Source organism: Seonamhaeicola sp. ABD4_175 (genome assembly GCF_056160885.1).
On the sequence record NZ_JBSWYC010000002.1, the window covers coordinates 634,387 to 692,057 of the forward strand.

Sequence of the window (57,671 nt, forward strand, 5' to 3'; positions counted from 1 at the left end):
ATAGCAAATTGCGTACGCTCTTCTTTTATAACAAAATACACCAATTCGGTTTGTTCAGGAAACTCATAACGAAAGCCTAAACCATCATTAAACAACCTAAAACGTAAAGTCATTTTTCTGTTGGTTTCGTTTTGTTTTAAAGCTACCGCTAACTCGTTATAATTATTTTGAATTTCGTTTTGTTCTCCCCAAACTGGCTGCCAAGTATCATTAAATGTAGCTTGTTCTGTTGTAACAACCACAAAATCGTTTAACAAAGATTTTTCGTCATCTTTCAGCTCTAACCCTAATGTACTTTGCTTAATAACCGCTTTGTTTTTGAAACTTAACTTGTACGTTGGCACACCGTTACCTTGCATGCTAAAAGTCATAATTAACTCTCCGTTAGGCGATTTTAACTCTTGTGCATTTAAGGTTATGGTTGCTACAAAAAAGAGTGTTAATAAAATTGCAATTTGTTTCATTACCTGTATTTTTTTAATTTGATGTTTGAAGCGTCTTTGGTTTAACCGTTTGTGGTTTGCCATCTACACAAATATTAAGTGCGTTACCGCTTACCATTTCAAAGGTTGTTTGGGTTTGCGTTACATTTACTTTTATTATATAGTTTCTAAAATTAACTTTAAACGAAAATGCTTCCCATTGTTCTGGAATTTTAGGCTCAAAATGTAGTGTATTATCTTTAACACGCATACCACCAAAACCTTCAACAATACTCATCCAAGTGCCCGCCATACTTGTAATATGTAAGCCTTCATGAACTTCTTTATTATAATCATCTAAATCTAAACGCGAGGTTCTTAAATAGAAGGTGTAAGCCTGCTCCATTCTGCCTAATTTTGCAGCTTGAATACTGTGTACACATGGCGACAATGAACTTTCGTGTACTGTAAAAGGCTCATAAAAATCGAAATGACGTTGTAATTCTTCGGTAGAAAATTGATCTTCAAAAAAGTAGAAACCTTGTAATACATCGGCTTGTTTAATGTAAGGTGAACGTAAAATTCTGTCCCAAGACCAATATTGGTTTATTGGACGTTCTTCTTTAGGTAAATTAGCCACTGTAATTAATGCTTTATCTAAAAAACCATCTTGTTGTAAAAATACATTGTGTTTTTCAGAATAAGGAAAATACATGTTATCTGCAACGGCTTTCCAAAGGGCAATTTCAGATTTAGTAAGTTTTACTTTTTCGGCAATTCTAACAAAATCATTATTATATTTTGAATCTACAATTTCTAAATTTTCAAGCGCATAATTAATACACCATTGCGCTAAATAGTTAGTGTACCAATTGTTATTTACGTTGTTTTCGTATTCGTTTGGTCCTGTAACGCCAAGAATAACGTATTTGTTTTTTTCGGATGAAAAGTTAGCGCGTTGATGCCAAAAACGGGCAATACCAATTAAAACTTCCAATCCTTTTTCTGGAATGTAGCTATAATCTCCTGTGTAACGATGGTAATTATAAATAGCAAAAGCTATGGCGCCGTTACGGTGAATTTCTTCAAAAGTAATTTCCCATTCGTTGTGGCACTCTTCACCATTCATGGTTACCATTGGATATAATGCTGCGCCATTTTTAAAACCTAATTTTTCAGCATTTTCAATGGCTCTATCTAAGTGGTTATAACGATATTCTAATAAAGTTTTTGCAACACTTTGATCTTTGGTTGCCATATAGAACGGTATGCAATAGGCCTCGGTATCCCAGTAGGTACTACCACCATATTTTTCGCCTGTAAATCCTTTTGGCCCAATATTTAACCTAGAATCTGTACCTAAATAGGTTTGGTTTAATTGAAAAATATTAAAACGAATACCTTGTTGCGCTTTAACATCGCCCTCAATAGTAATATCGGCACGTTCCCAAATGTTTGCCCAAGCTTCTTTTTGGTTGTTTAAAAGCGCATTGAAACCTAAAGTTTGCGCTTTTTCTAAAACTTGTTTTGCTGCTGAAACTAAAGCCTTTTTATCGTGGTTTCTATCAACAGTATAACCTGCATATTTATTAATGGTACAAGTTTCGCCTTGTTTTACATTGGCTTTATATGAGAAGGTAATTTTATTATTTTCAGTTTCAAGCGAAGGTTCTAAATTTAGCCCTTTTTCATTTACACTAATTTGAGATTGCATAAAAGTACACACATGAAAATCGGTTTTCATGGTTCTTGCCTCAATAAATGCCTGCTCACCTTGATTGCTTACGTTTAAAACATCCCAAAACTTATCGTCCCAGTTTGTATCTTTATTAGTAATACCATTATCTAAATACGGTTTAAAAACAACCTCTGCATCTGCATTTAAAGGTGTTACGCTGTATTTAATAGCACCTAATTCATCTAATGTTAAACTTAAAAAACGTAGGCTTTCAACTTTTACTTTTATATTATTTGGCAAGCTTGCGGTAAACGTTCTTGCTAACCACCCTTCTTTCATGTTAAGCTCACGCTTAAAATCTTCAACTTTTGTACAAGTATTCAAATCTAAAGTTTCGCCGTTAATTTCAACGTCTATTCCAATCCAATTTGGTGCGTTTAAAACTTTAGCAAAGTACTCTGGATAGCCATTTTTCCACCAACCTACGCGGGTTTTATCAGGGTAATAAACACCCGCAATATAGCTACCTTGAAAGGTTTGCCCCGAATAGCTTTCTTCAAAATTAGCACGTTGCCCCATAGCACCATTACCAATACTAAACAAACTCTCTGAGGCCTCTACTCTACTGGCATCAAAACCTTCTTCTATGATAGACCAGCTATTTGGTTTTATATAATCTTGATTCATCTTTCTTTCAATTTAATGTCATTAACGTTTCAAAAAAACGTTCTGAAATTTCGGTTAAGTTGTTTACGTTATAATCTGCCTGGTTTAGTGTTTTTTTATCTCCAACACCAACTGCAAACATGCCTGCATTTTTAGCTGCTTCAATACCTGCAATGGCATCTTCAAAAACCACACAGTGTTCTGGTTTTATATTTAGTTTTTCGGCCCCTATTAAAAACACCTCTGGATCTGGTTTTGCTTTACTAACACTGTTACCATCTACAATGGCTTCAAACCTATTGTATAAACCTATTTGCTTTAAAATTAATGGCGCATTTTTACTCGCAGAACCTAACACGTATTTTATTCTTTTTTCATCTAAATAATTTAAAAGTTTATTTACTCCTGGTAGAATTTCATCTGCCGTCATTTTTGTAATAAACTCTAAATAATCTTCATTTTTACTTACCAAATACGCTTGTTTTTGCGCTTCGGAAATGGTTTTATTTCCAACTTCTAAAAGAATTTCTAAAGAACGCACTCTACTTACGCCCTTTAAAAGCTCATTATGTGTTTCGGTAAACTCAAAGCCTAAACTATCGGCTAATTTTTTCCAAGCTAAAAAATGGTATTTGGCAGTATCTACTATAACGCCGTCTAAATCGAATATTACACCTATCTTATTCATTTTCTGTTTGATATGATATGGCAGATTTGTTGGTTATTAAAAAGTTACATAAACCTGCTACAATTAAACTCATTCCTGCAACTAGCATTGCATTTATTGCTTCTTCACCTATTAATCCTGAAATAAAATTAATACCGCCTAAAGCTGCTATTATTTGTGGTATTACAATAAACATGTTAAAAATACCCATAAACATGCCCATTTTTTTGGGGTCTACAGAGCTTGATAACATGGCGTAAGGCATAGATAATATACTACCCCACGAAACACCAATAAGTACAAAGCAATATTTTAAGTAATCTGGATTGTTAATAAAGTACATTAAAATAAACCCTAAACCACCCAGCATGAGTGATATCATGTGAACGTATTTACGATTTATGGTTCGTTTTGATGTGTAAAAGGTTAACAACAAGGCAAAAGCCATAGATGACAACCCATAAATACCCATGGCAGACCCCACTAAATTTGATGCTTTTTGAAACGCCGTATTAGCAATGTTAAAAGCTTCTTTTTCTGCTGAAATTTCCATGTTAAAATTAGCTTCAACTGGTGCCGGCGCATTAAACACATGCTCTGTTAGTGCAGGGGTAGCTAAACTCCACATGGTAAAAAAAGCGAACCATGAAAAAAACTGAATAACTCCAAGACGTTTCATTGTTTTGGGCATTTTCCCTATGTTTTCAGTAATATCTTTTATAAATCTGCTTTTTTGTTCTTTTTCCTTTTGAAATGCCTCTAGGTCTTCTGGCGGATATTCGCTTGTAGTAAAAATGGTGTACAATACACTTAATAGAAAAACAAAGCCACCAATTGCAAAGGCAACTTTAACAGACATAGGAACAACACCTTGCGGCGCTGCATCACTATAGCCAAGTTGCGATACCATCCAAGGCAAATTACTTGCCACCCAAGTGCCAATACCAATAATTAAAGTTTGCACAACAAAACCGTATGACCTTTGCGACTCGGGTAACTTATCGGCTACCAAGGCTCTAAATGGCTCCATAGATATGTTTATAGATGCATCTAACACCCATAAAAAACCAGCGGCTACCCACAATGCAGGTGAATGCGGCACAAAAAATAAAGCTATTGAGCTTAAAATAGCCCCAATTAAAAAATAAGGCCTACGCCTACCAAGCTTAGAATGCCACGTTCTATCACTTAAATAACCTACTATAGGTTGTACCAACAAACCTGTTAAAGGTGCAGCAATCCATAGTAATGGAATATCATCATGATTAGCTCCTAATGTTTGAAAAATGCGAGACATAAAGCCTCCTTGCAGTGCAAAACCGAATTGAATTCCTAAGAAACCGAAACTCATGTTCCAAATTTCCCAGAAACTTAACTTACGCTTTTCCATTAAATAGTATGTTAAAATTAATACTATTTGATAAGCGATATGTACTTATCAAAACTTATGTGAGAAGTGAAAATATAAGTTTTGAATTTGGGTCAAAGATAAATAAAAGTTTTTAAATTACTATAAAAAAATTTATTTAGTAGATTCTCTTTCAATGATTTCTGTTTCAATCACTAATTTTATAAAATCTTTTTTAGGCTCATTACTAGCCAAATACGATGGCTGATCATAATCCATTGCCTCTAATCTATCTATTAATAAATTAGCCGATTGTTCACCAATTTTTTGCCCATGTTGGCTCACTGTAGTTAAACTTGGCGTTGCGTGTTTAGACAAAACACCATCAGTAAAGCCAATAACTTGCATATCTTCAGGAATTGTTAACCCTAATTTTCGAGCCACTTTCATAGCTGTAACTGCATACAGTTCATTTACAGCAAACAAGCCATCAATTTTAGGGTTTGTTTTAAAAAATTGTTCAATTTCATTTTCTAAAACTTCGATATGATTTTCAACATCTAGTTTATCATCAATTTTTAAAATCAAATTAGGATTTGCTTCAATATTATCATTTTTCAAAGCCTCTAAATACCCCTGTGTTCTTAATCTTCCAACGCTTATATAATCCATAGTAGTAATAAGCGCTATATTTTTGCATTTATTTGCAATAAGTTTCTCTACAGCTTTTATGGCGCCTTTAAAATCGTCTACAATAACTTTATCACAATCTACCTCATCTACAACCCTATCAAACATAACAATTGGTATTCCTTGATCTATGGTAGCATTAAAATGATGGTAATCTTGCTTAAGCATTGTTTCCTTAGATATTGATAAAATAAAACCATCTATACTGCCACCGGCAAGCATTTCCATATTTATAATTTCTTTAGTAAACGACTCGTTAGATAGCCCCACAATTACGTTATAACCACGCCTATTGGCCACACGCTCAATACCTCGAATTACCGTAGAAAAAAAATGATGAACAATTTCTGGAATTAAAATACCAATGGTTTTAGTTTTTCGGTTTTTTAAACTTAAAGCAATATTATTGGGCCTGTAGTTGTATAATTTTGCAAAGGCTTGAATTTTTTGCTTAGTATCTTCACTAATTTCTTTGCTATCACTTAAGGCTTTTGAAACTGTAGAGACCGATACATCTAACTCTTTTGCTATTTGTTTTAGGGTAATTTTTCTTTTCATTTAGTTTAAAAACACTATTTAGTTGTTATAGTAAAGGTACACAAAAACACCTTGTTAGCAATATTTAAAATATGCGAAATAACCAAAATATAGCTTTTAAAATTAAAAGTTATCAACACGAAAACGTTTTCGATGAATATTTCGTAATTTGAAATTATTTGTTTACAATTTCTTTACATAGTTTTATTCTCTGAGAAGTGAAAATATACTCAAGACTAACTAAAAGACATTAATTTAAAAATTATTGTATGAAAACAACAATGAATGGGTTACTCCTTTTTTTGTTTTTTGTGCCAATAAGCTTATTTGCACAAAATATTGTAAAAGGAACAGTAACTGAAAAATCAACAGCCATTCCGCTTCCTGGAGTAAATGTTGTAATTAAAAATACTACAACAGGTACATCAACAGATTTTGACGGGCAATACCAAATACAAGCCAACAAAGGCGACGTTTTAGTGTTTACTTATGTAGGCTATTTGCCCATAGAAGTTCCGTTTACGGGGCAATCAACAATAAATGTTGAAATGGCCGAAGACGCCGCTTTACTAGATGAGATAGTAGTTATTGGTTATGGTTCTACAACCAAAAAAGATGCCACAGGCTCGGTTGAAGCCATAACTTCTAAAGATTTTACCAGAGGCAACATTGTTACACCCGAAAACCTTTTAAGTGGTAGAATTTCTGGTGTTAGTATTAACACTAGTGGTGCTCCTGGTTCAGGATCTCAAATTAGAATTCGTGGTGGATCTTCTATTAACGCATCAAATGATCCGTTAATTATTATTGATGGTTTACCAATTACAAACGACTCTAACCGAGGATCGCGTGGTATTTTGGCTAGTATTAACCCAAATGATATTGATTCATTTTCAGTATTAAAAGATGCTTCTGCAACGGCTATTTATGGTTCTAGAGCAGCAAATGGTGTTATTATTATTGTAACTAAAAAAGGTAAATCTACCTTTAGCGCTACTTTAGATTCTCAATATAGCTTTGGCGAATTAACTGATAGAGTTAACGTGTTTAGCGCTAACGATTTTAGAAACTTAGTAGCGTCGCAACCAATTAACGGTTCTAATTTAGATGAAACTTTATTAGGAAACGCAAATACAGATTGGCAAGATGAAATTTTTAGAAACACTGTTTCATCGCAACACAATTTATCTTTACAAGGCTCATTATTTAAAGCCATTCCTACTAGATTTTCTTTCGGAATAACAAATCAAGAAGGTGCAATTATGACTTCAGAATTTGAGCGAAGAAACCTAGGATTAGCCTTAAACCCAAGTCTTTTTGATGATCATTTAAAAATTAATTTAAATGCAAACTTATCATTTGAAGATAACCGTTTTGCAGATTCAGGACAAATTGGCGCTGCTTTACGCTATGACCCAACACAACCTGTATATGATGCAACATCGCCTTTTGGTGGTTTCTATCAGCACCGTAACGGTAGCACACTTTTAAATGGTACTACAAACCCTGTAGCATCTTTACTTCAAACTAATAACATAGGCGACTCTAACAGAGCTTACGGTAACTTAAACTTAGATTACAAATTTCATTTCTTACCAGAATTAAAAGCTGTTTTAAATATTGGTTATGATGAAACTGAAACTAAAGAAATACAAAGAACATCTGCTCTTGTAGCTACAAATGACGATGTTAGAGGTAATGTTTTTGACAGATTTGAAAAAAGAACCAACGAGTTATTTGATGGTTATTTAAACTACTCAAAAGAGTTTAACAACGTACGCTCTGAGTTTACTGCTGGTTACTCATACCAAAAATTCACTTTTAAAGGTAATAACACAGGTAACAGATTAGACCCAAATAGCGCGCCAGATATTTATGCAGATCCAGATGTGGTTTTAATAGGCTTTTTCGGTAGAGCTAATTTAACTTTTGCTGATAAGTATTTATTAACACTTACTTACAGACGTGATGGTTCTTCAAGATTTAGCGAAGAAAACCGCTGGGGTAATTTCCCTGCAGCTGCTTTAGCTTGGAATATTAGCGACGAAGATTTCTTAAAAAATTCAAAAGTTATTTCAAACTTAAAATTAAGAGCTGGTTACGGTATTACAGGGCAACAAGAGGTTACCCAAAAAGACATCTTTTTAAATCGCTACCGCGGTGGTAACCCAAACTCGCAATACCAGTTTGGTAACACTATTATTCAATCTTTAATTGCTTCTGAAATTAACCCAGATTTAAAATGGGAAGAAACAACTACCATTGAATTTGGTGTAGATTATGGGTTATTTGACAACAAATTATCTGGATCTTTAAACGTTTTCCAAAAAAATTCAAAAGATTTATTATTTGAAGCCTCAGTGGCCGATGGTGCAAACTTTTCAAACAACGTTATTCAAAACATTGGAGAGCTACGCATACAAGGTTTAGAATTTTCTTTAAATGCCGATGTTGTTAAACAAGAAGATTTTAATGTAAACCTGAACTTTAATGCTACATTTTTAGATAGAGAAATTACAGATTTAGCTTTAGGGCAAGATGTAAGAACTGGTGGTATTGCTGGTGGTACTGGTAATAACATTCAAATGCACAGAATTGGCGAAGCACCTAACTCATTTAGCGTTTACAAACAACTTTATGATACTGCAGGAAACCCAATTGAAGGCGCTTACGCAGATTTAAACGGTGATAATGTTATTAATGATGATGACCGTTATATTAAAGAAAATCCGGGTGCCGATGTTATTTTAGGTTTCCAATCTAACATTAACTATAAAAACTTCGATTTATCTTTTAACATGCGTGCAAACCTAGGCAACTACGTTTACAACAACGTAAATTCATCTAGAGCACAATTAGGTCAATTACAAGACAATGCTGTTTTAGGCAACGTTCCAACATCAGTACTTAACACTAATTTCCAACGTACTTCAGATGTTATTACTTCAGATTTATATTTAGAAGATGCTTCATTCTTAAAAATGGACAACATTACATTAGGTTACACATTTAACAACATTTCTAAAAAACTAAAAAGTATTAGACTTTGGGGTGGTGTTCAAAATGTATTTGTTATTACAAACTACTCTGGTTTAGATCCTGAAGTTACAGGAACAGACCCTGGTATAGACAACTTAATTTACCCAAGACCAAGAACTATTTTGGCTGGAGCTAATTTTAAATTTTAAAAAAATTAACTATGAAAACAAGATTTAAAATACATAAAGCACTTGGTTTAATTTGCTTATTTGTTGTTACACTAACAGCTTGTACAGACGATTTAGATATAACACCAAATGATGACCAAACAACACTTAGTGACGATTTGTACGCCAACGAAAGCGCATACAAACAAGTACTTGCCGGCATATATGCTAACTTAGCATTAACCGGAACAGACGGACCAGAAAGTTCTAACTTAGATGGTATTGATGCTGGTACTAGCCAATTTGGCCGTGTACTTTTATACACACAAACCTTGGCTGCAGACCAAATGATTTGGTCTTATGAAAACGACCCTGGAACAAGAGAAATTCAAAGAAACATCTGGACAGCGCAAAACCCATTATTACTTGGTATGTTTAGTAGAGCGCACCTATCAGTTGCCTTGGCTAACGATTTTTTAAGAGAAACTACCGATGGCAAATTAGATGGCAGAAATGTTTCAACAGCAGTTAGAAATCAAATACCTGCTTACAGAGCTGAAGCTAGATTAATGCGCGCTATGGCTTACTACTACTTAATGGATTTATTTGGTCAAGCCAATTTTAGCACTGAAAATGATGCTTTAAACACACAGCCTCCTGCATATGGAAGAACGGAGTTATTCAATTTTATTGAATCTGAATTATTAGATATTGAAGCAGATTTAATTGATGCTAAACAAAATGAATACGGGCGCGCAGATAAAGCCGTTGCCTATATGCTTTTAGCTAAAATTTATTTAAATGCTGAAGTTTATATAAACGAAAACAGATATAGCGATTGTATTGCGTATTGTGAAAAAGTAATAAACGGTGGCTACACTTTAGCTACAAACTATTTACACAACTTTATGGCAGATAACAATACAAACTCTGCTATAAACGAAATTATTTTCCCAATAATTTCAGATGGTCTTACAACACAAAACTATGGCCCAACAACCGTTATGGTTAATGGTTCTGTTGGAAGCATTGAACAAAACGGTGCCGAAGTTGGTGTTACTGAAGGCGGCTGGGGTGGCGCTTTTAGAATTCGCAAGCAACTTGCACAATTATTTGAAGGCCCATTTGCTGTTGATGACAGAAATACTATAATTTCTGAAGGCAGACCTATAGATATCACTGATATTTCAGACAGAGACAGTGGTTATATCATCCAAAAATACTCAAACGCAACATCAACAGGTAGCTTTGGTGTAGACTTAACTTTTGTTGATACAGATTTCCCATTATTTAGATTAGCCGATGTATACTTAATGTACGCCGAAGCTCATTTAAGAGGTGGCGGCGGTAGCGCATCAACTGCATTAGAGTATTTAAATGCTTTAAGAATAAGAGCAAACAATCCTGCTGTATTAACCGCTGGAGAAATGACTTTAGACTATATTTTAGATGAAAGAGCAAGAGAACTGCACTGGGAAGCTCACAGAAGACAAGACTTAATTAGATACGGCAGATTTACTGGCGGAAATTACAATTGGGCTTGGAAAGGTAATGGTAGTAACGGTATTTCATTATCATCACACTTAAACCTTTACCCAATACCAACAGCAAGTTTAGCATCAAACCCTAACCTTACTCAAAATCCAGGATATTAATATTAAAAATTTAAAATGATGAAAAATTTAAAACAATTTTCAGCAGTTAGTATCATTGGTTTGGTTATGCTATTTTTTGCAACCTCTTGTGATGATACTACCGATACATTTAACATAACAGACCCTTCTGCACCAATTTTAGCAGATTTAAACTTTACAGAATTAGAGCTAGACCCTGTTAACACAGGAAATCCAGCTGTAACGCTTAATTGGTCTGAGTCTGATTACGGACAACAAACAGCCGTAAACTACGCCATAGAGTTTTCAAATGACGAAGCTTTTACAACAACCGAAGTTGCAGCAACAATTACTGGCCAAACAGCTTTAACATTATCTGTTGGCGAAATAAACACAGCTGCAGGTAACGCTGGTTTAAATCCGTTTACTTGGGCTACATTATATGCAAGAGTAGTAGCTTCACTTGGTACACAACAAAGTGAGCCTATTACATCAAACACTATTAGCTTTGAAGTATATCCGTATTTCAATTATACATTTAATGATTACATTTTAGTAGGAGACGCTACTGCTCCAGGGTGGAATAACAACAACAATAACCCACCACTTTTTAGAGATGAAAGCAACAGCAGCGTATATTACTACACTGGTAGATTTGCTGAAAACGGACACTTCAAAGTGTTACAAGAAAAAGGCTTATGGCAACCACAATGGGGAACAGATGATGGCAGTACTGTAGGAGCAAACTTAGGAAGCGGCGATGACCCAGAAAGATTTCCTTATGGCGGTGGCGATGGTATTCCTGAAGGCTTTTACACCTTCACAATCAATTTTTCTAGTAACACATTTACTTTTGAACCTTTTGACGCCTCTAGCAGTACAAGTCCTGCTGCGTTAGCTATTGAAGGATCTAGTGTTGCTAACACAGCTTTAACGCCTTTGAGTTTTGATGGGCATATTTGGTATGCTAACGGTGTACGTTTAACACCTGGCGAAGTGTCTTTTATGGCAGATGGTAACGCTTGGGGAAGCACTACATCTTTCTCTGGTGTAGCAACAAACGGTGGTGGTGCAATACCAGTACCGGTAGAAGATGATTATGATATTTGGTTTAATGATTTAACAGGTCGTTACATTCTTATTCCTTTAAACCTATAATTAATTTAAACTAAAAGACATGAAATATTTTATTAATAAAATAAGCTTTCTTTTGCTGTTTTCTGCATTAATTTTTACTGCCTGCGAAACTGAAGAAAGTCTAACTATAATAGAACCAGAACCACAGTTTGTATTAAACACACCAGGCATAAGTAGTGTATTTTTAAATTACAGCTTACCAGATAACCCTGCGTTTACAATTACTTGGAGTGACGACATATACGGCGGAAATTACACTGTAGAAATGGCTACTGATGCAGATTTTACAACACCTGTAACACTAGGTACTACAGACAAAAATAATTTCTCAATGACCGTTACAGCATTAAATGATGCTATTAGAAATGCAGGAATTTCTACCTTTAGAGATATCCCTGTGTACATGCGCGTTTTGGCGGGCAGTGTAGCATCTAACAATGTTTTATTACTTGTTACTAGTTACCCTACTGATGCTCCTGAAATTACAAGTCCTACAGCAAGTGACGCTATTGTTTTATCAATAGACAGTGTTAATGACACTGCACTTACCGTTAATTGGGATGATGTTGTATTAAATTCTACTTTAGGATTAGAAATTACTTACACAGTAGAAGCTGCTGTTGCTAATACAAATTTTGCAGCACCTGTTATTGTAGGATCTGTAGTTAATAACGCTACCATTACATCAACGCATGCCGATTTAAATGCTGCAGCTTTAGGCATTGGCTTAACACCTGCTGAAGCAAACGATATTGAAATTAGAGTTATTGCCAGAAACACAAACGAAAATGGCAATACTTTAGAAAGAATTTCAGAATCTGTAATATTTTCGGTTACACCATACAGCGTTTCATTCCCTAATTTATATTTTGTGGGAGATGCTACTAACCCAGGCTGGAATCCTGATAATAACAACACACCTGTTTTTAGAGATCAAGACACACCAAACGCTTACATTTATACAGGTTACTTTAACGCTGGTGCTTTTAAATTAATTGAAGTTATTGGCCAATGGCAACCACAATGGGGCACAAATGATGGCTCAACATTAGCCGTTAACCCTGGTGGCGGATCAGACCCTGGAACTTTTAACGTTGCAACAGCTGGTTACTACACGTATACATTTACAACTGTTGGTGAATCTGGTAGTTTTAGTGTTGAAACTTATGATGCTTCTGGCGCTACAACATACACCGCAATGGGCATTATTGGTAACGCTATTGGCGGATGGGGTGATGCTGATGAAGTAAACTTTACACAACCAGATATGAACAATCCGCATATTTGGAATGCACAAAATGTAACATTTACTGAAGGTGAAGAATTCTTAATTAGAGCAAATGATGCTTGGAGCGAAGTTTGGAGATATACAGGCTCTACAGAATTACACGGAACTGCACTTTTAGCAGGCAGCGGTAACAACTTTGTATTTAATGCACCAACCGGAAGTTATAACGTTTGGTTTAATGATTTAGACGGAAGCTACATCATCATACCTAACTAATAACATTACAAACAAATAATAAAAAGGCTGATTAACTCAGCCTTTTTATGTCTTAAACTATACATTATGAAGAAGCTTTTTGGCATTATGTTACTGTTACTATCAGTAACTGTAAACGCCCAAGTATCAACCGCTCCAACAATACCTACTGCTTCAAATACAATTACTATAACTTTTAATGCCGTTGGCACTGGTTTAGAAGGTTACACTGGCGATGTTTATGCACACACAGGTGTTTTAACAACAAACTCTACAAGTCAATCAGACTGGAAACATGTTATTGGCTCATGGGGCAATAATGCCACACAACCCAAACTTACCCGCCTAGGCGCTAATAGTTATGAGTTAGTTATAACACCAAGCATAGCCTCATTTTATGGTTCCGGATCTGATGTTGTTACAGATATTGCTTTGGTTTTTAGAAACAGCGCAGGAAACGCACAAACAAACCCTGATATTTTTATAAAAATATACGCTAACGGTTTAAATGTAGCTATTACTAACCCGTTAAATGAAGCCGTTTTTAATATAAACGACAATGTTAGCATAAGTGCAGAATCTAGTATAAATGCCAATTTAAATTTAAAGGTTAATAATAACACAATACAAACTGCAACAAACGCTACAACCATTTCATCTAATTACACGTTTACAACAGCTGGAAATTATACAATTGAAGCTGTTGCTACTGAAAATTCTGAAACAAAAACCGATGTTATTTCAGTATTTGTAAAAACACCAACACAAAATGAAGCACTTCCCTCTAATTTAGAAAATGGAGTGAATATTCATAGTGATGGTTCAGTAACATTTGTTTTACAGGCACCTTTAAAAAACGATGTTTTCATAATTGGAGATTTCAATAATTGGTCGTTAAACACTGCGTATCAAATGAAGAAAGATAATGATACGTTTTGGTTAAATGTTCCTAGTCTAGACGCCAACACAGAGTATGCTTATCAATACTACATTGATTACAATTTGAAGGTTGCAGATCCGTACGCAAAAAAAATTCTAGACCCAGATGACGACCCTTATATTCCTAATACAACATACCCAAACTTAAAAACATACCCAACAGGCTTAGCCACGGGTAATGTGTCTACCTTCAAAATAAATGAAACACCTTATACATGGCAAAACACTACATTTTCTAAACCCAATAAAGAAAACCTAATAGTTTATGAAATGCTTATAAGAGACTTCACTGAAAACGATTCATTCATTGAAGCCATGACGCATTTAGATTATCTTGAAACACTTGGCGTTAATGCCATAGAATTAATGCCTGTAAGTGAGTTTGAAGGCAACAATAGCTGGGGTTACAACCCATCATTTCATGGCGCTTTAGATAAAGCTTATGGTACACAAAATGATTTTAAATCGTTTGTTGATGCTTGCCATAGCCGAGGTATTGCCGTAATTTTAGATGTAGTTTACAACCATGCCTTTGGGCAAAGTCCATTAGCTCAAATGTATTGGGATAGCGCTAATAACAAACCAGCCACTAATAACCCATGGTTAAACCCCGATGCTAAACATCCGTTTAACGTAGGTTACGATTTTAATCATGAAAGCCAATACACTAAAACCTTTGTAAAACAAACTTTAAAGTATTGGATTGAAGAGTTTAAAGTAGATGGTTTTAGGTTTGATTTATCTAAAGGCTTCACACAAACAAACAACCCAAGTAATGTGGGCGCGTGGAGCAGTCAAGACAATTCTAGAATTGCAATTCTGCAAGATTATGCCAATTATATTTGGAATAATGTATCATCCGACGCCTATTTAATTTTAGAACATTTTGCTGATAATACGGAAGAAACCATTCTTGCCAATTACGGGTTTATGCTTTGGGGCAATTTAAACCATAGCTTTAGCCAAAACACCATGGGCTTTAGTACAGATGCTGATATATCTTGGCTATCATACCAAAACAGAGGTTGGAGTAATCCGCACATTGTTGGTTATATGGAAAGCCACGACGAAGAACGTTTAATGGTAAGAAACGTAGCCTACGGCAATTCAAACGGCAGCTACAATATAAAACAACTTAGTACTGCTTTAGATAGAATTGAAGCTGCTACAGCCATTTTTTACAGTATTCCTGGTCCAAAAATGCTGTGGCAATTTGGAGAACTGGGTTATGATAAAAGTATAAATTGTGAAAGTAATATTAACGATGGCACTTGCAGGTTAGACAGAAAACCCGTTGCATGGACCTTAGGTTATGACACCGACACTAACAGAACGGATGTGTACAATGTTACCGCTAAAATGATTAACCTAAAAAAACAATATCCATCTACATTTAATACTGATAATTTTAGTATGAGCGTAAACGGTTTGTTAAAACGTGTAAACCTGTATGATAACGTTGGTAATTTAGACGCTGTAGTTATTGCAAACTTTAATGTAACTACGCAAACTATAAACCCTAATTTCCCCAATACGGGTACTTGGTATGATGCGTTTACTGAAACATCAATAAATGTAACTAGCCCAACAGCGGGCATTACGCTTCAACCCGGTGAGTATAGATTGTACACCCAAACCGCTAGTTTAAATAATCAAAATTTTGAATTGTCACAAACAATAAAAGTTTACCCAAACCCAACTCAAAATACATTTTCAATAAATAAAAATATAAATGAATTGCATATTTACACAACCACAGGTAAGTTGGTAAAATCGTTTAAAGGCAACTTTTCTAAAGGATATGCTTTTGATGTTTCAACACTACCACAAAGTATGTATGTAGTTAAAACCAATAGTGTTTTGGAAACGCCACAAGCGTTTAAAATTGTTAAACTATAGTTTAGTTTTTCATAGTTGTTTAGTTGTAACAAAAAAGCTTCTCTAAATTGAGAAGCTTTTTTAATTCTATAATATTTGAAAACTGTTTAGTTTCCCTTTTTATAATCTTCTAAAAATTTAGCTAAACCAATATCAGTTAATGGGTGTTTTAATAAACCTGTAATTGATTTTAATGGGCCTGTCATTACATCACTTCCTAATTTAGCACAATCAATAACGTGCATTGTGTGACGAATTGAAGCTGCTAAAATTTGCGTATTAAATTGGTAGTTATCATAAATTTGACGAATTTCAGCAATAAGGTTTAAACCATCGGTTGAAATATCATCTAATCTTCCTAAGAAAGGCGACACATAAGTAGCACCAGCTTTAGCTGCCAATAATGCTTGTCCTGCAGAAAACACTAATGTTACGTTAGTTCTAATACCTTTATCTGAAAAATATTTACAAGCCTTAATACCATCGGCAATTAAAGGTAATTTTACCACAATTTGTGGGTGTAAAGCAGCTAATGCTTCACCTTCTTTTACCATACCTTCAAAATCTGTTGCTATTACTTCGGCACTTACATCACCATCAACAATTTCACAAATCTTCACATAATGGTTTAAGATGTTTTGTTCACCTGTAATACCTTCTTTGGCCATTAATGATGGGTTTGTAGTTACACCATCTAAAATACCTAATGCTTGCGCTTCAGCAATATCATCAAGGTTGGCAGTGTCTATAAAAAATTTCATAGTTTTTAGTTTTGTTTATTATTGAATAGTGTTTAAATACGCTAATACATTTTTGCTAACTTGCGCGCCAGTGAAACCAAATTTTTCATCTAGTACGCCTGCTGGTGCAGAATACCCAAAATGATCTAAACCAAACACCTGGCCATTGGCACCTACTAAAGCCTCTAAGTTTACAGGTAAACCAGCTGTTAAACCAAATTTAGGTTTATCAGAAGGTATTACAAGCTCTTGGTATGCTTTAGGTTGGTTTCTAAATACACCTTCAGAAATTACTGAAGCAATACTTACTTTTAAATTATTTTCAGTTTCTAAAATTTCGGCAGCAGCAATTAATGTTGATACTTCTGATCCGTTTGCAACAAGTACAACATCTGGGTTCTCAACTTCTTTTACTAAATAACCACCTTTTTCAGCAGCTAAAGCCTCTTCATATCTAGATGTTTCTTTTGCTGGTACATCTTTTATGCCTTGTCTTGATAAAATTAAGCCTGTTGGTGTACCTGTGTTTTCCATAGCCATTTTCCAAGCAACTGATGTTTCAGCAGAATCTGCAGGACGTAAGGCTAAGAAACTCATGTTTCCTTTATGGTTTTTAAGTTTTTCTAACAATCTAATTTGTGCTTCTTGTTCTATTGGCTGATGCGTTGGGCCATCTTCACCTACTCTAAAGGCATCATGCGTCCATACATATTTTACTGGTAATTCTTGTAAAGCACTTAATCTTATTGCTGGTTTCATGTAATCTGAAAACACAAAAAATGTTGCTACTACTGGAATAACGCCACCGTGTAAGGCAATACCATTTGCAATACAAGCCATGGTTAATTCGGCTACACCTGCTTGTAAAAATGATCCGCTAAAATCACCTTTTTGAAGTGCTGATGTTTTCTTTAAGAAGCCATCTGTTTTATCTGAGTTTGATAAATCTGCTGAAGACACAATCATGTTTTCAACATTTTCAGCTAAATACGCTAACACGTTTGATGATGCAGCTCTTGTAGCTAAACCATCTTTGTGTGCAATAGATTCAAAATCTAGAGCTGGTAATTCACCTGAAAGGAAAAAATCTAATTTTTCAGCCAATGCTATATTATCATTTTTCCAAGCATTTATTTCTTCTTTTTTCTTAGCTGCAGCAGCTGTTTTGTTTGCAATTACATCTTTGTAAAAAGATGCAACATCACCATAAATATCAAACGGATTATCTAAATCTGCACCTAAATTTAATAGCGTTTTTGCATAATCTGCACCTGTTGCCCCAATTGGCTTACCGTGTAGCTCACAGTGCCCTTCAAACATAGTTCCATCGGCAGCAACGCAACCTTTGCCCATTATTGTTTTTCCAACAATTAAAGTGGGTTTTTCGGTTTCGCTATTAGCATCGGTTAATGCCTTTCTAATTTCATCGTGGTTATGCGCATCAATAGTAACAACTTTCCATCCCCAAGCTTCGTATTTCATGGCCGTGTCTTCGGTTGTAACCTCATCAGTAGATGTTGACAACTGTATATCATTAGAATCGAAGAACATAATAAAATTACTTAATCCTAAATGGCCTGCAATTCTACCAGCACCTTGCGATATTTCTTCTTGAATACCTCCATCTGATATAAATCCATAAACTTTATGGTTCATCCAATCACCAAAGCGTGCTTGTAAAAACTTTGCTGCAATAGCAGCTCCTACACCCATTGTATGTCCTTGCCCTAATGGACCCGATGTGTTTTCAATACCTCTTTCAAAATCTACCTCTGGGTGCCCTGGTGTAATAGAACCCCATTGTCTGAAATTAGCAATATCTTCTTTATTATAATTACCTAAAAGGTAATATTGCGCATACATTAAAGTAGATAAATGACCCGCATCCATAAAAAATCGGTCTCTAAATGGCCAAGTCATATCTGTTGGATCATAGTTAAAAAACTCAGAGTACAGTATGTGCATAAAATCTGCACCGCCCATTGGGCCTCCTGGGTGTCCTGAATTTGCTTTTTCTACCATTGCTACAGCTAAAGCTCTAATATTATCGGCCGCTTGCTGGTCTATTTGTTTATTCATTTTAATGTATGGTTAATTTACTATTTACTAACTCGTATTAATTATCTCTGATATTTCTGACTCAAAACGCTAAAAAGGTTGAAGCTTTTTTGCCAAAAAAATATTTTTTGCAAATATATAATCTTTAATTAGTTGAGGTGGTAAAAACACAATAATTTCATTAAAAAACACGAAACTGTTTACGTTAGGTTTTTTTACATAAAAAAGCATTCCAAAAATATAAAATAGGCTTATTTAAGCTATATTTACTAATACTTATGATGTTATCTGCTAAATATAAATATAAAATAAAACGGGTATTACCTTTTGGTTTTATATGGCTAACTCTTGGTTTATTAATTATGTGGAGTGAACACGCAGCTTTGGGCGGTGTAAAAAACACACCAAACGCAGCAATAGCATTAAGCCCGCGGATATTAGTATTTTCAAGCACAAGTGTATTTTTTGTTGGCTGTTTTATTGGTTTTCTAGAAGTTTTTTATATAAATAAACTCTTTACTAAGTTTAGTTTCCCCAAAAAAATAATTGGAAAACTCATACTATATTCAATTATATTATTTGTAGTAGTTTTTATACTGTATTTAATTGCTGCAAGCATAGAACTTAAAACACCCTTATTTAGCGAAAAAGCGTGGAATAAATACAAACTTTTCTTTTTTAGTATTTCACATTTAAGCACATGGATTCAGTTATTCTTTTCACTTTCAATATCTATACTTTATACTGAAATTAGCGAAAACATTGGGCATAACGTACTTATAAATTTCTTTACGGGCAAATATCATAAGCCTAAATTAGAAGATAGAATATTCATGTTTGTTGATATGAAAAACTCAACCACTATAGCAGAGTCTTTAGAAAACAAGCAGTACTTTAAACTGCTTCAAAACTTTTATGACGATTTTACTAACGCTATAATTGAAACCCAAGGTGAAATTTACCAATATGTAGGTGATGAAATAGTAATAACTTGGAAAACCAAAAACGGCTTAAAAAACAACAACTGCTTGAATTGTTATTACAGCATGAAAAATGCTTTAAAAAACAATGCTTCATTTTATAAAAAAACGTTTGGAATTATACCCGACTTTAAAGCTTCACTTCATAGTGGCATGGTTACAACAGGCGAAATTGGCGCTTTAAAAAAAGACATTTTTTTTACGGGTGATATTTTAAATACTTCTGCAAGAATTTTAAGTTTATGTACACAATTTGGTAAAGATTTACTTATATCAAAAACATTAAGTAACGCATTAAATCTGAATAAAAATTACCAAGTTACATCATTTGGTATTGTAAACTTAAAAGGCAAAAAACAAGACACAGAAATTGTAAGTATAACCAAACACAGTTAAAAACTTACCAAATAAAAAAAGCTTCTCAAAAAAAAAAGAGAAGCTTTAAGTACAGGCGGAGAGACTCGAACTCTCACACCTCGCGGCACTAGATCCTAAGTCTAGCGTGTCTACCAATTCCACCACGCCTGCAAAATTTCCTATTTACTATCGTAAAATCGGGATGCAAATATAATCAATAGTTTTAAATTCCAAACTTCTTAAGTAAAAAAACATTCTTTTTTATACATTTGATTACTAAAATCATTTTATGGACACTATAAAAACATATATAAAAGACAATAAACAACGTTTTTTAGATGAACTTTTTCAACTTATTAAAATACCATCAATAAGCGCAGATTCTGCCTATAAAAATGATGTTTTAAAAACTGCCGAAGTTATAAAAAAAAGTTTAGAACACGCTGGTTGTGACACCGTTGAAGTTTGCCAAACCGAAGGCTACCCCATTGTTTATGGCGAAAAAACAATAGACAAAAACCTACCAACCGTGTTAGTGTACGGCCATTACGATGTACAACCACCAGACCCTATTGAACTTTGGGATTCACCACCTTTTAAGCCCGTTATAAAAACAACAGCAAAACACCCCGAAGGCGCTATTTTTGCTCGAGGCGCCTGCGATGACAAAGGCCAAATGTTTATGCATGTAAAAGCCTTAGAGTACATGACCAAAACAAACCAACTACCTTGCAATGTTAAGTTTATGATTGAAGGTGAAGAAGAAGTTGGCAGCAAAAGCCTTGGCACCTTTGTAAAAAACAACAAAGAAAAACTGGCAAACGATGTTATTTTAATTTCAGATACCGGTATGATAGCCAACAACACGCCATCAATAACCACTGGTATTAGAGGTTTAAGTTATGTTGAAGTTGAAGTAACAGGCCCAAACCGCGATTTACACTCGGGCCTTTACGGTGGTGCTGTTGCAAACCCAATCAATATTTTAACAAAAATGATTGCCTCTTTGCACGATGAAAACAACCATATAACCATTCCTGGTTTTTATGATAACGTTGAAGAATTATCAAAAGAAGAGCGTGCAGAAATGGCCAAAGCACCATTTTCTTTGGAAAACTACCAAAATGCCTTAGATATTGATGCTGTTTACGGTGAAAAAGGCTATACCACAAACGAACGCAATTCTGTACGTCCAACTCTAGATGTTAATGGTATTTGGGGCGGTTACATTGGCGAAGGCGCAAAAACCGTAATACCAAGCAAAGCCTATGCAAAAATTTCTATGCGTTTAGTACCAAACCAAGATTGGGCAAATATTACAAAACTTTTTAAAACCCACTTTGAAAACATTGCACCAAAAGGCGTAAAAGTAGAAGTAAAACCACACCACGGTGGCAACGGCTACGTAACACCACTAAACAGTATTGGCTACCAAGCAGCAAGTAAAGCCTATGCAGAAACCTTTGGAAAAACTCCAATTCCACAACGCAGTGGCGGAAGCATTCCAATTGTAGCGCTTTTTGAAGAAGAGCTAAAAAGCAAAACAATACTTATGGGCTTTGGGCTAGACAGTGATGCTATCCATTCGCCAAACGAGCATTTTGGTGTTTGGAATTACTTAAAAGGTATTGAAACCATACCATATTTTTACAAACATTTTACTGAATTGTCTAAATAAATATTTGGGTGTTCCCAATAAGGTGTTTTTACATGGTAACACCTTATTGGGCGCGCTTTCCGTTATATCTTTTTTTGCCACTTATTAAAGCAAAAAAAAGGATGCCACTACAATCGCTAACACAATGAAAAGCACACATTTAAAAAACGTTTTAGAACTTAGTTTTGCTACATTTTTAATAAGTACCGCAGCCGTTTTAGGCAAATACATTCAAATGCCTGCTGTAGTTATAATTTGGTGGCGTGCCTTTGTTGCACTGTTGGTACTCTATATATTTTGCAGATATAAAAAAATATCATTTAAATTCAGTTCATTTACAGACAAAGCTGTTATGGTATTAAGTGCTTTATTTTTGGCCGCACACTGGATTACCTATTTCCATTCAATAAAAGTATCAAACGTATCAATAGGCATGTTATCACTTTATACGTTTCCTGCCATTACTTCTATTTTAGAACCTATTTTTACCGATACTAAATTTGACAAAGCACACATACCACTGGCCATTTTAGTGTTAATAGGTATTTATATTTTAGCTCCAGAATTCAACCTTCAAAACTCCGATTTTATGGGTATTATTTGGGGGCTTATTTCAGCTGTATTATTCACTTTAAGAAATATTCTTCTAAAAAAAAGAGCCCAAAAATATAATGGCACTATGCTAATGACGTTTCAATTGGTGGTTGTAACTCTTGTTTTATCACCAGTACTATACTTTTTTGATACTTCAGGCATTAAATCACAATACCCGTATATAATTCTATTAGCACTTTTTGCCACTGCCATTGGGCATTCACTTTTTCTAAAAAGCCTGAAGCATTTTTCTGCAAGTACTGCCAGTATTATTTTAAGTACCCAACCTATATTTGGTATAATTTTAGCCTTTTTCTTTTTAAATGAAATACCTTCACCAAATACCTATATTGGTGGCGGCCTAATTCTTGCCACTGTTATTATTGAAAGTATAAGAAGCAGAAAATAATTATCAAGTCATCAAAAAAACACTATTATTTTTAACAATTCTAAATAACAAATTTCATTACTTTTGCATACTAACTGTGTAAATAATGAAAAGAGAATATGAAGAAGACATACAACAACGCCTGTTCAAACAATTTAAATCAGGAAACGAAAAAGCGTTTGAGTTTTTTTTCAATAAACACTACAGCCATATTTTAGGTTTTTGTATACAGTTTATATATAATGAAAGTGATGCCAAAAATATTACACAAGAAGCCTTTTTAAACCTTTGGGAACACCGTAAAAACATAAAAAAACCTAAAGGCATTGAAACCTATTTGTATACCTATGCTAAATCTAAATGCTTAAATGCCATTAGGCATAATAAGGTGAAAGAAAAATACAAAAACAACACCTTAAACAAAAAGGAACAAACCATTAATTTAGAGGTTTTAAAATCTATGGAGTTTGATACTTTATCACTCAATGAATTACAAATACTTATAGACAAATCTTTAAACGAATTACCTAAAAAAACCAAAACCATTTTTATTAAAAAGCGTTTTGATAATAAAAAAAACAGTGAAATTGCTGAAGAACTTGGTATTAGTATAAAAACTGTTGAATCTCACATGACAACAGCGCTTAAAGTGCTTAGGGTAAAGCTAGCTTCATACCTATCTTCTTTATTTTAAACTTCATTTAACACACGTTTTACAAAAAAATCAAAATTTTTTATAGGGTTACTTTAACCTTAAGGGTACTTATTATAACAAGCCATTTAGAATGATGCATTCATTTTCTAATAAAACCAACACTACTAAGCTTATTTAACATGAATAAAGATTTAATTTACAAATACTTAAACAACAAAGCATCAGAAACTGAAATCCAAAAAGTTTTTAATTGGATTGAAACTTCCGAAGATAATAAGCAAGAATTTATTGCTCTTAAAAAAGCATGGGCAATGGCACCTACCCAAAACCCAACTAACAAAACCATTGCTTTAAAACAAATACAATCACAAATTAAAAGAAAACCTGTATTTACAACACAAACAATACTTAAATATGCAGCTGCTGTTGTGTTATTAATTTCAGTAAGTTTTTATTTAAAAAACTACAACAACACCCCTATTGAAAATGAAGTAGTACTAGAACTTGGCAATGGGAACACCCAAAAACTTACAAACACCACTACAAACAAAGTAATAACTGATACAGAAGGACATGTTTTGGGCAAACAACAAGCAAACCAAATTGTTTATACTAATACAGAGCCCATAACAAATAATGCAACATACAATACACTTAAAGTTCCTTACGGGAAAACATTTAGAGTAGTTCTGTCTGACAGTACTATTGTTCACCTAAACGCTGGTAGCACGCTTAAATACCCTGTGCAATTTGCCGGATTAAACAACCGAAAAGTAACACTAACAGGTGAAGCTTTTTTTGAAGTTACTAAAGATAAAGCACACCCGTTTATAGTAGAAACAAACAATATAAACATTGAAGTTTTAGGTACAAAATTTAACCTAAGCACATATAATAATGATGATTTTGCTCACTGCGAACTCATGGAAGGAGCCGTATTAGTTTCACAAAGCAGCAATCCTGAAAACACCATGCATTTAACGCCTAACCAACAAGCTAAATGGAGCAAAACAACAAAAAATTTTAACCTTAATACTATTAAAATAGACGACCACATTTCATGGATTCATGGAGAACTTATTTTTAATAACATGCCATTTCCTGAAATGCTAAAAAAACTTGAACGTGCTTATAACGTTACCATAAATAACAATAGTAAAACACTAGCGCAACAAAAATTTACAGGCTCTGTATACGTAAAAGATGATATAACCAATATTTTAAACCTTTTAAAAATTGATACACCTTTTAATTACAACCTAAACAACAACACTATAAATATAACACAACCTCATTAATTCATTAATGTATATGATAATAACTAAAACTAACCACTTAATTAAAAAAATAATAACTGTTACGCTCGTTTTATGTTGCTTAAACGTGTTTTCGCAAAATAAAAAACTTAGCCTTAATTTCAACAAAACACCCTTAAGCAACATTATAAAGCATATTGAAGAAGAAACCAGCTACCGCTTTATTTATAACACAAAAAAAATTGATGTTAGTAAAAAAACAAGTGTTTCAACAGAAAATAAAACACTAACCGAAACATTAACTACGCTCTTTAAAAACACAAACATTAGGTTTATAATAAACAACAACCAAGTTTTACTTACCCCAAAAAACACACAAACTAGCACCAAAACCTCTCAGCAAATACAAGAACTTCTGGTAAAAGGTACTGTATTAAGTGCCACAGACAACTTTCCTTTACCTGGCGCCACTATAAAAATTAAAGGTACAGCCAAAGGCGCCATTACCAATTTAGATGGCCAATTTACATACTTACTAAAAGGGATAAATATTAATAATACAGTTTTTGAAGTATCATATTTAGGTATGAAAACCCAAGATATTTTAGTAGGAAACCAATCAAACTTCACAGTTTATTTAAAAGAAAACTCAAATAAATTAGATGAAGTAGTAATTACAACATCATATGGCACTGAGAAATTAAGAGAAGAAGTTGTTGGCAGTATATCTACAATAAATGCCAATGATATACCAAAGGAACAAGCAGTTGAAAGTATTGATAAAATGATTGAAGGGCAAGTAGCTGGTGTTTTGGTTGAAAACACATCTGGTGTAGGCACGCCAGTTAAAATTAACATTCGTGGCCAAGGAAGTTTAAGTCCTTTGGGAAACGCAGTTTTAGGCACCTCAACACAGCCGTTAATTATAATTGATGGCATTATATTAACTGAAGAATCCGGAATAGACCGCTTACTTTTTGATGGCAGCGGTAGTTTTGCAGAAGACCTATCAAATCCGCTTGCTCAAATATCACCAGAAAACATTGAAAGCATTTCTATTTTAAAAGATGCTGCCGCAGTAAGTATTTATGGTGCAGATGGTGCCAACGGTGTTATTATAATAACCACCAAAAAAGGTAAATTAGGAAGCCCTAAATTTGAATTTTCAACGCAACTAGGTATTTCTTCAGCCATTAATCAAATAGAATATTTAAGCGGTGAACAATATAATGAACTAAGAAACGAATATTTAAAAAACACAACTACAGGCTACACACCCACACCTCACAATGGTGTCAACACAAATTGGTTTAACCTGTTAAATAATACAGGCGTTTTTAAAAACTACAACTTTAATGTGTCTGGGGCCACAAAAACATTTTCTTATAGAACAAGTATAAGCTTCAAAGATATAGAAGAACCTCAACTAGGCAACAGCACAAAACAACTCAACGGAAGCATAAATTTAGGATATCGCAAAAATAAGTTTGATGTAAGCTTAGCACTAAACCCTAGCTACATTAATAAAGATGCTCCTAATATTTATTACAGTCACGCTTTTGCCCCTACGTTATCTCCTTATAATGAAGATGGCACGTATGCAAATGTTGGTGTAGCAGGTTTGGGTAATCCGCTTGCAGCCATTGAGCAAAACAAAAACGTATCAAAAACCTATAGTATGCTTGGTAGCTTAAGGGCTTCTTATCAAATATCAAATGCTATAAAAATATCTTCGTTATTTGGTTTGTCATACTCAAACAAAGATCAAGACCGTTACTTTTCTGGCGCCAATGAAAGCGGAAGATTTAGCGGAACATTCACCCTTAACGGAACAACATACCCTAACTGGGGCATGCGTTTGTTAAACGAAAGAAACACTACAAAATGGAACTGGCAAGGGCAAGCATCTTTCAACAAACAAATAAACAATCATCATACTATTGATGGTATTATAGGTATTGAATTAGCTGAAGATAAAGTAGATTTTAATTACACTAGTGGCCGTGGTTTTACCAACCCTATTATTTTAAATGATATATCTAATGCCGTTAGAGATGACAACCCTTTAACATCTTCTGATGAAACTTTTGATAATCAAAATTTCAGTGAAGATATTAGCTACAACTCAAGAGTTTCATACTTTTCTCAAATAAATTACAACTATAAAAAACGCTACTTCTTTTTAGGAAATTTTAGAAGAGATGAGAGTTCAGTTTTTGGTGACGACACTAATATTGCCTACAACGGTGGTGCCGGTTTAAGCTGGATAGCAAGTAACGAAAACTTTTTAAGTAACAGCAACTGGATAGACTTCTTAAAATTTAAGCTAAGTTACGGTACAACCGGAAACTCTAGAATTGGGTCATACCGCTCTAAGGGACTTTACAACACTTTTGATTTTGGTTATAATGGCACGCCATATGCAACACCTTCAACTGCACCAAACGGCAACTTAAGTTGGGAAAAAAACACCAAATTTAATGCTGGCATAGATTTTAATGTATTTAAAAGCATAAACCTATCTATTGAATATTACTACGATGATATTACAGATTTAATTACTAGCCGAAACATACCTTCTGAAACTGGCTATACCTCTGTACAACTTAACGCAGCAAGCATGTACAACAAAGGTTTAGAGGTTTCAACACGTATAAAATGGATAGATTCTGAAAAATTTAAATGGTCAACTTCTTTTAATATTTCAACCTTAAATAGCGAAGTAACTGATCTTGTGGGTTTAGGTGATGCCTTTTCTACTTCAGAGCGTGCATTGGCTCAAAAAATTGGTCATAGTACATCTACCATTTGGGGTATTAACTGGGTTGGTATAGATCCGGCTACCGGAAGAGATTTACTTGAAAAAGATGGCCAAATTTATGATGCTGTAACCTATAACTCACTTTTTGATGCCGATGATTGGATACCTATTGGCGATAGCCAACCCGATGCGTTTGGTGGTTTTAGCAATACTATTTCAATTAACAATAATATAGACTTTTCAGTAAGGGCTTCGTTTCAAATTGGCGGCGATTTTTTAGTACAAGATGAGCTTATTTCAAAATACAACATAACCTCAAACAGAAACTTATCTGTAAATGCTTATGATTATTGGCGCCAACAAGGTGATATTGCATTACAACCTGCAGTAACAAGCAACAATCCGCCTCTTTCAAATTTAAGCAAGCATTTATATGATGCTACTTATTTAAAAATTAACAACATTAATTTACGCTACCGTTTTCCGCATAATAGTGTTCCTTTTTTAAAAACCTTAAGTGCATTTATTGATGTATCAAATGTTGCGTATTGGTATAAAGATAAGAGCCCAAGTAACAGAAACGGTATTAGAGAATTTAGGTTTACGTATCCACAAGCCAGAACCATTTCACTTGGTATTAACGGAAAATTTTAAAAGCATGAAAAACATAATAAAAACCATAAAAAACACTCATTTTAAAGCACTTTTATTAACGGTTTTAATGTTGGGATGTAGTGATTTTTTAGAACAAGAACCAGGATCTCAAACCTCAATAGCACAACAGTTAAGCACAAAACAAGGTGTTTTAGAAGCTTTGAATGGCGCTTATGTTAGTTTAGAAGCTCATGTTAGAGGCGAACGCTTTGCTGTGTATGCAGATTTGCAAGGAGGCAACCTAACGTTTTCACCAACAATTAACGGCAGTAATTCTGGTAAAATAACTACTCCTGCAAATATTGAAAATGTATACGCATTTCAAGATTTAGCTATTGAAAGTAATTTTGATTCGTTTTACAATGAAAGTTACGACATTATAAATCAGGTAAATTTAATATTAGAATATATTGACACTTTACCTGATACCACTACCGAAGAAAAAAACCAAATTACCGCAGAGTGCTTAACTACAAGAGGTTACATGCACTACATACTGGCACTGTTATATGCTCAAAACTATACATTCACTGTAGATGCAAGTCACCCTGGTATTGTTTACAACACCGCAACTTTAAGCAACGGTATTACATACCCTAAACGCGAAACCGCCAAAAGCACCTATAATTTTATCATTGATGATATTTTAAACGCGCTAACTCTATACACCAATAATTCGGCCTTAACTGGTGTTAACTATTCGTTTTTTAATAAAATAAATACTGAAGCTCTTTTAGCAAGAATTTATTTAACTACTAACAATTGGGATAATGCTTTTATTGCAGCAAATAATGTTATTAATAATTCTGGCATAAACCTTACAACAACCGAAAACTACATTACAGAATGGGAAGACCCTAACAATGCCATTAGTGAAATTCTTTTAGAGTTTTCTATTCCTAGAGATGAAGAAGATACCATAGGAGGCTCATTAGCGCAACACTTTGGTTTTTTATCTGCATCAGATTATGAAAAATATGTGGCATCGGCCGATTTACTTTCCCTTTTTGAAGATACCGATATTCGTAAAAACCTATTCTTAGAGCAGCAGTTGCCTACATTTGTTGTTAATGATTTAGAAGATGCACCCTATTATTTCACTAAAAAATTTCAAGACAACCCTGGCTACCCCGTTTTAAGGTTAAGTGAAATGTATTTAGTACGTGCCGAAGCATCATTAAAACTTAACAATTTAGATGACGCAAAAAACGATATTAATGTTATTAAGCAGCGTGCTAATATAGAATTACTTACAACCACAAATAATTTAGAAGACCACCTTTTACAAGAACGCCGAAAAGAATTTTGTTTTGAAGGACATTTGTTTTTTGACTTGGCAAGACTACATAAAGATGTTGTTAGAAACAATGGCTGTATATCAAACACATGTAATTTAAACTATCCGTCAGGAAAATATATTTTACCAATTCCGCAAGACAACATCAACCTTAACTCAAACTTACAACAAAATGAATCATACTAAAAAAATACCATTTTTAGCTCTAATATTATTAGCTTTAGTATTGGGTTGCTCAAATGACGATGATACTAATATTTCAGAAAACAAATCGTTTGTAAGGTTTAACTTTTTAGCAAATTCTAATAATGAACCCTTAGTATATCCGCTTATTAACAGTGGGCTTTTACCTAAAGAATCGTTCACAAATAATGTGCTTAAAACCTTAAAAATTCCTGTTACACTTTCATCTAAAACATTAAATGAAACGGTAACAGTTAATTACAGCATTTCAACTAGTGCAAATAGTAATTTGTTCAGCGTAATGCCTAGTAACCAAGTATCTTTTCAAAATACACAACTTACAGATACTATTTATATAAACTTTAATGAACGTTGGGATAACGCCCAAAACATTACCTTAAAACTAGAAAGTGTTTCAAATCCATCAATAACCATTGGAAATCTTAACAATATTTACAAAAATGATGTGTTTACTGTTAATTTAGAAACACCAAGCACAACATACACCTTTCCAAAAAACCGAATTGAAATAGCCGGTAATGCTGGTGAAGAAATTGATTTTACAGTGAATTTCCCAAACGGTTTTATTCCTTCAGAAATTGAAAACATAAACATGTTTGAGTTTTTAAATGGCTTTGATTACTCGCTTACTTTAAAGGAGCTAGCTGAAGACAGAACCTTTGTTAAATATACCATTACTTTAAACGAAAGCATAAATAATGATAATGTATACTACCAAACCATTATAACATTACAAGATACTGAGCTTTATAGTACTGTTGGTAACAACACACTTCAAATTGTAAAACCAATAAAAACTGATAGAGATGTAAACGTTAACACTGCTTCAAATTTTTATAATTTATCTGATCAATTTCACAGAACTTACGGCGAACACTGGAACGGCTTTAATAATGATGGCATTTGTGAATGGCAACGCTTTTTTGCTTTCACCTATCCGGTGCTTGTAGATGAGAGTGATGAAAATGCGGTGCTTTTTAGTGATAATGGCACACCAAATACTGATGATGATATTTACCATCACGCTTTTAAAATAGGTTTTAATGCAACTATTAACCCAACGGCCACTACAAACTCTTTCAATTTTAAGAGATGGTTTAATGGCGAATCAATTTCATCGACAAATTCTCCTGGTTTTAATGTACAAGATGCTATTGAGTTCTTTCCTGAAAACGGCAATAATAACACAAAAGGCAATGTAATTATTACACCGCAATTTATAACCATTTCTAGTAGTAGTGGCACAAGCTACAGCATTGCAATTTCTGGCGAAGGTACTTATGAAGAAATTGAAGATGGCTTATTTGAAATAGCTTTTACACTAAACGCCACCAACGAGGCTCTTTTTGGAGGCACCGTAAGCTCTGAATATAGAATATACAACAACAACTCGTATACAGACCCTGAACCATTAACCAACACCAATTGTATAACTGATTACGATTTATAGAAAAATGAAAAAATCCTTAACAACTATCTTTTCGTTAATTGTATTGTGTGTATCATGCAAACAAGAAACTAAAGAACAATACACTGATATTGCTTATTTAAAAAACGTTTATTCTAGCGGAAACCCCAACAAATGGCCAACACCAAATTTAGATAGCCTAATAGATAAAACTACCTTTAAAGATATTGGTGCATTACCAAAAGTAAAACACCCAGAATACAACCCGTATTCTGCTGAAAAAGCCAAACTTGGTAAAACCCTTTTTTTTGACCCAAGGCTATCTGTAAGCGGACAAATTGCTTGTGCTTCTTGCCATAACCCTGAATTAGCATGGACAGACAATTCTACCCGCTCTTTTGGTCATGATAGACAAACAGGCAAAAGAAACTCTATGACTATTTTAAATAGTGGTTTTGCTCATACCTTATTTTGGGATGGGCGTGCAAACAGTCTTGAAGACCAAGCAAGATTTCCTGTTGCAGACCCTTTAGAAATGAATGAAAAGTTAAATATTGCTGTTGATAAAATTGCTAATATTGAAGGCTACAAACCGCTTTTTAAAGCTGCTTTTGGTAACGATTCTGTATCTTTAAAACGTATACAATATGCTATAGCTACTTTTGAAAGAACTGTTAACAGCTACAAAAGTAACTTTGATAAATTTGTTGAAGGAGACTCTACAAAACTTACAAACCAAGAAGTACTAGGTTTACACCTATTTAGAACCAAAGCACGTTGTATAAACTGCCATAACACACCTTATTTTAGCGACAACAATTTCCATAATGACGGGCAAACCCTTTTTGGAACAAAAGATGAAGATTTTGGCAGATACCATGTTACAAACAACATGGAAGATATTGGAAAATTTAAAACACCAACCTTAAGAGAAGTATCAAGAACGGGCCCTTGGATGCACCACGGCAACTTCCCAAGCCTTTTAGATGTTATTGAATACTACAATCTTGGTAACCCAGCTCCAATACAAAAAAAATATTTAGGCGTTGGTAGAGACTCTTTAATACCAACTACATCGCCTATTTTAAAAAAACTACACTTAGAAAAAACAGAAATTACGGCCCTAATTGCCTTTTTAGAGAGCTTAAAATCTAATAAAGGCAGAACCATAATTCCTAAACTTCCTATGTAATAATTAATAACTCCTTAAAACTCAAAATTTATGAAAAAATTACTACTTCTTTTTATAACATTACTAACTGTTGTTAGTTTAAACGCACAAATAACACAAGTAAAAGAAATTAATGATAACGGTACATCTAGCTCTAGTCCAGCAAACTTATTTACCTACAACGGAAAAATTTATTTTGCTGCTGATGATTCTAACGGCTCTAACACCCCAGGCGGTTCAGACCTTGGAAAAGAACTTTGGGTAACTGATGGAACCGAGGCAGGTACAACCTTTGTAAAAGATTTAAGAACCGGCTCTAGTAGTTCTTCTCCTTCAGGTTTTTTTGAATACAACAATACACTATATTTTTCTGCAAATACAGGTGGTGGCAACGTATTATTTTCAACAGATGGCTCTGAAAATGGCACCAATGCTACTGGCAACCCTTTTGTATTTAACCCAGTTGAAACTGGCGGATTAATATACTTTGTTTTAACTACAGATAGTAATAAACTCTATCAATTTGACGGCTCTAACATTTCACCAGTAACCAATAACGGCACAGGTACAGAAACAGTTATTGGAGCTACATTTACTGCTTTTAACAACAAACTATTGTGTTACATGGATTATTCTGAAGACGAGCCAACTATTGGACGTGAACTTTATGAATACGACCCAAGTACCGGATTATTTACTTTAATTAAGGACATTGACACTGGCACAGGAGATTCTAGTATCAGTTTCTTTACAGTTTTAAATAATGAAGTATACTTTGAGGCAGATAATGCCCTTTGGAAAACCGATGGCACTGAAGCAGGCACAGTAGCCGTGACGCAAGCAAGTACTTTATCTGGCATAACAAACCTTTTTGCATGGAATAATGTTTTATATTTTGAAGGTGATGATAATTTAAACGGAGACCAACTTTGGGCATACAACCCAAGTACCGATGCTATAACTAATATTAGCAATATCACAGGAGGCACATCAAATGATCATGATCCATCAGACTATGCCGTTTTAGGCGACTATTTATATTATGCAGGCGAAGTAGCAGACGACACCTCTCAATATTTATTTAGAACAGATGGCTCAACTTCTGAAAGAATTGATAGCAACATTAAAGATATAGATGATCTTACTGTTTTAAATGATAAATTATATTTTGAAGGTGATAATGGCACAACAGGTAACGAACTTTATAGTTTTGATCCTTCAACACTTTCTACTACAAACAATATTGCTGAAATAGTATCTATTTATCCAAATCCCGCTTCAGATTTTGTAAAAGTTTCTAAAACATTAGTAAACCAAAAATACAGCATTTACAATACCACCGGCAATTTAATAAAGCAAGGTGTTATTAAAACTGAAAGCATTCCACTAAACCTAAACAGCGGTATTTACATTTTTAAAATTGAAACCCAATTAAGTAGTATCAGCAAAAAAATTGTAATTAAATAGCATTAATTACCTGATTAATAGCGCTTCTTGAATTCTCCCTAATAGAATTCTTGAAAAAAAGAGAGCCCCGAAATTTCGGGGTTTTTTTTGTAACATTTCATCAGTTTTAACGTTCTAATAGTCAATCATCAATCTGCTTAGGCAGTCAATCAAAAAACAATCATATTATGTTAAAGCAATTTTTCATCCTCTGCTCTGGGGCAGATACTGATATTTTAGAGCAATGTTCAAAAGGTGAACAAAATAAATATACGGGTATAGGCGCAACGGTATTTTTCACAGCACTAATGGCTACAATAGCTGCAAGTTATGCACTTTACACTGTTTTTGATAATCTGTACACTGCTATATTTTTCGGTTGTATTTGGGGAATGTTAATTTTTAATTTAGACAGATATATAGTTTCTACCATTAAAAAAACTGGTAATATTATAGATGAAATTATACAAGCTTCACCTAGAATAATATTAGCTGTTATAATAGCCATAGTTATATCGAAACCTTTAGAGTTGAAAATTTTTGAAAAAGAAATAAACCAAGTGCTATTAGAAGAAAAAAATCGACTGACACTTAATAATAAAACTCAAATAGCAGAACAATACAACCCAAATATTGATGCTTTAAAAAATAATATTACCAAACTACAACAAGAAATAGATAGTAAAGAAACCGAAGTTAACAAACTTTACAACACATATATAGCCGAAGCTGAAGGAACCGCAGGCACAAAACGCGTTGGAAAAGGCCCTGTTTACAAAGAAAAACGCGATAAACATGATGCGCTTTTAGCAGAATTACAACTTCTAAAAAAAGAACATAAAGAAAAAATAAAAACAGCTGAATTAAAAATTGAGCAATTACAAGAAAACTACCAAACACAAGTAGATAGTACACAACCCATAATTAATAATTTTGATGGTTTAATGGCACGTGTAAACGCCTTGAATAAGTTACCTTGGCTCCCTTCTTTGTTTATTTTCCTGTTATTTTTGGCCATAGAAACATCGCCCATTTTAGCAAAATTATTAGCACCTAAAGGCGCTTATGACTTAAAGCTTGAAGACAAAGAAGACATGATTAAAACAAATGTAACGCAAAACAAAAAACAAAGAGTGCTTATGTTACAAACTGATAACAGTATTAATGATCGTGTTTACGCTGATATTGAAAATGATGATGCACTTTACAAACACAAACACCAAACCACAAAAGAACTTATGCAATTACAAGCCAATGCATTTTTAAAAAATCAGAAAAAAGTACTGTAAATTAAGCAGCGGTATTGGTATTTATATGGTTATACAAATCTTTGCAACCATAACCAACTATAGCTAAACTTTTATTAGTTTTTAAAGCAGTTTGGTGCAAAGAAGCAATAACATTAACACCATGCCTATCAATAGCACTTACTTCTTCAATGTTAATAATAACCTTATTAAACTTTTTAAAGCTTTTGGTTAAAATTTTTTCTAATTCTTTAGCATTAGTTTGTGTTAACTCACCAATTAATTGGTAGTTATTTTCAACAGTATTAATTATTAAACTCATAACTTACAGTTTAAATTTTACAATAAATTTAGGGGCTAGCCACAAAAAAGGCTAGAATATAAAAATAATGTAAAAAAAATTAAGTTATTATAACAAAACAACAAAATGCTATTTTGCTACGTTCAATAACCAAAAGGTGTAGACCAAATGCTTAATTAAGCCGCCGCTGTTGCTTTAAAATGATTGTATAAATCTTTACAACCGTAACCTATAATAGACAAACTTTTGTTTTTCATTAAAGCTTCTCTGTGTAGTTTTGTAATAGCATTTACACCGTGTCTGTCCATACTTTCAACACCTTCAATGCTAACTTTTAGGTTGTCCATTTTTTCAAAAATATTTTTAAACTCTTGATCAAAAAGAATGATACTTTCTTTGTTTAAAACACCTCTAATTTTAAAAAAATTGTTGCAGTTAGTAATTCTTAAATCCATAATAGCATTTTTATAAGTTAATATTAAATTTGAGGGAGACATTTAATTTTGATATAAATATATACCTGAAGTATTCAAAATCATTATTAAATCGATGAATAAAGAAGAACATTAGATAAACAAAAAAAGCATGCTAAAAACTCCGATGAATAACCATTATATATTTTGTTTTATTTATTTTTACCGCGCTCATAAATATTTATAATGAAGAAACTTACACTTACTTTAACACTTTTATTAGCTGCCTCCTTTTTTGGTTATGCTCAAAATTCTGAAGAAAAAGATATAAAAGACATACAAGCTGTTTTAAAAGCGCAAAGGCTTGCGTGGTCTAAAGATAATATTGAAGAATACATGGAAGGTTACTGGAAAAGCGATTCGCTATCGTTTTACAGCGCTAATGGTATTACTCAAGGTTGGGAAAACACTTTAGAAAGATATTTAAAAGCCTACCCAACAAAAGAGCATACGGGCAAGCTAAATTTTAGAATTAATGCTATTACTAAAATTACTGAAGGCGCTTACTATGTTTTAGGTGAGTACCATATTAAACGTGATGTTGGTAATGCCGATGGCATTTTTATGCTTGTATTTAAAAAGATTGATGGTGAATGGAAAATTATTGCAGACACATCTACTTAAAAAAATTAATAGTTATTACATTTTAAGTTTAATTGGTTTAAAAGAAGGGTAAAAACAATTAAATCTTTTTAACATAATCTGTAATTATAACTATTAATTGCGCTCCTACTTTGCCTTCAATATATTTAGCATTCTCATGGTCTAGTCTAATATTTCTAACGGCTGTACCTTGTTTTGCCACCATGCTAGAACCTTTTACTTTTAAGTCTTTTATTAAAACTACAGCATCTCCAACCTGTAATTGAACGCCATTGGCATCTCTGTGAATAATTTTTTCACTGGGGTCTTTATCTTCACCAGTAGCTCTTGCAAGTGCTAAAGCTTCATCTGTTAAATACATCATATCTAACAAATCTTTTGGCCAACCCTCATTACGTAACCTTTGCAGCATTCTCCATGCCATTATTTGCACTGCTACATGCTCACTCCACATACTATCATTTAAACAACGCCAATGGTTTACATCCATTTCAACATCACCATTAATTTGACTTTTGCAAGTTGAACAAACTAATATATCATTATCTACATTTTCATTTAATGACGGCGGAATGGTGTATTGAGATAAGTTATTTGATGCACCACAAAGCTCACAAGTGTTGTTGCTTCTTTCTTTTAAAGTCTGTATTACGCTCATGTATGAAATTTTCTGCAATAATACTATAATTTACAAACTTTCTCTAAGTTTTTTAGGCAAGCCTTTAATAACCATTTCGTATGAATGGTCTATAAGTTGTTTTATAAATTGAAAAGATAATTCGCCTTCATGAATATATATTGTATTCCAATGTTTTTTACTCATATGATATCCGGGACGAATACTACTATATTCAGCACGTAATTCTTCGGCATAATCAGGATTGCATTTTAAGTTGATTGCTGCTTCACCACGCTCCCACCATTGTAATGATGCTAAGGCAAACATTTTACCATGCACTTTAAAAACCAATGTATGCTCATCAAAAGGAAAATCTTCTGTGGTGCTTTTTTTACTTAAACAGTATGTTCTAATGTGTTCAATATCCATGTGTTAAAATTACAGTAAACGTTCCATTAGCTTTTCAGGCGATTGTAATTCTACATATCCAAATTGTTTGTAAAGCCCATGAGCATCGGCTGTTTTAAGCATCCAAACGGTACAAGATTTTAGTTCTTCGTCTGAAATAATTTTAGCTATTAATTGTTTTGAGTATCCTTTACCTCTGTAATCTTCTAAAATAAACACATCCATTAAATATGCAAAAACCGTATAATCTGTAGCTATTCTGGCAAATCCTATTTGTTTTTCGTTTAAATACACACCAAAACACAAACAATGATGTATGCTTTTTTCAACCTCTTGAATAGTTCTTCCTTTTGCCCAATAGGTGTTTTTTAAAAAACCATGAATAACATTAATTTGAAGTTTACTTTTATCTTTAGATATTTCAATCATTTTTCTAGTTTCTTAATATCGCTGTGTGGAAGTTTTAAAGTTGAATAATCTAACTGCCAACCAATGGTTTCTACAATAGTTTCAATTAATTGAATGGTTTCTTTCACCTCGGCTTGTGCAATTTGTATTAGTCCGCTTTCTGGTATTTTAGCCTGTATGTGATGTTTTGCTTCTTGGTGTAAATCGGTTAAGTCTGTTGCTTCAAACTTATTAAAAAACCCATCAGATTTATCGTAATAATTCAAATTTGTTTCTATTGATAGTACTTCGGGCTCAGGAAAATGTTCTAAAACAATGGTTTTATTTGCAGTATTACTTGTTAGTTGAATTTTAGACAAATCATACCCAACATGTGCTTTGGCATTAATAACAACCAATGCCTTTTTTTTGCTACTTATTAGCTTTAAAAACTTCTGTTTTACATCTTCATAATGGTAAATTTCGGCAAAATCACCTTCAACAGTTATAAATTTACATACCTTTTTTATTTTATCTAAAAGTATTACAGACTGGGCGTTTACCAACTGTTTTTTCTTTATGCTTTTAAAAACAGTTACACCTCCTAAAGTTACTAATGCTGTAATTATAATGGCTAAAAATGTTTCCATAATGTTATTCTAAAATATTATATAAAATAGGCTTACTTGGTGTTGCATCATTTTCAAAAGGCGCTATTTGAAGGTTTAAAATATACATGCCATCATTTACTTTATTAGGCACATAAATGAGCTCTGTTATGGTAGCGTTTTTTCTAATGTTGCCTTTAGTATTCCAAAATGCATTGTGTGCTAAAAGTTGGCATTCATCTTTTTCTTTATCAATACTTGGCAAATCTATTAGCAAATGTTTTACTCCTTTTTGCCTTAAATATACAGCTGCCTCTTCTAACAAATAAGGCGGATTGGTATGTGAATATTGTCGTGTTAATTTTTCTTTAGTATTTGGTAATGTTCTAATAATTATAGCATCGCGTTTTTTGTTGCCAATGGCAAATTGCAGTTGTTTTTTTGAAATTACAGCATCGTTATTAAAGTTTTCGGGCGCAACGGTTATTACTTCAGCTAAAAAAAAATATGTTTTTAAGTGTTTATTTATAGACTGAAGCTCTTCAGTTATATGGCCAACACACTCGGTGTGCGTACCGTGTGCATGAGGGTTAAAAGCTATGTTATTAAAGTTTATACAGGCACCATTTTTTACACTTGCAACCCAATCATTATCTACCACAGGTGTTATTTTTGGCGGCGCTACATACCATGCATTCACATTGTTTTTACTAGCATTAATACCTATTGAAATATCAATGGGTTGTGTTAAATCTATTTTGAGTTTTTTTGATTTATATTGAATTGTAGCAATCATATAATTTTATGAAATTTTCAGGATTTTACGCATTAATACGCTTTTTTCAAATATAAGTTTTTTAACTCAAGATAAATAGTTCTGCAGCAATTCCATCTGCCAAAAATTTTCCTTTTTCTGTTGTTTTAAGTACGTTATTTTTGTTTTCGTTTTCTAAAAAAACATCTTTTTTTAATGCTGAAATTGGCTGCGCTTCATTCACAATAACAAGCAAATTTTCATTAATAAATTTTTCTGCTGCTTTTTTTAAATGCTGAAGTGTTTTACTTCCAAATTCTGTTTCAACGCTATTAAAAGACACACCCCAAATGGTTCGTAAACCTGTCATAATATACTCATTAAACCTATCTGTGTTTGATAAATTTTCAACCGTTATTGGTAGTTCTTTTTTTTCAATTGCATTAATGTATTTTGTATTATTAGACACATTCCAAGCACGTTGGTCACCAAAAAACGAATGTGCCGATGGCCCTATGCCCAAATACCATTTTCCTTGCCAATAGCTTGTATTGTGTTTTGAAAAAAACTGAGGTTTACTAAAGTTTGAAATTTCATAATGCACAAAATCATTTTGCGCTGTTGTTTCAACTAAATGGTTAAAATGTTGAAGCGCTAAAGCCTCATCTAATGGTGGATATTTACCTGAATTTATAAAGCTGTGTAAAGCCGTTTTGGGCTCAACGGTAAGTGCGTAGCTTGAAATATGATTAACTGAAAAACTAAAGGCTATTTCTAAATTTTTATGCCATTTTTGAAGCGACATCTTAGGAATGCCGTAAATTAAATCTATGGTAATATTATTGAAATATTGTGTTGCTATGGCTAAACATTTTTTAGATTCGGAAGCATTGTGTGCCCTGTTCATCATTTTTAAATCGTCATCAAAAAACGATTGCACCCCAATACTTAGCCTATTTATTGGGGTTTTTGATAATGCAATAATCTTTTCTGAATTTAAATCATCAGGATTTGCTTCTAGAGTAATTTCGGGGTTTTCAATTACTTCAAAATTATTATATACAGCTTCTATTAACAACTGTAACTCTTTAATATTTAATAATGAAGGTGTGCCGCCACCAAAATAAATAGTTTCAATTATTTTATTTTGAAATGTGTGTTTGCGTAATTTAATTTCTTCAACAAGTGCATTAATTAAAGCATCTTTTTTCTTAAAGGATGTTGAAAAATGAAAATCGCAATAATAACATGCTTGTTTGCAAAACGGTATGTGAATGTAGATGCCAGCCATTTGGTGAGGTATTCAGCCTAAGTTTATAATTTCTTTATTGGTGATATTATTTCTTACCGCCTACTTTATCAGGGTTTTGTTTTATAAAACTTGCCCAACCTGAATAACTTTTACCAACTTGAATACGACCAGAATTATAAAAATGGCACACCGCCGCAGCCAAACCATCTGTAGCATCTAAATTTTTAGGCAGTGTTTTTATACCTAATAAACTTTGCAACATTTTTGCTACCTGCTCTTTACTTGCATTTCCATTACCTGTTATAGCCATTTTAATTTTTTTGGGTAAATATTCTGTAATAGGAATTTCTCTACTTAAACCCGCAGCCATAGCAACACCTTGCGCCCTACCTAACTTTAACATACTTTGTACGTTTTTGCCAAAAAAAGGTGCTTCTATAGCAATTTCATCAGGGTTGTGCGTATCTATAAGCTCAATGGTACGTTCAAAAATGAGCTTTAGTTTTAGGTAATGGTCATTGTATTTTTTTAAATCTAACTCATTTAATTGTAAAAATTGCATGCGTTTACCAACCACTTTTATGAGTCCGAAACCCATAATGGTTGTTCCTGGGTCTATGCCTAAAATAATACGTTCTTCCATTTACTGATTACAAAAATAACATCCGCTAAGCGAAATAGCGGCACCAAAAGTTAGTGTTAACATATTACCATTAAAAGCGCCAAAGCCTTCTTGGATAGGTTCAAAATCTTTTGCAAATCCTTTAATATATGACACATCAGTGTACACAGACAATTTATCTGAAATACCATAATGTACCTCTACCCCAGCCATTATGTTTAAAAATGACGTTTTATTATTGGTATAATTACCCAAAGGCTTCACCATAGAATATCCCGGGCCTGCGTGTAAAAATACGCCTAATCTTGGAGGCAAAAAGTTTAGTGTTTCATTAACATCTAAAACAACTTGTGCATTAACTCTTGAGTAGTTTAACTTGAATTCTTGTGCGTTGTCCTGATTTTTAACACGATTAAATCCATAATCTAACTTAGCTCCTAATTTTGGTGTAAACATATATTGCAAACCTAAATTCACAGATGGAAAGTTATATGTTTGCCCTTCAAAACCTTGAACAAAACCATTACTTGACGGGCTATTAACACCCAAAGCAAATTGTGCTTTTAGCCTACTTTTACTGTCTTGAGATTGCATGGTATTTATACCAAAAAACAAAAACAACAAACAAAAGGTTACTGTATATTTTTTAAAAGCTGTTATCATACCTAAAATATGGTTTAATTTGCACAAATGAATACTGCGCTTTCATACAAAACTAAGCATTTCTTTTTTGTACTTATTAAGATAAGCATTGTAATTGGTGCATTTTATTTTATAATTGAAAAACTATTAGGTAATCCAGATTTTAACCTTGCCGTTTTTAAGTCTTTTTTAAACACAACAGTTTTATTTTCTATAAAAACCATACTCTTTTTACTTGTTTTAAGTTTCCTTAATTGGTTTTTAGAAATTTTAAAATGGCAACAGCTTGTTTCAACATTAAAAAAAATTAGTATTACAGAAGCCTTAAAACAATGTTTAGTTAGTTTAACGGCCTCTTTAATTACACCAAACCGCATTGGCGAATATGGTGCAAAAGCACTATTTTACCCCAAAAGCTTACGTAAAAAAATAATGTTATTAAACCTTATAGGCAACACCTTTTTAATGTTTATAACATCAATATTTGGTGTTATTGGTTTGTTATTTTTTTTTACTAAAAACAACTTACAATTAAACCACTTTAAACTAATTAATATTATTTTAATTGTTTCTTTTTTGTTGACTTTAGCGCTTTTTATCTTGAAAAAATTTTATGCATTTACTTTTAGTAAACTGATTGCTTTCTTTAAATTGTTACCAAATGATATACTTTTTTCAACCTTTGTTTTATCATTACTACGTTATTTTATTTTTTCATTTCAATTTTATCTATTGCTTATTATTTTTAAAGTTGACATTGATTATTTCCATGCCATGATTTACATTACATCTATGTATTTTCTAGCATCGGTTATACCTTCAATATTTATTTTTGATATAGCAATAAAAGGCAGCGTAGCCTTGTATTTATTTGATTTCTTAAGCATTAATGCCTCTATAATTTTAAGCATTACAACAATTATGTGGCTTTTAAATTTTGTGCTACCAAGTATTATTGGCAGCTATTTTGTTCTTATATTTAAATTACCAAACACTAAAAATTAACATGCTACTAATAACTTGTTGCATCATATTTTTATACCTTTTTTTAATAGGAAGTTTTATTTACGGGTTTAGAAAAGTTGATGTTTTTGAAATTACCGAAACATCAAAACACATTTCATTTTCTATTATTATTCCTTTTAGAAATGAAGCCGAAAACTTACCCAATTTACTTCAAACTATAGCATTTTTAAAATACCCTAGATCGTGTTTAGAATTTGTGTTTGTTAATGATGATACAAAAGATGCATCTGTTGAAATTATAGAAAATTTCTTTAGTAATAGCAACGTGAATTTTAAAATAATCAACAATAAACGTGTATCAAATTCACCAAAGAAAGATGCCATTACAACGGCTATAAAACAAATAAAAAACCCTTGGATTATAACCACTGATGCCGATTGCGAATTACCTGTAAATTGGCTTAATAGCTTTAATAGCTTTATTAAAAATCATAGCACAGCGTGTATTGTAGCGCCCGTAACATATAGTAACACCAGTGGTTTTTTTGAACAGTTTCAACTTTTAGACTTTTTAAGTTTACAAGGTTCCACCATGGGTAGTTTTGGTATTAACAGACCGTTTATGTGTAACGGAGCTAATTTTGCGTATACAAAAAAGCTATTTAACAAACTTAATGGTTTTAATGGTAATGAAACTATTGCCAGTGGAGATGATGTATTTTTTTTAGAAAAGGTAGTAAAACACCAACCAGATAAATTACACTATTTAAAAAATAAAAATGCCATAGTTACTACTAAAGCTCAAGCTTCATTTAAAAGTTTAATTAATCAACGGTTACGGTGGGCATCAAAAGCTAGCGCTTATAAACATTGGTTTGGTAAATTTACAGGGCTAACAGTTTTATTAACAAATAGTTTATTTTTAGTTCTCATACTACTTGCTATATTAAAACTAACTACTTTTAATCTTTTTATATTTTTTACGGGTATAAAATTTAGTATTGATTTTATTTTACTTTACAAAACAGCGGCTTTTTTCAACCAAAAACAAAGCTTAAAATATTATACTTTTGCGTTTTTGTGTTACCCTTTTTTTAGTGTATATGTTGTTTTTATTTCGGTGTTTAAAACATATAAGTGGAAAGACAGACGTTTTAAAAAATAACACATATTAACTATTCTACCCCAATAATTACTGGCAGTGTAAATGTTGTTTTTACATACTGATCGCGCTTTATAGCAGCATACACATTAGGCAAAGTTTGCAAACTAGCTTCTATCAACTCTTTTAAATTAGGTATTTCATGCAGCGTTAAACTATCAATATTTGTTTGATGCAATGTAACAACACCGTTTTCTGAAACCTTAAAGTTAAGCTGAATGGTGTCGTTAACATCCTGCGTTACTACAATCATTTCATCTTGCAAATAATTTAAAATATGTGTAGACATCGTATGCTCAAAACATACTTTTTTACTGGATTTAGTTGCTAGAGAATCACATATTGAAAACGATGGATACACATCAACCTCATCCCAATTAAAGGTTTTAAGTTCTTCGTTTAAAATGGCTTCAGAAGTTGTTTTTTTAGCCTCAAAATACTGGCACGAAGTAAAAAAAATTAATATTATAAAACCAAAGGCCTGCTTCATAGATTAAAACTATGTGCGTAAAGTACGATTTTTTTGGTTTTTAATTTTAACATTTATACAAATTTGTAACATTTATACACTAATTGGGTCTATATATTATATATACATTTTTATGGACATTTTATTAATTATTACAGCATTATTATTTATGATTTTGGGTATCATTGGTAGTTTTTTACCCATTTTACCTGGGCCAATAACTAGTTGGGTAGGTCTTTTAATTTTACACCTAACCAAAACAATACCTACTAACAAAACTTTTTTAATAGTAACACTATTAATAGCCATTTTAATATGGGTTCTAGATTATATTATACCTGCAATTGGCACAAAAAAATATGGCGGTAGCAAATATGGCGTTATTGGCACATCTGTAGGGCTTATTATTGGACTAATTACACCAATACCGTTTGGTATCATTATAGGACCTTTTTTAGGTGCGTATTTTGGTGAAATTTTAAATGAAAACAATAGTAAAAAAGCATTAAAAGCTGCTTTTGGTTCCTTTATTGGCTTTTTAACTTCTACTTTTATAAAATTTATTGTTGCCATGGTTTATTTAGGTTTATTTATTGCAACCCTTTGGGAATACAAAAACCTAATAATCAATTAGAAAAAGAAGAGCCCTGTGGGTCTCTCACCTCCACAGGGCTGTAAATTGCTATTATCAACAAAAAAAATTGAGGGATTAATTAATTTTTGAAGTGTTGACACTACAAAGATACAAAAACAAGCCCAATTAGGGTTGTGGAAAAACCGTAAATTAAGTATGGAATTGAGTATTTTTTGAGTAGTACGCGCGTAATTTCAATATAAAACCCTTTAAAACACAGACGTTTGCTATACTTTTAACACTAATTACCTTTCATCGAATAAATTAAAAAAACTAAACAAAACCTTTTTTTCTGGCTTCATTTAATAGCGTTTCATCTTGTCCGTCTTCAACATTAAAAAGTTCTTTTAACTGTTTTTTTCGTTTTTCAACGGCACTTAAAGAAATATCTAAATGCGACGCTAAATTTTTTGTTTTAATGCCTTGCGATAGCAAAAATAATATTTTTCTGTTCTTTTCATCAATCACAATATCACTTGCAATAACTTTTTTAATATAACTATTAACAGTACCGCTATAAAATGGCGGATTATTTAATACTGCTTGAAATGCACTTGCAAGCTCACTAGAAGTTAAATCGCTTTTAATTAAGAAACCTTCAGGTTCAATATTTTTTATAATGTTGTGAATTCTAAATGATTCATTGAACATTGTTAAAACAATAATTTTTGCTTTGGGTAGAATAGCTCTTGCGTATTCTGCTAAATCCTCTCCAGAACTCATTGTGCCATCTGTTGAAGGCGGCAGGCTTATATCAACAAATAATAAATCATATGGGTAATTTTCTTTTATTGATTTATCGATGCGTTTTATAGCTTCATCACAATTATTTGCTATGTGTATTTGTAAATCTTGAGAATCTTTTTTTGTGAATAACAGAGTGTTTTGATAACCTTCAATAATCATTGGATGGTCATCAATCATTAAAATTTTAATTTTTTCAGTCATAAAAACTAGGGTTCTATGCTATAGGAACTTCAATGGTTACAATGGTTCCTTTGTTTTTTGTTGATGTTATGTTTAGTTTGCCTTTAATGTCGTTTATTCTTGATGTAATATTTTTTAAACCTATACCAGATTTAGCTTTATCTACATCAAAGCCTTTTCCATTATCTTCAAGCGATAAGCAAATTACATTATTTTTTAGTTTAAAACTAATTTTAACAAATAAAGCATTAGCATGTTTATGAATATTATGCAATGCTTCTTGAATGATTCTATAAATATGAATTTTGTTTTTATTAGTTATAGCATCCCAATTAATGATATCATCATGCTGAAACTTATATTCTAAGTTATATACCGATGTTTGTGTATCTACAAGGGTTTTAATTATATCTATAAAACCGGCACCAGCAACAAAATCTGTATTCAGTTCATGTGATACTTTTCTAATATCTTCTTCTATGGTTTTTAACTCGCTTATGTACAGACTACGGTTTTTTACAGCTTGTTCTGTATTATTCATATTCAAACTATCTAAACTTAAGCGAGTGCCAAATAAGCGCCCCAAAACACCATCATGTAATTCTTCTGAAATACGCTTTTTTTCTAAAGCTCTAGCCTCTTCAATGCGCTCGTTTTGTGACAGCATTAAATTATAAATTTCTTCATTGGCTGCTTGTTGTTTTTGTACAAACTGTAGTTCTTTATTTTTATTACGTTGCAGTATTATTAAGTATAGTAAAAATGAAGTTATAATTATAACAATAGTTATTATTAGCAACCACATACGTTCTTTATTTATACGAATATTTTCTTGCTCTATTTGCTTAGTTTCAAACCTAATTCTTGCAAATTTATCTCTTCTGGCACGTTCTATTTTTTGTAAACTATCATTTAAAACCACATAGTTTCTTAAATGATTTGCAGCAACTTCACCTTCTTCAATTTTTGAAAGAATAAGTAACGATTTTAATAAATCATCATTATTAAATTCTTCTGAAAGCGCTTTGGCTTTATAGCCATAATATTTAGCTGAATCTTTTTTATTTAGACGGTTATAAAATTCGGCTAAATGCTGATGTAGTATTATAGAGTTATACCTACCACCTATACTATCACTAATTTTTAATGCTTTTAAATACAAGCCTGGTAACTGTTGGTACTTTTTAGATTGATATAATGTATTTGCATAATTGCCTAATGCTAATACATACACATCAGGATAATTTTTAATAAGACTTTTATTTGCAACTATTTCATTAAATTTTTCAATAGCTAAATTATAGTGTCCAGCTCGTCTGTAAACTTTTAGTAAATTATTTAAGGTTAAACCTATACTTCTCTCAAAATCACCATCTAAGCCGCGTTTTAATTGCAATGATTTTTCATAATAATTAATAGATTCATCAAACTGTTCTAACTCATCATAAACAATTCCTAAATTATTAAATATGTATGCCTTATACTTATTAACATTATTTGTTGGTGGTAGTTCATTTAAAATAGCCCTAGCTTCGGTAGATGTTAACTCGCTTCCGGTGTAATCTTTATTATTGCATTGAACTACAGCTATACCATAAAGTGTTATAGCACTTTCGTATTTACTATTATAGGTTTTGAATAGTTTTTCGGCTTTTCTTAAATAATGATATGCACTATCGCCTAACAAAGACTTCCTGTAAATTTCGCCAATTTGAAAATACTTGCCAGCTATATTTAAAGAATCGTTTGTTTTTAACAACCTTAGTTGTTTTTGAATAGAATCTATAGACTCTAAATTTTTAGTTATTTGTGCATTTGTTGTTAAAAACACACACATTAAAACTATATGCAGTAAGTTAAACTTCAAGAAAATAATGATTTTATGTTCTCAAATTTATAGTAATATTTTAAAACTAAAAGAGCATAAATAAAAAATCCTATGCTTATGGCATAGGATTTATATTAATTATGGTAAATAAATACTTAATCGTGTCCGTTACCACCAGTATAAGGTGCTTCTTTAGTATCAGGAGATTCTAACACATCGTCTTCATTTAAATCTTGCTTAGTACAAGAAGTTAAAGTTGCTAATAAAACTGCAATTGCTAAAGTAATTTTTAGGGCTTTCATAATTTTTAGGTTTTAAGGTTTAATTATTTATTTAAATTTTAAAAAATACGCGTGCTTAAGATTTTGAAATACATCAAAACCAAACTGTTGAGGGTAAAATGGAATAATTAACCTTAAATTATCGTAGAAAACCACGTAATTTAATTATGAGGGAATTTGTGATAAAAAATCACTTAAATAAAATGGATTAATAAAACTTAACGTTGAGGGGATTAATTCCGTTAAGCGTTGCTAAACTAGGTTAAAGTGTTTGATTAAAAAATAAAAAATCGATAAAAAGCAAATAAAAACGTTGAAATGATATTTTGATACTTTTTTCCTACAAAACAGACTTAGTTTTTACTAAGCTGGTTTTCACTATTTTAGTTTTAACATCTTCATTTAAATGCATATTTTGAAGTCTATGAATTAGCATTTGGGCTGCATTTGCACCAATCACTTTAGCGTGTTGTCTTACAGTGGTAAGTTTTGGTAATGTATGATAAGAATCTGCTTTACTAGCGTAACCTATAACAGACATATCTCTAGGTACTTTTTTACCTTGATTTACAGCCGTGTTAATGGCTATAATACCTGATGAGCTATCGGCAGCAATAACGCCATCAACATCTTTATTTTTCTTTAAAAACGATTTTATTTTCTTTTGATGATCGTCTTTCTTTTTAATTATTAGTGAAACAGGCTCCATGTCGTGGTTTTCTAAAATAGCTTTTGTATAACCACGTTCTCTAAGTTTTCCAACACTTATTTGGTCTATATTACTAATAAAAGCAATACGTTTTCTGCCTTCTTCTAAAAGGCCTTTTGTTGCATTGTAAGTTGCATCAAAATCATCAACTATAACTTTATCACACATTACATCATGTGCAACTCTGTCAAACATTACTATTGGTAAACCTTGGCTAATGGTTTTTTTAAAATGATCTACTTCATTTTTAATTTGAGTTTCTTCAGCTACACTTAGTATAAACCCATCTACACTACCGTTTGCTAGAATTTGCAAACTTTCTTTTTCTTTATCTAAAGATTCGTTTGAAATACACGTTATTATATTGTAACCAAGCTTTGTTGCTTCTCTTTCTATACCAAATAATACTTTAGCTAAAAAATGATTTAAAATATTTGGAATAATAACCCCTATAGTTTTGGTTTTATTTTGCTTTAAACTTAAAGCTACTTTATTGGGTTTGTAATTATACAGTTCTGCAAGTTCTTTAACACGCCTAACGGTTTCTTCGCCAATTTCTTCACTATTATTAAGTGCTTTTGAAACTGTAGATATTGAAACATTCAACTCTTTTGCTAACTGCTTTAATGTTACCATATAAAATGTATTAGTATGTGGTGCAATTTACAAAATAACTTTAAGCAAAAAAGTATGAATTTATTACAAACTAAAACTATATTAAAATTATATATTACTTAATAAAACCCTTTTACTACCTAATTTGAACTTAAATTTTAAGTATTAACTAAAAGTAAGCACTAAATTTGTGTTTTTGTAAATTGACATTTTATACAATGAAAGACACCGCTGTTTTAAAAATAAAAGACAAAACCCAATCTATAGACACCATTAAAATTGAACCTTTTAAAAAAAGCGTTAGAAAAACAGCACCGCATAAACACAATAAATATTTAGAATTTGTTTACTTTACAAACGCATCAGGGTTTCATGCCATAGACAACTTAAAAATTACTATTAAACCGCCTATTTTTTTTGTTGTAAGAAAAGAGCAAGTCCATTTTTGGGATATCACTTCAGAACCTGAAGGCTTTGTAATTATTATAAAAAAAGACTTTATTGATGATTGTGCTGATATTGAATTACATCAATTATTACTAAAAATAAGTGCCTTTACACATTTTACACCAAAAGATAACACCTCTATTATAACCATTTTTGAATTATTAACTTCTGAATACAAAAGTGAAACTAAAAATAGAAGTATTATTGAAGGCTTACTAAAAGCTTTATTAGGTAAACTTTTACAATTTAACAGTAACGACCAACAGTTAAACAACAGTTTATATCATAAATTTACAGATTTATTAACTAATGAAAACAAACTATCAAATAGTGTTGAGTATTATGCTGAATTGCTAAACACCAGTCCGCAAAATTTAAATACCAGTTGCAGAAATGAATGTGGTAAATCTGCTTCAGAAGTAATTTCAGATTATATTTTAAGTGAAGCAAAACGATTACTACTGTACACAGACAAAACTATTACCGAAATTGCATATACACTATCTTTTAAAGACAACTCACACTTTACAAAATATTTTAAAAGGCATATTGGTTTTACACCTAGTGCTTATAAACTACAGCATTAATTAAACAAACCTGAAATAAACACTAACACTGTAGAGTCATTATCAAAACCTTCTCTTATACGTTGGTAAGCAATACGCATTTGTGACTCAACAGTTTTAACAGAAATTTGTAGTTTATCAGCTATTTCCTGGTATTTGAGCCCTTGCAATTTATTAAGCTCTAAAATTTCTTTACACTTAGGTGGCAACGTTTCAACAATTTGTTGTAATTTTTTTACACGTTGTTTAACAATGTGTTTATTTTCTTTAATGGCATCTCTTAAAGCTTTTTCTTTTAATTCATCAAAAAAAGCATTTCTGCGTTTAGTACTTCGGTAAAAATCAATATAAGCTCTATGCGCTACCGTGTATAAATATCCTTTAACAGATTTTGTTACATTAAGCTCATAACGCTTTACCCAAATATTTACAAACATTTGTTGCACAATGTCTTCCGCTGTAGGCTTATGCTGTGTGTATACCAAAACATAATTCACAAGGTTTTCATAATACTTTTGAAACAATACCTCAAAAGCATTCTTATCATCTAATTTTATAGCATGTATAAGATCTAAATCTTGCATTAATTACCCCATTGTTAACCACAAATGTGAAAATATATATTGTAAAAAAAAAATTTAAAAAAAATGTTAAATTCTTTTAAGGGTTTTTATAAAACAAAACCGACACTTAAATATAACACCACATAATTTCTAAAAAATTGAAAAAGATAATTATTAAATACTTAACCAATTCTATTGATAATATAGAACTAAATAAGCTAAGAGACTGGTTAAAAAAACCTAAAAATCAAAAAATCTTTAAAGATTTCATAATAGATGATTTTAACCTAAATAACGCTTACAATAGCGTAAATGTAGATGAAGCTTTGAGCAACGTTTGGAAACATATTAACAAAAAACCTAAAGTAATTCCGTTTTACAAAAAGGCTATATTTAAATATGCCGTTGCAGCTTCAGTTACTATTTTAATAGCTACTTCAATTTTACTAAATAATAAAAACCAAACCAACAACACACCTGTTATTGTAAATAACAATATTGAAACAGGTACAGATAAAGCCATTTTAACTTTAGATGATGGTACAAACATAACATTAACTAAAGGGAAAGATTACATAACCAGTAGTATTTCTAGTAATGGCGAAGAAATAATATATAACAAGCCCAATAAAGCAAACAATGAAATTGCATATAATTATTTAACTATTCCAAGAGGCGGACAATATTATTTAAAATTAGATGACGGCACCCAAGTTTGGCTAAACTCAGAATCTAAACTTAAATACCCTGCAAGTTTTTCAAACACAGAAAAAAGACAAGTTGAATTAGTATATGGCGAAGCTTATTTTGATGTTTCTCCTAGCCACAAAAACAACGGCACCAAATTTAGTGTAACCACCAGCAACCAAGAAATTGAAGTTTTAGGAACACAATTTAATATTAAAGCTTACAATAATGAAAATGAAATTTACTCTACACTTATTGAAGGTAAAATAAACCTAAAATCGGCCGCTAGTATTGTTTCTGTAAAACCAAACCAGCAAACAATTTTAAACAAAGAAACTAACAACTTAACCATAAATAATGTTACTGATATTTACAGTGTAATATCTTGGAAAAATGGCGTGTTTAGTTTTAAAGATATGCCACTTAACAAAATAATGAAAGTGCTTACAAGATGGTATGACTCTGATGTTGTTTTTGTAAATAAGGAAGTAGAAAACATTGAGTTTACAGGAATACTAGATAAAAATCAAACTATTGAAGAAATATTAAATACAATATATAACACTAACAACGTACCTTATGAAATAAATAATAAAACTATAATATTTAGGTAAAAAGAAAGGGAAAAGAGGTTAGGAATTCTCACAACACAAACCTCAACTTCCCCTAATTCAATTAATTAATGTTTAACTAATTAACGCTAACAAATTTATGGAATTTAAATTAACAAAAGGTTTTTTCCTTTTAAGAAAAAATCTCCCTAAAATCATTATGAGAACATTCATATTCTTATTATGCACAACAGTTTTTGGGTTTTCGTCCACAAACATTATGTCTCAAAATGCTAAGGTTAAAATTGAAACAGATCAAAGCCTTTCAGTTGATCAAGTTTTTGATTTAATTAAAGCACAAACAGACTACAGGTTTATTTACAGATCTGATATGTTTAAAAACTACCCAAAAGTAGATGTGAAAAAAGGCACTGTAAAAGCTAATAAACTTCTAGAAAAAAGTCTTTCTAAAGGCAATTTTAAGTTTAACATTTCAGCTAATAATACCATAACTATAAAAAAAGCTGCAGATGTACAAGAATTAGTTTTAACAGGAATTATAACTGATAAAAACGGCATGCCTTTACCTGGTATTACTGTATATGTGTCTAGCAGAGAACCTGGTTCTGGTAAAATATCTAGTGATTTTATAGTTAGAGGTACCGCCACCAATATTGATGGTGAATTCTCCTTAAAAGCCGAAGTTGGTTATTATTTAGTAGCCTCTGGGTTAGGGTATGAATATTATAAAACTAAAATTACACCAAACAAAACAATTTATAATATCGAATTAAAAGAACAGTTAAGTTCTCTAGACGAAGTTGTAGTTGTATCATCTGGTTACCGAGAAATTTCTAAAGAACGTGCAACGGGTTCTTATGTAGGTGTTTCAAAAAATCAAATTGAAAAACCTTCAACTAGTATTGCAGAAAGATTAACAGGTGTTGTGGCTGGTTTACAAACAACAACCAATGCAGATGGTTCCATAGCTATACAAATTAGGGGGCAATCATCATTAAGCGCTAATGCGCAACCTTTAATTGTTGTTGACGGTTTCCCAATAGATTCTGGCTTAAATATATTTGGAGATTTAGGAATTGCTAACAGCAGCAGCCCCGATATTAACGGAGGTTTTGGCACTATTAACCCAAATGACGTAGAAAGTGTAACTATATTAAAAGATGCCGCAGCAGCTTCTATTTGGGGAGCTAAAGCAGCAAATGGTGTTATTGTTATTACAACTAAAAAAGGCAAAAAAGGAAGAACAAACGTTTCTGTATCATCTTTTGTGAGAGCTTCTAGTAAAATAGATTTAGATTATGCTTTAGCTAGAGCTAACAGCCAAGAAACATTAGCTTATGAGCAAGCAGCTTTTGATACTAACTTTTTTGGTAGTGTTTTAGGCAACCCTCCAGGAAATAGCCCAAGCACCAGAGATTTTGGTCCATATTCACAAGCTATTGTAGCTATGAATGAGGCACGCTTAGGAAGAATTACCACAGCCGAAAGAGACGCTACACTTAGCTATCTTTCTTCTTTAGATAATAAAAAGCAAATTAGAGACAACTTATTAAACACACCTTTAGTTACGCAACACAATATTGCTATTAATGGCGGTACAGAAAAAATGTCTAATAGTTTATCTTTAATGTATGAAGATAGCAAAACCTATTTTCAAGGAGATAAACAAACAAAATATCTTATCAATTTTAGAAACAACACAAAATTAAGTAACAGGCTTAATTTTGAGTTTAGCGCTATGTTACAACATAATGATATTGATACTAATTCTGGTCAGGCAGATCCGTTATTTGGTACTGGAGGTATGTTAAACACCATAAAATCTTTAGCACCATGGGATATGCTTAAAAATGAAGATGGCAGTATAACAGATATGTCTTATTTGCATTACTACAGACCAAATGTAGATGCTTATGTTCCTTTTAATAATTTTCCTTACTCAGACTGGTCTTACAACCCCATTACCGAAATTAACAATAGAGACTTAAACACTAAGCAATTAAACGCAAGAATAAATGCAGGCTTAACTCTAGATTTAATAAAGGGAATGAAATTATCTTCTAGAATTCAATATGAAATTTTTAATTCTGAAGCAGAAAATTATTATAGCGACAAAACATTTGATGTTCGCCAATTTATTAACGAAACATCGGGTCCTGAATGGAATTTTGGTGGTGTACCAACACAGTTAGTTCCAAAAGGCGGTATTTTAGAACAAGGTAGCAGCGAAATTAGATCGTATAATTTTAGAAATCAGTTAAGCTATAATCGAACTTTTGGTGATAAGCATAATATAGATTTTATTGCAGGTACAGAAATGTCTAACAGGGTGTTTTCTACAACATCAAATCCAGCTGCGTTTGGTTATGACCCAGAAAGATTAACGACTTCACGTTTATTAGTTGATGTAGACACGCACTCACTATGGAATTTTTTCCCAGCACGTTTCAGTAGCTTTTTTTACAACTTTGATTTAGCTCCAGAACACTCATTTACAGAAAGAACAAATAGATTCTTTTCTATGTATGGCAATTTAGCTTATACATACAATAACAAATATACCGTTTCGGGTAGTTACAGAACAGATGCCGCAAACATAGTAGCTCCAGATCCTAAATTACGTTATGATCCTTTTTGGTCTGTTGGCTTAGGTTGGCATGTAGATAAAGAAGATTTTATGAATAATGTTAATTGGGTAGACAGGTTATCACTAAGAGCAACATACGGTGCTGGAGGTAACATAATACCAAGTGCATCATTCACACCACTAATTAATTTAAGTAACTCCTTAGACGATGTTACAAACCAAATAACAGCTCGTGTTACAGACCTTGGTAACCCACAACTAAGATGGGAAAAAACCTATAGCTGGAATTTAGGGGCAGATTTTTCTTTATTTAACAGCAAATTAAATGGTGCTATAGATGTTTATAACAAGCAAGGTAAAGACTTAATAGTTAATCAAGGTTTAACATCTGTGTATGGTACAACTAGCCAGTTATTAAACAGAGGTGAAATGGTGAACAAGGGGGTTGAAGTAAGTTTAGGTACCACACTACCAATAAATGGCAATGACATTGTTTGGTCTGGTAACTTAACGTTTTCTCACAATAAAAATGAAATTACAACTTTTGAAAGAGGTGTTTATACAGCATTAGATTTAACTGCTGGCCCAACAACCTCATACAGAGAAGGTTTTGATGCTAACACCTTATGGTCTTACCAATACGGCGGCATGTTTGATTTTGGCACTGGCACGCCAGAACCAACTGTAATAGGTGTAGATGGTGAACTAGCACCATTAACCACATTTGTTAATGGCGATGCCAGAACTTTTATGGAGGCTCAAGGCACAACCAATGCACCAACCGTAGTTGGTTTTAGAAACTCATTTAAAATTCACGACTTTAACTTATCTTTTATTGTTACAGGTAAATTTGGCCATGTTTTTAGAAGACAAGGCTTTAATTACAATGCTGTTCTTGGTGGAAATACTAGTGTAAACGAAAAGTACAATGAAGTTGCAAACGGAGACCCAAACAGCATTATACCTATACCAGAAATCTCATCTAGATATTTTTTCTATACCAGGTTTTACCCTTATATGAACTATTTAACTGAAAGTGCAGACCACATAAGGTTTCAAGAAGTTAACTTAACGTATAATTTACCTAATAAAGTAATATCTAAATTAGGCTTAAATAGTTTAAGTTTTTATGCGCAAGCAAATAATGTTGGTGTGGTTTTATTTAATGATTTTGATGAAGACCCAGAGTTTCCAAAAGGCACTTTAAGGCCACAGGCTACTTTTACATTTGGTATGAATTTAAACTTTTAAACTAAAACACTATGAAAAAAACATATAAATATATAGCAATATTACTACTTATAACAGCTTTTAGTAGCTGTGATGATTTTTTAGAAGAAAATCCTTCTAAAAACGACTCGGTAACACCAGAATCTTTAGAAGATTTTGAAGCGTTATTAAATAACTATAATGAATTTTCAGATGAAGTTATTTTCCCTCTAATTTACGGTTCAGATGATTTTGAGTTAAGCACAAATATGCATGATAATTTTAATAGAGCATATACTCCTGCTAGTGCTATATTTGGTACTTGGAACACAGAGTTAGCAGCCAATGAATCTGGTAGATTTTCTGGTTGGCCAGCAGAGTGGGAAAAAATATTTACAGCCAATTATATTTTAGAACAAATTGACGCTGTGGCAGCCTCTGAAGAAGAAAAAGCCAATATAAAAGCCGAATGCTATTTTATTAGAGCTTACAGTTATTTTGTTTTGGCAAATGTTTATTGTTTACCTTATTCTACTACTAATTTAGATGAATTAGGCTTACCAATAAAACAAACAACAAGTTTTAGTGAAAGTACAGCCAGAGTTAGTCTAGGCGAAACTTATGATTTTATAGAGGCAAACTTAATGAATGCTTTAGAAATCACAAGAGAATTTAGTCAATTTAATGGTTTAAATAACTCTTGGCGCGCAAGTACAGCTGCAGTTAATGGTTTTGCAGCAAGGTATTATTTGGCATTAAATGAATATGCTTTGGCACAAGATTATGCTCAAAAGGCACTAGATGAATATAGTAATTTAAGAAACTATAATACAGATATGCGTTTTTCTGATATACCAGCTTTTGCAACTATATTTAATCCTGCCCCAGAGCGTGTTGAGTTATTATATCCTTATACACACGATCAACAATCTATTGCAGAAGATAGGCTTGAATTTGGAGAAACCTATTATTTCAGATTTTTGTCAAACCCTAATTGGGCAAACTGGCCATCACAAGAATTACTTAATCTTTATGATGATGAGTATGATTTAAGATATAAATTTCACGTAGTTGAAGACTATTCATATGCTCGTGGTGCCATAGCGCCACCATTTAGTTATCCTGGTTATATTTTCTTTTATAAAGATGATATTCCAAGTGGGCCTTCTGTACCAGAAATGTTATTAATTAAAGCAGAATGCCAAATTAGGCAAGGTGCTTGGGCAGACGGATTACAAACTGCAAACATTTTAAGAGCTGCAAGAATGGATGCCACAGCACCTGTAGATGCAATAGAACTTAGCGCGTTAAATCAAAGCGAAGCATTAACAAAAGTTTTAGAAGAGCGCAGAAGAGAAATGCCTTTTGTGCATAGGTGGTATGATATTAGACGTTACAATAATAATGATGACGCATCTGATGATGTAATCTTGTCTAGAACATTCTACCCTTTTAACTCAAGTGCTATTAATGGTGGCGAAGCGCCAATAACAACAACACTTGATGTAAAATCTAGAAAATTCGCTTTTCCAATTCCAAATGAAGAAATTTTAATTTCAAACGGAGAGCTAGAACAAAATCAGTATTAATTATTTTGTTAGTTATTTTTTAAACAAGGCTTATAGATTATAAGCCTTGTTTCCCCTATAAACTATTCTTAAACCATTAGTTAATTAACAAATCATTAACTAAAAAAATTAAGG

At 32.5% G+C, this 57,671-nt stretch carries 47 protein-coding genes and 1 tRNA gene (1 of these 48 running past the window's edge); 24 read left to right on the forward strand and 24 right to left on the reverse strand.

The window, feature by feature from the left end; genetic code table 11:
- The 5 genes from ACXAG4_RS09130 to ACXAG4_RS09150 all read right to left on the reverse strand — a co-directional run.
- On the reverse strand, positions 1-464 hold the 5' end (the start) of the coding sequence (locus ACXAG4_RS09130) for a glycoside hydrolase family 97 protein (RefSeq protein WP_475295769.1). It extends 1,651 nt beyond the left edge of the window; the window shows 464 of its 2,115 coding nt (coding positions 1-464); its start codon is at positions 462-464; its stop codon lies beyond the left edge, outside the window.
- Between the two features lie 13 nt (positions 465-477).
- A complete protein-coding gene (locus ACXAG4_RS09135) occupies positions 478-2,787 on the reverse strand; it encodes a glycoside hydrolase family 65 protein (protein WP_475295770.1) in 2,310 nt (769 codons plus the stop codon).
- Positions 2,788-2,794: 7 nt separating this feature from the next.
- Positions 2,795-3,454: a beta-phosphoglucomutase gene (gene pgmB, locus ACXAG4_RS09140; protein WP_475295771.1), complete on the reverse strand. Its 660-nt coding sequence runs from the start codon at positions 3,452-3,454 to the stop codon at positions 2,795-2,797.
- Entirely contained in the window at positions 3,447-4,823 is a 1,377-nt protein-coding gene (locus ACXAG4_RS09145) for an MFS transporter (protein ID WP_475295772.1), read from the reverse strand. The genes pgmB and ACXAG4_RS09145 overlap by 8 nt, the downstream gene beginning before the upstream one ends.
- Positions 4,824-4,955: 132 nt before the next feature.
- Positions 4,956-6,029, reverse strand: coding sequence for a LacI family DNA-binding transcriptional regulator (locus ACXAG4_RS09150; RefSeq protein WP_475295773.1), 1,074 nt, complete (start codon positions 6,027-6,029; stop codon positions 4,956-4,958).
- Between the two features lie 248 nt (positions 6,030-6,277).
- On the opposite strand from ACXAG4_RS09150, the gene ACXAG4_RS09155 reads away from it, so the two are divergent.
- The 5 genes from ACXAG4_RS09155 to ACXAG4_RS09175 all read left to right on the forward strand — a co-directional run bounded on the left by ACXAG4_RS09155 (position 6,278) and on the right by ACXAG4_RS09175 (position 16,225).
- The gene (locus tag ACXAG4_RS09155) at positions 6,278-9,196 is read left to right on the forward strand and encodes a SusC/RagA family TonB-linked outer membrane protein (RefSeq protein ID WP_475295774.1); all 2,919 of its coding nucleotides are present in this window, start codon (positions 6,278-6,280) and stop codon (positions 9,194-9,196) included.
- A gap of 11 nt (positions 9,197-9,207) precedes the next feature.
- Positions 9,208-10,809 (forward strand): RagB/SusD family nutrient uptake outer membrane protein, encoded by a 1,602-nt coding sequence (locus tag ACXAG4_RS09160; RefSeq protein WP_475295775.1) that lies wholly within the window; start codon positions 9,208-9,210, stop codon positions 10,807-10,809.
- Between the two features lie 15 nt (positions 10,810-10,824).
- Positions 10,825-11,925: a SusE domain-containing protein gene (locus tag ACXAG4_RS09165; protein WP_475295776.1), complete on the forward strand. Its 1,101-nt coding sequence runs from the start codon at positions 10,825-10,827 to the stop codon at positions 11,923-11,925.
- 19 nt (positions 11,926-11,944) lie between these two features.
- Positions 11,945-13,408, forward strand: coding sequence for a SusE domain-containing protein (locus ACXAG4_RS09170; protein WP_475295777.1), 1,464 nt, complete (start codon positions 11,945-11,947; stop codon positions 13,406-13,408).
- Positions 13,409-13,474: 66 nt separating this feature from the next.
- Positions 13,475-16,225, forward strand: coding sequence for an alpha-amylase family glycosyl hydrolase (locus ACXAG4_RS09175; protein WP_475295778.1), 2,751 nt, complete (start codon positions 13,475-13,477; stop codon positions 16,223-16,225).
- Between the two features lie 86 nt (positions 16,226-16,311).
- On the opposite strand, the gene fsa is transcribed toward ACXAG4_RS09175, so the two are convergent.
- Positions 16,312-16,965 (reverse strand): fructose-6-phosphate aldolase, encoded by a 654-nt coding sequence (fsa, locus tag ACXAG4_RS09180; RefSeq protein WP_475295779.1) that lies wholly within the window; start codon positions 16,963-16,965, stop codon positions 16,312-16,314.
- 18 nt (positions 16,966-16,983) lie between these two features.
- Positions 16,984-19,023, reverse strand: coding sequence for a transketolase family protein (locus ACXAG4_RS09185; RefSeq protein ID WP_475295780.1), 2,040 nt, complete (start codon positions 19,021-19,023; stop codon positions 16,984-16,986).
- Between the two features lie 257 nt (positions 19,024-19,280).
- Between ACXAG4_RS09185 and ACXAG4_RS09190 the strand changes: the two genes are divergently transcribed.
- Positions 19,281-20,378, forward strand: a complete 1,098-nt coding sequence (locus tag ACXAG4_RS09190; protein ID WP_475295781.1) for an adenylate/guanylate cyclase domain-containing protein — start codon at positions 19,281-19,283, stop codon at positions 20,376-20,378.
- Positions 20,379-20,428: 50 nt separating this feature from the next.
- Here the strand turns inward: ACXAG4_RS09190 and ACXAG4_RS09195 are convergent.
- A tRNA-Leu gene (locus ACXAG4_RS09195) sits at positions 20,429-20,510 on the reverse strand.
- A gap of 118 nt (positions 20,511-20,628) precedes the next feature.
- Between ACXAG4_RS09195 and ACXAG4_RS09200 the strand changes: the two genes are divergently transcribed.
- The 10 genes from ACXAG4_RS09200 to ACXAG4_RS09245 all read left to right on the forward strand — a co-directional run bounded on the left by ACXAG4_RS09200 (position 20,629) and on the right by ACXAG4_RS09245 (position 35,119).
- Positions 20,629-22,017 (forward strand): dipeptidase, encoded by a 1,389-nt coding sequence (locus ACXAG4_RS09200; RefSeq protein WP_475295782.1) that lies wholly within the window; start codon positions 20,629-20,631, stop codon positions 22,015-22,017.
- A gap of 124 nt (positions 22,018-22,141) precedes the next feature.
- Positions 22,142-22,999, forward strand: coding sequence for a DMT family transporter (locus tag ACXAG4_RS09205; protein WP_475295783.1), 858 nt, complete (start codon positions 22,142-22,144; stop codon positions 22,997-22,999).
- 85 nt (positions 23,000-23,084) lie between these two features.
- Positions 23,085-23,672: an RNA polymerase sigma-70 factor gene (locus ACXAG4_RS09210; protein ID WP_475295784.1), complete on the forward strand. Its 588-nt coding sequence runs from the start codon at positions 23,085-23,087 to the stop codon at positions 23,670-23,672.
- A 140-nt stretch (positions 23,673-23,812) separates the two neighbouring features.
- Positions 23,813-24,931 (forward strand): FecR family protein, encoded by a 1,119-nt coding sequence (locus ACXAG4_RS09215; RefSeq protein ID WP_475295785.1) that lies wholly within the window; start codon positions 23,813-23,815, stop codon positions 24,929-24,931.
- Positions 24,932-25,016: 85 nt separating this feature from the next.
- A complete protein-coding gene (locus tag ACXAG4_RS09220) occupies positions 25,017-28,304 on the forward strand; it encodes a SusC/RagA family TonB-linked outer membrane protein (RefSeq protein WP_475295786.1) in 3,288 nt (1,095 codons plus the stop codon).
- Between the two features lie 4 nt (positions 28,305-28,308).
- A complete protein-coding gene (locus ACXAG4_RS09225) occupies positions 28,309-29,787 on the forward strand; it encodes a RagB/SusD family nutrient uptake outer membrane protein (RefSeq protein WP_475295787.1) in 1,479 nt (492 codons plus the stop codon).
- On the forward strand, positions 29,774-31,255 hold the full coding sequence (locus ACXAG4_RS09230; protein ID WP_475295788.1) for a hypothetical protein: 1,482 nt from the start codon (positions 29,774-29,776) through the stop codon (positions 31,253-31,255). Before ACXAG4_RS09225 ends, ACXAG4_RS09230 begins: the two co-directional genes overlap by 14 nt.
- Before the next feature lie 4 nt (positions 31,256-31,259).
- Positions 31,260-32,405, forward strand: coding sequence for a cytochrome-c peroxidase (locus tag ACXAG4_RS09235; protein ID WP_475295789.1), 1,146 nt, complete (start codon positions 31,260-31,262; stop codon positions 32,403-32,405).
- Positions 32,406-32,435: 30 nt separating this feature from the next.
- The gene (locus ACXAG4_RS09240) at positions 32,436-33,851 is read left to right on the forward strand and encodes a T9SS type A sorting domain-containing protein (RefSeq protein WP_475295790.1); all 1,416 of its coding nucleotides are present in this window, start codon (positions 32,436-32,438) and stop codon (positions 33,849-33,851) included.
- A gap of 167 nt (positions 33,852-34,018) precedes the next feature.
- Complete coding sequence (locus tag ACXAG4_RS09245) at positions 34,019-35,119, forward strand: DUF4407 domain-containing protein (RefSeq protein ID WP_475295791.1); 1,101 nt, start codon at positions 34,019-34,021, stop codon at positions 35,117-35,119.
- A 1-nt stretch (position 35,120) separates the two neighbouring features.
- On the opposite strand, the gene ACXAG4_RS09250 is transcribed toward ACXAG4_RS09245, so the two are convergent.
- Complete coding sequence (locus ACXAG4_RS09250) at positions 35,121-35,399, reverse strand: STAS domain-containing protein (RefSeq protein WP_475295792.1); 279 nt, start codon at positions 35,397-35,399, stop codon at positions 35,121-35,123.
- A 155-nt stretch (positions 35,400-35,554) separates the two neighbouring features.
- Positions 35,555-35,875: a hypothetical protein gene (locus tag ACXAG4_RS09255; RefSeq protein WP_475295793.1), complete on the reverse strand. Its 321-nt coding sequence runs from the start codon at positions 35,873-35,875 to the stop codon at positions 35,555-35,557.
- Between the two features lie 162 nt (positions 35,876-36,037).
- Between ACXAG4_RS09255 and ACXAG4_RS09260 the strand changes: the two genes are divergently transcribed.
- Positions 36,038-36,475 (forward strand): YybH family protein, encoded by a 438-nt coding sequence (locus ACXAG4_RS09260; RefSeq protein ID WP_475295794.1) that lies wholly within the window; start codon positions 36,038-36,040, stop codon positions 36,473-36,475.
- A gap of 58 nt (positions 36,476-36,533) precedes the next feature.
- Here the strand turns inward: ACXAG4_RS09260 and ACXAG4_RS09265 are convergent, their stop codons facing one another.
- The 8 genes from ACXAG4_RS09265 to ACXAG4_RS09300 form a co-directional block, all read right to left on the reverse strand.
- Positions 36,534-37,112 (reverse strand): PhnA domain-containing protein, encoded by a 579-nt coding sequence (locus ACXAG4_RS09265; RefSeq protein WP_475295795.1) that lies wholly within the window; start codon positions 37,110-37,112, stop codon positions 36,534-36,536.
- A gap of 30 nt (positions 37,113-37,142) precedes the next feature.
- A complete protein-coding gene (locus tag ACXAG4_RS09270) occupies positions 37,143-37,502 on the reverse strand; it encodes an MmcQ/YjbR family DNA-binding protein (protein WP_475295796.1) in 360 nt (119 codons plus the stop codon).
- Positions 37,503-37,511: 9 nt separating this feature from the next.
- Complete coding sequence (locus ACXAG4_RS09275) at positions 37,512-37,910, reverse strand: GNAT family N-acetyltransferase (RefSeq protein ID WP_475295797.1); 399 nt, start codon at positions 37,908-37,910, stop codon at positions 37,512-37,514.
- On the reverse strand, positions 37,907-38,518 hold the full coding sequence (locus ACXAG4_RS09280) for a DUF4230 domain-containing protein (RefSeq protein ID WP_475295798.1): 612 nt from the start codon (positions 38,516-38,518) through the stop codon (positions 37,907-37,909). The genes ACXAG4_RS09275 and ACXAG4_RS09280 overlap by 4 nt, the downstream gene beginning before the upstream one ends.
- A 4-nt stretch (positions 38,519-38,522) precedes the next feature.
- Complete coding sequence (locus ACXAG4_RS09285) at positions 38,523-39,272, reverse strand: cyclase family protein (protein WP_475295799.1); 750 nt, start codon at positions 39,270-39,272, stop codon at positions 38,523-38,525.
- A gap of 61 nt (positions 39,273-39,333) precedes the next feature.
- Positions 39,334-40,521, reverse strand: coding sequence for a radical SAM family heme chaperone HemW (gene hemW, locus ACXAG4_RS09290; RefSeq protein ID WP_475295800.1), 1,188 nt, complete (start codon positions 40,519-40,521; stop codon positions 39,334-39,336).
- 46 nt (positions 40,522-40,567) lie between these two features.
- Entirely contained in the window at positions 40,568-41,125 is a 558-nt protein-coding gene (gene ruvC / locus ACXAG4_RS09295) for a crossover junction endodeoxyribonuclease RuvC (protein ID WP_475295801.1), read from the reverse strand.
- On the reverse strand, positions 41,126-41,767 hold the full coding sequence (locus ACXAG4_RS09300; protein ID WP_475295802.1) for an outer membrane beta-barrel protein: 642 nt from the start codon (positions 41,765-41,767) through the stop codon (positions 41,126-41,128).
- 27 nt (positions 41,768-41,794) lie between these two features.
- On the opposite strand from ACXAG4_RS09300, the gene ACXAG4_RS09305 reads away from it, so the two are divergent.
- Both ACXAG4_RS09305 and ACXAG4_RS09310 read left to right on the forward strand, forming a co-directional pair.
- On the forward strand, positions 41,795-42,751 hold the full coding sequence (locus ACXAG4_RS09305; RefSeq protein ID WP_475295803.1) for a hypothetical protein: 957 nt from the start codon (positions 41,795-41,797) through the stop codon (positions 42,749-42,751).
- Between the two features lies 1 nt (position 42,752).
- The gene (locus tag ACXAG4_RS09310; RefSeq protein ID WP_475295804.1) at positions 42,753-43,877 is read left to right on the forward strand and encodes a glycosyltransferase family 2 protein; all 1,125 of its coding nucleotides are present in this window, start codon (positions 42,753-42,755) and stop codon (positions 43,875-43,877) included.
- 10 nt (positions 43,878-43,887) lie between these two features.
- Here the strand turns inward: ACXAG4_RS09310 and ACXAG4_RS09315 are convergent, their stop codons facing one another.
- Positions 43,888-44,364: a hypothetical protein gene (locus ACXAG4_RS09315; protein ID WP_475295805.1), complete on the reverse strand. Its 477-nt coding sequence runs from the start codon at positions 44,362-44,364 to the stop codon at positions 43,888-43,890.
- Positions 44,365-44,476: 112 nt separating this feature from the next.
- Between ACXAG4_RS09315 and ACXAG4_RS09320 the strand changes: the two genes are divergently transcribed.
- Positions 44,477-44,977, forward strand: a complete 501-nt coding sequence (locus tag ACXAG4_RS09320; protein ID WP_475295806.1) for a DUF456 domain-containing protein — start codon at positions 44,477-44,479, stop codon at positions 44,975-44,977.
- Positions 44,978-45,250: 273 nt separating this feature from the next.
- Here ACXAG4_RS09320 and ACXAG4_RS09325 read toward each other — a convergent pair whose 3' ends face one another.
- From ACXAG4_RS09325 to ACXAG4_RS09340, 4 genes are all read right to left on the reverse strand, one after another.
- Positions 45,251-45,925 (reverse strand): response regulator, encoded by a 675-nt coding sequence (locus ACXAG4_RS09325; protein ID WP_475295807.1) that lies wholly within the window; start codon positions 45,923-45,925, stop codon positions 45,251-45,253.
- Between the two features lie 13 nt (positions 45,926-45,938).
- Positions 45,939-47,771 (reverse strand): tetratricopeptide repeat-containing sensor histidine kinase, encoded by a 1,833-nt coding sequence (locus ACXAG4_RS09330; protein ID WP_475295808.1) that lies wholly within the window; start codon positions 47,769-47,771, stop codon positions 45,939-45,941.
- A gap of 116 nt (positions 47,772-47,887) precedes the next feature.
- Complete coding sequence (locus ACXAG4_RS09335) at positions 47,888-48,034, reverse strand: hypothetical protein (RefSeq protein ID WP_475295809.1); 147 nt, start codon at positions 48,032-48,034, stop codon at positions 47,888-47,890.
- Between the two features lie 319 nt (positions 48,035-48,353).
- A complete protein-coding gene (locus ACXAG4_RS09340) occupies positions 48,354-49,358 on the reverse strand; it encodes a LacI family DNA-binding transcriptional regulator (RefSeq protein WP_475295810.1) in 1,005 nt (334 codons plus the stop codon).
- 197 nt (positions 49,359-49,555) lie between these two features.
- On the opposite strand from ACXAG4_RS09340, the gene ACXAG4_RS09345 reads away from it, so the two are divergent.
- The gene (locus ACXAG4_RS09345) at positions 49,556-50,371 is read left to right on the forward strand and encodes a helix-turn-helix domain-containing protein (protein ID WP_475295811.1); all 816 of its coding nucleotides are present in this window, start codon (positions 49,556-49,558) and stop codon (positions 50,369-50,371) included.
- Here the strand turns inward: ACXAG4_RS09345 and ACXAG4_RS09350 are convergent.
- Positions 50,368-50,934, reverse strand: a complete 567-nt coding sequence (locus ACXAG4_RS09350; protein WP_475295812.1) for an RNA polymerase sigma factor — start codon at positions 50,932-50,934, stop codon at positions 50,368-50,370. The genes ACXAG4_RS09345 and ACXAG4_RS09350 overlap by 4 nt on opposite strands.
- A 137-nt stretch (positions 50,935-51,071) precedes the next feature.
- Between ACXAG4_RS09350 and ACXAG4_RS09355 the strand changes: the two genes are divergently transcribed.
- The 3 genes from ACXAG4_RS09355 to ACXAG4_RS09365 all read left to right on the forward strand — a co-directional run bounded on the left by ACXAG4_RS09355 (position 51,072) and on the right by ACXAG4_RS09365 (position 57,557).
- On the forward strand, positions 51,072-52,214 hold the full coding sequence (locus ACXAG4_RS09355) for a FecR family protein (protein WP_475295813.1): 1,143 nt from the start codon (positions 51,072-51,074) through the stop codon (positions 52,212-52,214).
- Between the two features lie 157 nt (positions 52,215-52,371).
- On the forward strand, positions 52,372-56,010 hold the full coding sequence (locus ACXAG4_RS09360) for a SusC/RagA family TonB-linked outer membrane protein (RefSeq protein WP_475295814.1): 3,639 nt from the start codon (positions 52,372-52,374) through the stop codon (positions 56,008-56,010).
- A gap of 11 nt (positions 56,011-56,021) precedes the next feature.
- Positions 56,022-57,557: a RagB/SusD family nutrient uptake outer membrane protein gene (locus tag ACXAG4_RS09365; protein WP_475295815.1), complete on the forward strand. Its 1,536-nt coding sequence runs from the start codon at positions 56,022-56,024 to the stop codon at positions 57,555-57,557.
- Positions 57,558-57,671: the final 114 nt, after the last annotated feature.

Coding starts and splice junctions, on each gene's coding strand:
- ACXAG4_RS09245 (WP_475295791.1), top strand. CDS start 34,019: ATGTTAAAGCAATTTTTCATCCTCTGCTCTGGGGCAGATACTGATATT.
- ACXAG4_RS09225 (WP_475295787.1), top strand. CDS start 28,309: ATGAAAAACATAATAAAAACCATAAAAAACACTCATTTTAAAGCACTT.
- ACXAG4_RS09235 (WP_475295789.1), top strand. CDS start 31,260: ATGAAAAAATCCTTAACAACTATCTTTTCGTTAATTGTATTGTGTGTA.
- ACXAG4_RS09185 (WP_475295780.1), bottom strand. CDS start 19,023: ATGAATAAACAAATAGACCAGCAAGCGGCCGATAATATTAGAGCTTTA.
- ACXAG4_RS09325 (WP_475295807.1), bottom strand. CDS start 45,925: ATGACTGAAAAAATTAAAATTTTAATGATTGATGACCATCCAATGATT.
- ACXAG4_RS09305 (WP_475295803.1), top strand. CDS start 41,795: ATGAATACTGCGCTTTCATACAAAACTAAGCATTTCTTTTTTGTACTT.
- fsa (WP_475295779.1), bottom strand. CDS start 16,965: ATGAAATTTTTTATAGACACTGCCAACCTTGATGATATTGCTGAAGCG.
- ACXAG4_RS09135 (WP_475295770.1), bottom strand. CDS start 2,787: ATGAATCAAGATTATATAAAACCAAATAGCTGGTCTATCATAGAAGAA.
- ACXAG4_RS09190 (WP_475295781.1), top strand. CDS start 19,281: ATGATGTTATCTGCTAAATATAAATATAAAATAAAACGGGTATTACCT.
- ACXAG4_RS09335 (WP_475295809.1), bottom strand. CDS start 48,034: ATGAAAGCCCTAAAAATTACTTTAGCAATTGCAGTTTTATTAGCAACT.
- ACXAG4_RS09150 (WP_475295773.1), bottom strand. CDS start 6,029: ATGAAAAGAAAAATTACCCTAAAACAAATAGCAAAAGAGTTAGATGTA.
- ACXAG4_RS09300 (WP_475295802.1), bottom strand. CDS start 41,767: ATGATAACAGCTTTTAAAAAATATACAGTAACCTTTTGTTTGTTGTTT.
- ACXAG4_RS09270 (WP_475295796.1), bottom strand. CDS start 37,502: ATGGATATTGAACACATTAGAACATACTGTTTAAGTAAAAAAAGCACC.
- ACXAG4_RS09350 (WP_475295812.1), bottom strand. CDS start 50,934: ATGCAAGATTTAGATCTTATACATGCTATAAAATTAGATGATAAGAAT.
- ACXAG4_RS09240 (WP_475295790.1), top strand. CDS start 32,436: ATGAAAAAATTACTACTTCTTTTTATAACATTACTAACTGTTGTTAGT.
- ACXAG4_RS09280 (WP_475295798.1), bottom strand. CDS start 38,518: ATGGAAACATTTTTAGCCATTATAATTACAGCATTAGTAACTTTAGGA.
- ACXAG4_RS09250 (WP_475295792.1), bottom strand. CDS start 35,399: ATGAGTTTAATAATTAATACTGTTGAAAATAACTACCAATTAATTGGT.
- pgmB (WP_475295771.1), bottom strand. CDS start 3,454: ATGAATAAGATAGGTGTAATATTCGATTTAGACGGCGTTATAGTAGAT.
- ACXAG4_RS09230 (WP_475295788.1), top strand. CDS start 29,774: ATGAATCATACTAAAAAAATACCATTTTTAGCTCTAATATTATTAGCT.
- ACXAG4_RS09265 (WP_475295795.1), bottom strand. CDS start 37,112: ATGAGCGTAATACAGACTTTAAAAGAAAGAAGCAACAACACTTGTGAG.
- ACXAG4_RS09145 (WP_475295772.1), bottom strand. CDS start 4,823: ATGGAAAAGCGTAAGTTAAGTTTCTGGGAAATTTGGAACATGAGTTTC.
- ACXAG4_RS09165 (WP_475295776.1), top strand. CDS start 10,825: ATGATGAAAAATTTAAAACAATTTTCAGCAGTTAGTATCATTGGTTTG.
- ACXAG4_RS09360 (WP_475295814.1), top strand. CDS start 52,372: ATGAGAACATTCATATTCTTATTATGCACAACAGTTTTTGGGTTTTCG.
- hemW (WP_475295800.1), bottom strand. CDS start 40,521: ATGGCTGGCATCTACATTCACATACCGTTTTGCAAACAAGCATGTTAT.
- ACXAG4_RS09175 (WP_475295778.1), top strand. CDS start 13,475: ATGAAGAAGCTTTTTGGCATTATGTTACTGTTACTATCAGTAACTGTA.
- ACXAG4_RS09340 (WP_475295810.1), bottom strand. CDS start 49,358: ATGGTAACATTAAAGCAGTTAGCAAAAGAGTTGAATGTTTCAATATCT.
- ACXAG4_RS09200 (WP_475295782.1), top strand. CDS start 20,629: ATGGACACTATAAAAACATATATAAAAGACAATAAACAACGTTTTTTA.
- ACXAG4_RS09320 (WP_475295806.1), top strand. CDS start 44,477: ATGGACATTTTATTAATTATTACAGCATTATTATTTATGATTTTGGGT.
- ACXAG4_RS09365 (WP_475295815.1), top strand. CDS start 56,022: ATGAAAAAAACATATAAATATATAGCAATATTACTACTTATAACAGCT.
- ACXAG4_RS09275 (WP_475295797.1), bottom strand. CDS start 37,910: ATGATTGAAATATCTAAAGATAAAAGTAAACTTCAAATTAATGTTATT.
- ACXAG4_RS09285 (WP_475295799.1), bottom strand. CDS start 39,272: ATGATTGCTACAATTCAATATAAATCAAAAAAACTCAAAATAGATTTA.
- ACXAG4_RS09315 (WP_475295805.1), bottom strand. CDS start 44,364: ATGAAGCAGGCCTTTGGTTTTATAATATTAATTTTTTTTACTTCGTGC.
- ACXAG4_RS09310 (WP_475295804.1), top strand. CDS start 42,753: ATGCTACTAATAACTTGTTGCATCATATTTTTATACCTTTTTTTAATA.
- ACXAG4_RS09215 (WP_475295785.1), top strand. CDS start 23,813: ATGAATAAAGATTTAATTTACAAATACTTAAACAACAAAGCATCAGAA.
- ACXAG4_RS09255 (WP_475295793.1), bottom strand. CDS start 35,875: ATGTCTCCCTCAAATTTAATATTAACTTATAAAAATGCTATTATGGAT.
- ruvC (WP_475295801.1), bottom strand. CDS start 41,125: ATGGAAGAACGTATTATTTTAGGCATAGACCCAGGAACAACCATTATG.
- ACXAG4_RS09210 (WP_475295784.1), top strand. CDS start 23,085: ATGAAAAGAGAATATGAAGAAGACATACAACAACGCCTGTTCAAACAA.
- ACXAG4_RS09155 (WP_475295774.1), top strand. CDS start 6,278: ATGAAAACAACAATGAATGGGTTACTCCTTTTTTTGTTTTTTGTGCCA.
- ACXAG4_RS09345 (WP_475295811.1), top strand. CDS start 49,556: ATGAAAGACACCGCTGTTTTAAAAATAAAAGACAAAACCCAATCTATA.
- ACXAG4_RS09170 (WP_475295777.1), top strand. CDS start 11,945: ATGAAATATTTTATTAATAAAATAAGCTTTCTTTTGCTGTTTTCTGCA.
- ACXAG4_RS09205 (WP_475295783.1), top strand. CDS start 22,142: ATGAAAAGCACACATTTAAAAAACGTTTTAGAACTTAGTTTTGCTACA.
- ACXAG4_RS09160 (WP_475295775.1), top strand. CDS start 9,208: ATGAAAACAAGATTTAAAATACATAAAGCACTTGGTTTAATTTGCTTA.
- ACXAG4_RS09260 (WP_475295794.1), top strand. CDS start 36,038: ATGAAGAAACTTACACTTACTTTAACACTTTTATTAGCTGCCTCCTTT.